The organism is Roseovarius salinarum (assembly GCF_002834145.1).
Classification (GTDB): domain Bacteria; phylum Pseudomonadota; class Alphaproteobacteria; order Rhodobacterales; family Rhodobacteraceae; genus Roseovarius; species Roseovarius salinarum.
In genome coordinates, this window is sequence record NZ_PHNT01000019.1 from 1 (window position 1) to 48,503 (window position 48,503).

General features: G+C 68.2%; 54 protein-coding genes and 1 tRNA gene. 35 read left to right on the plus strand and 20 right to left on the minus strand.

What is annotated here, in order from left to right:
- Positions 1 to 184: hypothetical protein (locus CEF10_RS17225; RefSeq protein WP_232796527.1), on the minus strand; the 184-nt coding region annotated here is incomplete at its 3' end.
- Between the two features lie 155 nt (positions 185 to 339).
- Between CEF10_RS17225 and CEF10_RS14525 the strand changes: the two genes are divergently transcribed.
- Entirely contained in the window at positions 340 to 1,554 is a 1,215-nt protein-coding gene (locus tag CEF10_RS14525) for an alpha/beta fold hydrolase (protein WP_157933037.1), read from the plus strand.
- A gap of 5 nt (positions 1,555 to 1,559) precedes the next feature.
- Here the strand turns inward: CEF10_RS14525 and CEF10_RS14530 are convergent, their stop codons facing one another.
- The 10 genes from CEF10_RS14530 to CEF10_RS14575 all read right to left on the minus strand — a co-directional run bounded on the left by CEF10_RS14530 (position 1,560) and on the right by CEF10_RS14575 (position 11,373).
- On the minus strand, positions 1,560 to 2,126 hold the full coding sequence (locus tag CEF10_RS14530) for a CvpA family protein (protein WP_101068904.1): 567 nt from the start codon (positions 2,124 to 2,126) through the stop codon (positions 1,560 to 1,562).
- Positions 2,127 to 2,154: 28 nt separating this feature from the next.
- On the minus strand, positions 2,155 to 3,519 hold the full coding sequence (radA, locus tag CEF10_RS14535) for a DNA repair protein RadA (protein ID WP_101068905.1): 1,365 nt from the start codon (positions 3,517 to 3,519) through the stop codon (positions 2,155 to 2,157).
- A gap of 30 nt (positions 3,520 to 3,549) precedes the next feature.
- Positions 3,550 to 4,029: a paraquat-inducible protein A gene (locus tag CEF10_RS14540; protein WP_408638486.1), complete on the minus strand. Its 480-nt coding sequence runs from the start codon at positions 4,027 to 4,029 to the stop codon at positions 3,550 to 3,552.
- A 61-nt stretch (positions 4,030 to 4,090) separates the two neighbouring features.
- Positions 4,091 to 4,837: an ABC transporter ATP-binding protein gene (locus CEF10_RS14545; protein ID WP_101068906.1), complete on the minus strand. Its 747-nt coding sequence runs from the start codon at positions 4,835 to 4,837 to the stop codon at positions 4,091 to 4,093.
- Entirely contained in the window at positions 4,834 to 5,628 is a 795-nt protein-coding gene (locus tag CEF10_RS14550; RefSeq protein WP_198586210.1) for an MlaE family ABC transporter permease, read from the minus strand. The genes CEF10_RS14545 and CEF10_RS14550 overlap by 4 nt, the downstream gene beginning before the upstream one ends.
- Positions 5,625 to 6,662, minus strand: coding sequence for an alanine racemase (gene alr, locus CEF10_RS14555; RefSeq protein WP_101068908.1), 1,038 nt, complete (start codon positions 6,660 to 6,662; stop codon positions 5,625 to 5,627). Before alr ends, CEF10_RS14550 begins: the two co-directional genes overlap by 4 nt.
- 187 nt (positions 6,663 to 6,849) lie before the next feature.
- The gene (locus CEF10_RS14560) at positions 6,850 to 8,349 is read right to left on the minus strand and encodes a replicative DNA helicase (RefSeq protein WP_101068909.1); all 1,500 of its coding nucleotides are present in this window, start codon (positions 8,347 to 8,349) and stop codon (positions 6,850 to 6,852) included.
- Between the two features lie 215 nt (positions 8,350 to 8,564).
- Positions 8,565 to 9,239, minus strand: coding sequence for an orotate phosphoribosyltransferase (locus tag CEF10_RS14565; protein WP_101068910.1), 675 nt, complete (start codon positions 9,237 to 9,239; stop codon positions 8,565 to 8,567).
- Between the two features lie 73 nt (positions 9,240 to 9,312).
- Positions 9,313 to 10,353 (minus strand): dihydroorotase, encoded by a 1,041-nt coding sequence (pyrC, locus tag CEF10_RS14570; RefSeq protein ID WP_101068911.1) that lies wholly within the window; start codon positions 10,351 to 10,353, stop codon positions 9,313 to 9,315.
- Positions 10,354 to 10,410: 57 nt separating this feature from the next.
- Complete coding sequence (locus CEF10_RS14575) at positions 10,411 to 11,373, minus strand: phosphoadenosine phosphosulfate reductase (protein ID WP_101068912.1); 963 nt, start codon at positions 11,371 to 11,373, stop codon at positions 10,411 to 10,413.
- Positions 11,374 to 11,559: 186 nt separating this feature from the next.
- Between CEF10_RS14575 and CEF10_RS14580 the strand changes: the two genes are divergently transcribed.
- The 5 genes from CEF10_RS14580 (at position 11,560) to CEF10_RS14600 (ending at position 16,431) form a co-directional block, all read left to right on the plus strand.
- Complete coding sequence (locus CEF10_RS14580; protein WP_101068913.1) at positions 11,560 to 12,468, plus strand: AAA family ATPase; 909 nt, start codon at positions 11,560 to 11,562, stop codon at positions 12,466 to 12,468.
- A 21-nt stretch (positions 12,469 to 12,489) separates the two neighbouring features.
- On the plus strand, positions 12,490 to 12,774 hold the full coding sequence (locus CEF10_RS14585; protein WP_101068914.1) for a hypothetical protein: 285 nt from the start codon (positions 12,490 to 12,492) through the stop codon (positions 12,772 to 12,774).
- A gap of 74 nt (positions 12,775 to 12,848) precedes the next feature.
- Positions 12,849 to 14,105 carry a vWA domain-containing protein gene (locus tag CEF10_RS14590; protein WP_101068915.1) on the plus strand — a complete coding sequence of 419 codons (1,257 nt, stop codon included), beginning with the start codon at positions 12,849 to 12,851 and terminating at the stop codon, positions 14,103 to 14,105.
- Positions 14,106 to 14,206: 101 nt separating this feature from the next.
- A complete protein-coding gene (locus CEF10_RS14595; protein ID WP_157933038.1) occupies positions 14,207 to 15,892 on the plus strand; it encodes an OmpA family protein in 1,686 nt (561 codons plus the stop codon).
- Positions 15,893 to 15,936: 44 nt separating this feature from the next.
- The gene (locus CEF10_RS14600; protein ID WP_157933039.1) at positions 15,937 to 16,431 is read left to right on the plus strand and encodes a hypothetical protein; all 495 of its coding nucleotides are present in this window, start codon (positions 15,937 to 15,939) and stop codon (positions 16,429 to 16,431) included.
- A gap of 24 nt (positions 16,432 to 16,455) precedes the next feature.
- Here CEF10_RS14600 and CEF10_RS14605 read toward each other — a convergent pair whose 3' ends face one another.
- Positions 16,456 to 16,950 (minus strand): Hint domain-containing protein, encoded by a 495-nt coding sequence (locus CEF10_RS14605; protein WP_101068918.1) that lies wholly within the window; start codon positions 16,948 to 16,950, stop codon positions 16,456 to 16,458.
- A gap of 187 nt (positions 16,951 to 17,137) precedes the next feature.
- Between CEF10_RS14605 and CEF10_RS14610 the strand changes: the two genes are divergently transcribed.
- Positions 17,138 to 17,222, plus strand: a tRNA-Leu gene (locus tag CEF10_RS14610).
- Positions 17,223 to 17,351: 129 nt separating this feature from the next.
- Positions 17,352 to 18,689 carry a trigger factor gene (gene tig, locus CEF10_RS14615; protein WP_101068919.1) on the plus strand — a complete coding sequence of 446 codons (1,338 nt, stop codon included), beginning with the start codon at positions 17,352 to 17,354 and terminating at the stop codon, positions 18,687 to 18,689.
- Positions 18,690 to 18,770: 81 nt separating this feature from the next.
- On the opposite strand, the gene CEF10_RS14620 is transcribed toward tig, so the two are convergent.
- The 5 genes from CEF10_RS14620 to rpsF form a co-directional block, all read right to left on the minus strand.
- A complete protein-coding gene (locus CEF10_RS14620; RefSeq protein ID WP_101068920.1) occupies positions 18,771 to 19,571 on the minus strand; it encodes an acyl-homoserine-lactone synthase in 801 nt (266 codons plus the stop codon).
- A gap of 98 nt (positions 19,572 to 19,669) precedes the next feature.
- Positions 19,670 to 20,380: an autoinducer binding domain-containing protein gene (locus tag CEF10_RS14625; RefSeq protein WP_101068921.1), complete on the minus strand. Its 711-nt coding sequence runs from the start codon at positions 20,378 to 20,380 to the stop codon at positions 19,670 to 19,672.
- 251 nt (positions 20,381 to 20,631) lie between these two features.
- Complete coding sequence (gene rplI / locus CEF10_RS14630) at positions 20,632 to 21,273, minus strand: 50S ribosomal protein L9 (protein ID WP_101068922.1); 642 nt, start codon at positions 21,271 to 21,273, stop codon at positions 20,632 to 20,634.
- 11 nt (positions 21,274 to 21,284) lie between these two features.
- Complete coding sequence (gene rpsR / locus CEF10_RS14635) at positions 21,285 to 21,512, minus strand: 30S ribosomal protein S18 (protein ID WP_008328567.1); 228 nt, start codon at positions 21,510 to 21,512, stop codon at positions 21,285 to 21,287.
- A gap of 30 nt (positions 21,513 to 21,542) precedes the next feature.
- The gene (gene rpsF, locus CEF10_RS14640; protein ID WP_101068923.1) at positions 21,543 to 21,896 is read right to left on the minus strand and encodes a 30S ribosomal protein S6; all 354 of its coding nucleotides are present in this window, start codon (positions 21,894 to 21,896) and stop codon (positions 21,543 to 21,545) included.
- Positions 21,897 to 22,161: 265 nt separating this feature from the next.
- Between rpsF and CEF10_RS14645 the strand changes: the two genes are divergently transcribed.
- Entirely contained in the window at positions 22,162 to 22,740 is a 579-nt protein-coding gene (locus CEF10_RS14645; RefSeq protein ID WP_101068924.1) for a YceI family protein, read from the plus strand.
- 69 nt (positions 22,741 to 22,809) lie between these two features.
- On the opposite strand, the gene CEF10_RS14650 is transcribed toward CEF10_RS14645, so the two are convergent.
- Positions 22,810 to 24,033 carry a cytochrome b/b6 domain-containing protein gene (locus CEF10_RS14650; RefSeq protein WP_101068925.1) on the minus strand — a complete coding sequence of 408 codons (1,224 nt, stop codon included), beginning with the start codon at positions 24,031 to 24,033 and terminating at the stop codon, positions 22,810 to 22,812.
- Between the two features lie 219 nt (positions 24,034 to 24,252).
- Here CEF10_RS14650 and CEF10_RS14655 point away from each other — a divergent pair, with 219 nt between their 5' ends.
- The 25 genes from CEF10_RS14655 to CEF10_RS14780 all read left to right on the plus strand — a co-directional run bounded on the left by CEF10_RS14655 (position 24,253) and on the right by CEF10_RS14780 (position 46,332).
- Positions 24,253 to 24,957, plus strand: coding sequence for a hypothetical protein (locus tag CEF10_RS14655; RefSeq protein WP_101068926.1), 705 nt, complete (start codon positions 24,253 to 24,255; stop codon positions 24,955 to 24,957).
- 511 nt (positions 24,958 to 25,468) lie between these two features.
- Complete coding sequence (gene fabD, locus CEF10_RS14665; RefSeq protein WP_101068928.1) at positions 25,469 to 26,416, plus strand: ACP S-malonyltransferase; 948 nt, start codon at positions 25,469 to 25,471, stop codon at positions 26,414 to 26,416.
- A gap of 39 nt (positions 26,417 to 26,455) precedes the next feature.
- Positions 26,456 to 27,193 (plus strand): 3-oxoacyl-[acyl-carrier-protein] reductase, encoded by a 738-nt coding sequence (gene fabG / locus CEF10_RS14670; RefSeq protein WP_101068929.1) that lies wholly within the window; start codon positions 26,456 to 26,458, stop codon positions 27,191 to 27,193.
- A gap of 275 nt (positions 27,194 to 27,468) precedes the next feature.
- Positions 27,469 to 27,702, plus strand: coding sequence for an acyl carrier protein (locus CEF10_RS14675; RefSeq protein ID WP_101068930.1), 234 nt, complete (start codon positions 27,469 to 27,471; stop codon positions 27,700 to 27,702).
- A gap of 188 nt (positions 27,703 to 27,890) precedes the next feature.
- Positions 27,891 to 28,634 (plus strand): 1-(5-phosphoribosyl)-5-[(5-phosphoribosylamino)methylideneamino] imidazole-4-carboxamide isomerase, encoded by a 744-nt coding sequence (locus tag CEF10_RS14680; protein WP_101068954.1) that lies wholly within the window; start codon positions 27,891 to 27,893, stop codon positions 28,632 to 28,634.
- Between the two features lie 103 nt (positions 28,635 to 28,737).
- Positions 28,738 to 29,997: a beta-ketoacyl-ACP synthase II gene (gene fabF, locus CEF10_RS14685; protein WP_101068931.1), complete on the plus strand. Its 1,260-nt coding sequence runs from the start codon at positions 28,738 to 28,740 to the stop codon at positions 29,995 to 29,997.
- Positions 29,997 to 31,151: an endolytic transglycosylase MltG gene (gene mltG / locus CEF10_RS14690; protein WP_101068932.1), complete on the plus strand. Its 1,155-nt coding sequence runs from the start codon at positions 29,997 to 29,999 to the stop codon at positions 31,149 to 31,151. The genes fabF and mltG overlap by 1 nt, the downstream gene beginning before the upstream one ends.
- A 153-nt stretch (positions 31,152 to 31,304) precedes the next feature.
- On the plus strand, positions 31,305 to 32,036 hold the full coding sequence (locus CEF10_RS14695) for a DUF2726 domain-containing protein (RefSeq protein WP_101068933.1): 732 nt from the start codon (positions 31,305 to 31,307) through the stop codon (positions 32,034 to 32,036).
- Between the two features lie 207 nt (positions 32,037 to 32,243).
- Positions 32,244 to 32,585, plus strand: a complete 342-nt coding sequence (locus CEF10_RS14700) for a hypothetical protein (protein ID WP_101068934.1) — start codon at positions 32,244 to 32,246, stop codon at positions 32,583 to 32,585.
- 19 nt (positions 32,586 to 32,604) lie between these two features.
- Positions 32,605 to 33,864 carry a DNA-packaging protein gene (locus CEF10_RS14705; RefSeq protein ID WP_101068935.1) on the plus strand — a complete coding sequence of 420 codons (1,260 nt, stop codon included), beginning with the start codon at positions 32,605 to 32,607 and terminating at the stop codon, positions 33,862 to 33,864.
- A 97-nt stretch (positions 33,865 to 33,961) separates the two neighbouring features.
- Positions 33,962 to 35,161: a phage portal protein gene (locus tag CEF10_RS14710; protein WP_101068936.1), complete on the plus strand. Its 1,200-nt coding sequence runs from the start codon at positions 33,962 to 33,964 to the stop codon at positions 35,159 to 35,161.
- Entirely contained in the window at positions 35,154 to 35,393 is a 240-nt protein-coding gene (locus CEF10_RS14715) for a GTA head formation protein, RCAP_rcc01685 family (RefSeq protein WP_101068937.1), read from the plus strand. The genes CEF10_RS14710 and CEF10_RS14715 overlap by 8 nt, the downstream gene beginning before the upstream one ends.
- 26 nt (positions 35,394 to 35,419) lie before the next feature.
- Positions 35,420 to 36,016, plus strand: a complete 597-nt coding sequence (locus tag CEF10_RS14720; protein ID WP_101068938.1) for an HK97 family phage prohead protease — start codon at positions 35,420 to 35,422, stop codon at positions 36,014 to 36,016.
- Positions 36,013 to 37,191, plus strand: a complete 1,179-nt coding sequence (locus CEF10_RS14725) for a phage major capsid protein (protein WP_101068939.1) — start codon at positions 36,013 to 36,015, stop codon at positions 37,189 to 37,191. The genes CEF10_RS14720 and CEF10_RS14725 overlap by 4 nt, the downstream gene beginning before the upstream one ends.
- A gap of 150 nt (positions 37,192 to 37,341) precedes the next feature.
- Entirely contained in the window at positions 37,342 to 37,941 is a 600-nt protein-coding gene (locus tag CEF10_RS14730; RefSeq protein WP_101068940.1) for a head-tail connector protein, read from the plus strand.
- Positions 37,941 to 38,279, plus strand: a complete 339-nt coding sequence (locus CEF10_RS14735) for a head-tail adaptor protein (protein WP_101068941.1) — start codon at positions 37,941 to 37,943, stop codon at positions 38,277 to 38,279. Before CEF10_RS14730 ends, CEF10_RS14735 begins: the two co-directional genes overlap by 1 nt.
- Positions 38,276 to 38,689 (plus strand): DUF3168 domain-containing protein, encoded by a 414-nt coding sequence (locus tag CEF10_RS14740; RefSeq protein WP_101068942.1) that lies wholly within the window; start codon positions 38,276 to 38,278, stop codon positions 38,687 to 38,689. The genes CEF10_RS14735 and CEF10_RS14740 overlap by 4 nt, the downstream gene beginning before the upstream one ends.
- Before the next feature lie 23 nt (positions 38,690 to 38,712).
- Entirely contained in the window at positions 38,713 to 39,126 is a 414-nt protein-coding gene (locus tag CEF10_RS14745) for a phage major tail protein, TP901-1 family (RefSeq protein ID WP_101068943.1), read from the plus strand.
- Positions 39,127 to 39,131: 5 nt separating this feature from the next.
- On the plus strand, positions 39,132 to 39,452 hold the full coding sequence (locus CEF10_RS14750) for a gene transfer agent family protein (protein WP_101068944.1): 321 nt from the start codon (positions 39,132 to 39,134) through the stop codon (positions 39,450 to 39,452).
- Positions 39,449 to 39,649: a rcc01693 family protein gene (locus CEF10_RS14755; RefSeq protein WP_101068945.1), complete on the plus strand. Its 201-nt coding sequence runs from the start codon at positions 39,449 to 39,451 to the stop codon at positions 39,647 to 39,649. The genes CEF10_RS14750 and CEF10_RS14755 overlap by 4 nt, the downstream gene beginning before the upstream one ends.
- The gene (locus tag CEF10_RS14760) at positions 39,642 to 40,301 is read left to right on the plus strand and encodes a phage tail tape measure protein (protein ID WP_101068946.1); all 660 of its coding nucleotides are present in this window, start codon (positions 39,642 to 39,644) and stop codon (positions 40,299 to 40,301) included. The genes CEF10_RS14755 and CEF10_RS14760 overlap by 8 nt, the downstream gene beginning before the upstream one ends.
- Before the next feature lie 25 nt (positions 40,302 to 40,326).
- Positions 40,327 to 40,959 carry a DUF2460 domain-containing protein gene (locus CEF10_RS14765; RefSeq protein ID WP_101068947.1) on the plus strand — a complete coding sequence of 211 codons (633 nt, stop codon included), beginning with the start codon at positions 40,327 to 40,329 and terminating at the stop codon, positions 40,957 to 40,959.
- The gene (locus tag CEF10_RS14770) at positions 40,956 to 41,855 is read left to right on the plus strand and encodes a DUF2163 domain-containing protein (protein WP_101068948.1); all 900 of its coding nucleotides are present in this window, start codon (positions 40,956 to 40,958) and stop codon (positions 41,853 to 41,855) included. The genes CEF10_RS14765 and CEF10_RS14770 overlap by 4 nt, the downstream gene beginning before the upstream one ends.
- Complete coding sequence (locus tag CEF10_RS14775) at positions 41,855 to 42,304, plus strand: C40 family peptidase (RefSeq protein WP_101068949.1); 450 nt, start codon at positions 41,855 to 41,857, stop codon at positions 42,302 to 42,304. The genes CEF10_RS14770 and CEF10_RS14775 overlap by 1 nt, the downstream gene beginning before the upstream one ends.
- Positions 42,304 to 46,332: a baseplate multidomain protein megatron gene (locus tag CEF10_RS14780; protein WP_101068950.1), complete on the plus strand. Its 4,029-nt coding sequence runs from the start codon at positions 42,304 to 42,306 to the stop codon at positions 46,330 to 46,332. Before CEF10_RS14775 ends, CEF10_RS14780 begins: the two co-directional genes overlap by 1 nt.
- A 6-nt stretch (positions 46,333 to 46,338) precedes the next feature.
- On the opposite strand, the gene CEF10_RS14785 is transcribed toward CEF10_RS14780, so the two are convergent.
- A complete protein-coding gene (locus tag CEF10_RS14785) occupies positions 46,339 to 46,677 on the minus strand; it encodes a TraR/DksA family transcriptional regulator (RefSeq protein ID WP_101068951.1) in 339 nt (112 codons plus the stop codon).
- 84 nt (positions 46,678 to 46,761) lie between these two features.
- On the opposite strand from CEF10_RS14785, the gene cysE reads away from it, so the two are divergent.
- On the plus strand, positions 46,762 to 47,577 hold the full coding sequence (gene cysE, locus CEF10_RS14790) for a serine O-acetyltransferase (RefSeq protein WP_101068952.1): 816 nt from the start codon (positions 46,762 to 46,764) through the stop codon (positions 47,575 to 47,577).
- Between the two features lie 106 nt (positions 47,578 to 47,683).
- Here the strand turns inward: cysE and CEF10_RS14795 are convergent.
- Positions 47,684 to 48,503 (minus strand): dihydrolipoamide acetyltransferase family protein (locus tag CEF10_RS14795; RefSeq protein ID WP_198586211.1); only part of this gene is annotated, 820 nt, incomplete at its 5' end.

Consider the following 48,503-nt stretch of genomic DNA (forward strand, 5'->3'; position numbering starts at 1 on the left):
GTACGACCATACCGGCCAGCGGCGCCACGATGCCGCCAAAGCAAGGCCTGACACATGGATGAACTCGATCCCGGCTCCGAACCGAAGAAGATATCCTTGCAAAACCGGGCGTATCCACACATGCGGCGGTGTCGATGGAGCCGTCGGTGCGGCGGATGATCTCGGGGGCGTCGGGTCGGGGCATCGGGTTTCCTCCGTTGCTTCGGACTGTTGTTGCAGTCTGGCGCCACGATCGGGCGCGCGCTTGAAGGCGGCCTTCGGAAACCCTTGGGAACGCCCTTCGATTCCCCCGAGACGCAAGCGCGGGGCGGTTTTTCATTTCGCGCCAAGGGGTCGCTGTTGTTTGATGGGCCCGTGGAATACCGCTTTGCCGATTGTGTGCTCGACTGCGCCCGGCATCGCCTGTTTCGCGCGGGCCGGGAGGTGCACGTCGAGCCGCAGGTCTTCGCGCTGCTTGCGCTTCTGGCGCGCCGTGCGGGCGAGGTGGTCCCGCGCGACGAGATCGTGCAGGCGGTCTGGGGCGGACGGATCGTGTCGGAGGCGACGATAAGCGCCCGGATCAGCGCGGCCCGCGCGGCCGTGGGCGACGACGGGCGGCAACAGCGCGTGATCCGCACGGTAACCCGTGTCGGCTTGCAGTTGGTCGCGGAGACATCGTGCAACGGTGCGTCACCGCAAGACGGCCCGCCACCCGGCGTTCCGAACGGCGCCGCGCCGGACATCCGCATCGCGCAGTCGGCCGACGGAACCGGCATCGCCTGGGAGGTCACGGGCGCGGGGCCGCCGCTGCTGCGCGCGGGTCACTGGCTGTCGCATCTGGAGCTGGACTGGCGCAGCCCCGTTTGGCGCCCGCTGCTCGACCGGTTGGCCCGGCGGCACCGTCTGGCATGTTATGACCAGCGCGGCACGGGGCTGTCGGAATGGGCGTGCGGGCCGCTCACCCTGGACGCCTTCGTCGATGACATGGCGGCGGTGGCCGATGCCGCCGGGCTGGACCGTTTCGCGATCCACGCGGTGTCGCAAAGCGTGCCGGTGGCCATCGCCTTTGCCGTGCGCCACCCGGAGCGCGTGTCACGGATGGTGCTGATCTCGGGGTTCGTTCAGGGCAGCGTGGTGCGTGATCGTGCGGAGGGCCAGCAGATCACCGAAACCTTCCTCAAGCTGATAGAGGGGGGCTGGGGCCAGCCGGGCAGCGCCTTCATCCGCGCATTCACGACGCTGTTCATGCCCGACGGCACGCCCGAGCAGATCGAGAGTTTCACGCGGATGCAGCTGGAATCCGCCACGCCGGCCCGGGCCGTGGAATTGCGCCGCGCGATCGGCAAGTTCGACATCGGTGACCTGTTGGGGCAGGTCCGTTGCCCGGTTCTCGTGGGGCACGGCCACGGCGATTCCGTCCAGCCCTTCGCCCAGGGACAGAGCCTGGCGCGCGGCCTGCCCGATGCGCGGTTCATGGCGTTCGACAGCCGCAACCACATCGCCCTGCCACAGGATCCTGAATGGGACCGGATGCTGGCGGCGGCGGAGGCTTTCCTGGCGCGTGCCGCGGACTGACGGTATCAGACGTCCTCGCCCGCGTCGCAGGCGCCGACCAGTTCCTCGTACTGGCGGGTGATCCAGCCAAGCGCCTGTTCGGGGCTGCGGTCCTCGATGCTCTCGGTCATGCGCGCGAAAACGCGGGCCGAGCGGCTGTCGTCGATCGCGGCGATCTTCTGCGAGGTCACGATCGTGTCGTAGACGAAATAGGCGATCGCCACCAGCAGGATCCCGCGGGCCACCCCGAAGAGAAAGCCCAGCCCCTGGTCGACGCCGCCAAGCGCCGACCGCTGCACCAGCGACGAGAAGAGCGGCGTGATCAGCGAGGCCACGATCAGCGCCACGGCGAAGACGGCGGCGAAGGCCGCGATCATCGCCAGTTCGCAACTGTCGGCAAGGAATTCGCCGGCCACCGGGACTTCCTTGACCAGCGGTTCGACCTGCGGGGCGAAAATGAAGGCAAGCACGCCGGCCACGATCCACCCGGCAATGGCCAGTGCCTCGCGCACGAAACCGCGCGAATAGGCCAGAAGGGCCGACAGCACGACCACGACCGCGACGATCCCGTCGATGATGGTGAAGAATTCCATGGCTGTCCGTCCCGTCCCCTCTGCGCCCTCAGCCCGCGCCGAACACCTCGCCCACGAAGGCCGTCAGGTCGCCGGGCCGCGCAAGCTGCATGCCGCTGGCCTGTGCCGCCTTGCCGCCCGCCGGCGTGATGGCCGATGTGAAACCAAGTTTTCGGGCCTCTTTCAACCTGTTTTCGCTCTGGGCCACCGGGCGCAGCGCGCCCGAGAGGCTGATTTCGCCGAAAACCACCGTCTCTGCGGGCAGGGCGGTATCCTCGCGCGCCGACAGCAGCGCGGCGGCCACGGCGAGATCGGCTGCCGGTTCCGCGATCTTCATGCCGCCGGCGACATTGAGGTAGACGTCGAGCCCGGCAAACGGAATGGCGCATCGCGCCTCCAGAACCGCCAGCACCATCGCCAGCCGCGCGCCGTCCCAGCCCACGACCGCGCGGCGCGGCTGCGCTTGCGGTGTCGGCGCCACGAGCGCCTGGAGTTCCACCAGCACCGGGCGCGTGCCCTCGATGCCGGCAAACACCACCGAGCCGGGCGCCGGGTCGCCGCGGCCTAACAGGAACAGCTCGGACGGGTTGGGCACCTCGGCCAGCCCGGCGCCGGTCATCTCGAACACGCCGATCTCGTCGGCGGGGCCGAAGCGGTTCTTGACGCTGCGCAGGATGCGGAACTGGTGGCCGCGCTCGCCCTCGAAATAGAGCACGGTGTCGACCATGTGCTCGACGACACGCGGGCCGGCGATCTGGCCTTCCTTGGTGACATGGCCCACCATGATCACGGCCGCACCGCGCCGCTTGGCGAAGGTGGTCAGCTCGTGCGCGGCGGCGCGCACCTGCGCCACCGACCCCGGCGCGCTGTCGACGTGATCGGCCCACATTGTCTGGATCGAGTCGATGATGACAAGCTCGGGGCGCTCGGCCTCGAGCGTGGTGAGGATGTCGCGCAGGTTGGTGTCGGCGGCGATGCGCACCGGCGCCTCCTGCAGCCCCAGCCGCCCTGCGCGCATCCGAAGCTGTGCCGCGGCTTCCTCGCCGGTGACGTAAAGCGTGGACAGCCCGCCCAGCGCGAAGGCCGCCGCCGCCTGCAGAAGCAGGGTGGACTTGCCGATGCCGGGGTCGCCCCCCACGAGGATCGCGCTGGCGGGCACCAGTCCGCCGCCCAGGACCCGGTCGAGTTCGTCCAGGCCCGCGCGGCTGCGCCCGGGGGGCGCTTCCTGCGTCTGCAGATCGCTCAGCGGCAGGGCGCTGCCGCGCTTTGTGCCCAGCGATTTCGCGGGCGGCCCGGCCGTCAGCGGCGCCTTCTCGCGGATGGTGTTCCAGGCGCCGCAGGCCTCGCAGCGGCCCGACCACTTGGACTGGGTCGCGCCGCAGGCTGTGCAGGTGAAGGTCTTGGTTTTCGCCATGCCCCCTCTTGCCCCAGCCCGGCGGGGCGGTCAAACGTCGGTCGGCGCCTTTGCGTCGCGTCCGCGCCGCGGTGCCGTCAGAAGCCCGATGCCCAGCGAGGCCAGGACGCAGCCGGTGAACAGGTATAGCCCCCAGGCGGTTTCGACGTGGCCCACGCCGATCCCCTTCGAGACCGTGATGTAAAGCGCGATCAGGAAGACATCGGCCATCGCGAGCTTGCCCAGGACGTGCAGAACCGGCAGCACGCGCCGCCGCATCAGCCCGAAATGGATCAGCGCCAGCCCGAGCGTCTTCACGTAGGGTGCGAAGAGCGCGAAGAAGGTGACCGCAAGGGCAAGGAAGACATCCGTGCCCCACAGGCTCTGCAACCCCGAGATCACGCTGATCTCGCTCATCCCGAACAGCGGCAGGGCCGCGGCGCGCATGAGCGGCGCGAACCACGCCACGGGAAACAGGACAAGCAGCGCCAGGTTGGCGAGTTTCAGGACGATGGAGAGTGAGGCCGTCACGGGGGCAGGATCCTTTCATGCGGATCCTGCCGCGGGACTTCCCGAAAATCCCGACCGCGCGTCACCGCACCGCCTCGATCGGTCCCTCGGCGCGGCCGTGGATGAACTGGTCGAGGTAGGGGTCGCCCGAGTCGTCCATTTGCTCGACCGGCCCGGACCACTGGATCACGCCGTCATGCAGCATCGCCACGTGGTCGGCGATGGCGCGCACGCTGGTCATGTCGTGTGTGATGGTCATCGCGGTGGCGCCCATCTCGGTCACGATCTCGCGGATCAGGTCGTTGATGACGCCCGACATGATCGGGTCCAGCCCGGTGGTGGGCTCGTCGAAGAAGATGATCTCGGGCTCGGCCGCGATGGCGCGGGCGAGCCCGACACGCTTCTGCATCCCGCCGGACAGTTCGGCGGGATACTTGTCGGCCGCTTCCGGCGTCAGGCCGACGCGGCGCAGCTTTTCCACCGCGATCTCGCGTGCCTCGTCCCTAGGGCGCTTCAGGCGGCCGCGCAGAAGCCTGAACGCCACGTTCTGCCACACGGGAAGCGAATCGAACAGCGCACCGCCCTGGAACAGCATGCCGAAGCGGGCGAGGAAGGCGTCGCGATCGCCCTTGGTCACGTCGCGGCCGTCCAGCGTGATCATGCCGGCGTCGGGTTCGATCAGACCCAGGATGCATTTCAGCGCCACGGACTTGCCCGTGCCCGAGCCGCCGATGATGACCATCGAGGTCCCCGACTCGATACGCAGGTTCACGCCCCGCAGCACGCGGTTGTCGCCGAAGGCCTTGTGGACGTCGTGCATCTCGATCATGCCGAAAAGAAGACCTCCGTGAGCACGTAGTTCGCCGCGAGGATCAGGACCGAGGCCGCGACGACCGCCGCCTTGGTGGCCCGGCCCACGCCCTGTGCGCCGCGGCCCGAGTGCATGCCGTAGTAGCAGCCCATCAGCGTGACGATGAAGCCGAAGGCCGCGCCCTTGATCAGGCCCGACACCACGTCCCAGGTTTCCAGGAAATCGACGGTGTTGTGGATGTAGGCGGCGGCGTTGAATTCCAGCCGGGTGATGCCGACGATGTAGCCACCGAAGATGCCGATGGCGTCGCCCACCCCCACCAGCACAGGCACCGACAGGGTGCCCGCCAGCACCCTCGGCAAGGTAAGGTATTTCATCGGGTGGGTGGAGAGGGTCACGAGCGCGTCGATCTGTTCGGTCACCTTCATCGTGCCGATCTCGGCGGCGACCGAGCTTGCCACGCGCGCGGCCACCATCAGCCCGCCCAGCACCGGCCCCAGCTCGCGGGTGATGCCGATGGCCACGATCGAGGGCACCACCGTCTCGGCGTTGAAGCGCGAGCCTCCCGCGTAGATCTGCAGGGCAAGCGCGCCGCCGGTGAACAGCGCCGTCATGCCGACCACGGGCAGCGACAGCCAGCCGATCTGCATCACCGCGTGGCCGAATTCGCGCCAGTAGAACGGGGGGCGGAACAGGAAGGTCACGGTTTGCGCGGCAAAGATCGTGACGCGGCCCATCATCGCCAATGCGGCGAGCACGTTGTGCCCAAGAGCGCCCATGAGCGCGAGAAGGGGGGTCAACGCCTTCATGCGCCGCGATAGCGCCGGTCGTAGCGCCCCCCCAGCGATGTCAGGATCTCGTAGCCGATCGTGCCCGCCGCGTCTGCCAGCGTGTCGATGGATTGGTGCAGACCTAGAAGCTCCACGGTATCGGGCGGATCGGCCAGTGCCGAGACGTCCACCCCGATCAGGTCCATCGAGATGCGCCCAAGGACAGGGCAGCGGTGGTCGCCGGCATAAACAGCCGCGTTGGGCGCCATCGCCCGGATCACCCCGTCGGCGTAGCCCGCGCTGATCGTGGCCACGCGCATGTCGCGCGGCGCGGTGAACGTGTTGCCGTAGCCCACGGTTTCGCCGGCCTCGAGGTCGCGGCACTGGATCACCGGTACGTCGACGGCCACGACGGGGCGGGCATCGACGTAGGGCAATCCGCCATAGAGCCCGATGCCCGGGCGGGTCAGGTCGAAGTGGTAGTCCGCCCCCATCAGCACGCCGCCGGTGTTGGCCAGGCTGCGGGGCGCGTCGAGCCCTTCGGTCATCTCGCGGAACCTTTCCAGTTGCCAGGCGTTCATCGGGTGGTCAGGGTCGTCCGCGCAGGCCAGGTGGCTCATTATCAGCGTGGGGTTCTGCGTCATCGCGATATCGCGCACGGCGGCCCATTCGGCCGGCTCCATGCCCAGCCGGTTCATGCCCGTGTCCAGCTGGATCCCGAAGGAATGGCGCGGCAGCGCCTCGACGTGGCGGATCAGCTGGTCGAGCGAGTTGATCATGGGCGTGAGCCCGGCTTCGCCGATCATCGCGGTGTCGCCGGGCATGTGGCCGGAAAAGACGTTGATCGACGGCCCCGGCCCGAGGATGCGGCGCAACTCGGCCCCTTCCTCGGCGATCGCGACGAAGAAGCAGGCGGCGCCTTCCTCGGCCAGCCGCGGTGCCACGCGGTCGGCGCCGAGTCCGTAGGCATCTGCCTTGACCACGGCCGCGGTCATGCAATCGGACATGGAATCGAGCGCGCGCCAGTTCGCGGCGATTTCGTCGAGGTCGATTGTCAGCGTCGAACGGGCCATCGCCGCCTTAGATGACAGGGTGGCGGGGAAGGTCAAGAACGAACTGGACCGCCAGCGCGCCCGGCCGGCTGTGCCGGCCGCGGCTCCGGGTCCCGGCGCGGGCGGCCGGGCGGAAATCTTTTCTCCGAAAAGATTTGCCAAAAGTCTTCACGAAGACTTTTGGGGCGCCGTCGTCGGGGCCGCGGCGTCAGAACCCGGCGTCCGCCGCGCCCTGCTGCCAGGGTTTCACGAGGTTGCCGAAGCGCGTGAAGCGCCCCTCGAAGCTCAGCTCGACGGTCCCGATGGGGCCGTGGCGCTGTTTGCCGATGATGACCTCGGCCTTGCCGTGGAGTTTCTCCATTTCCTCCTGCCACTTGCCCATCGCCTCCAGGTCGTGGTCACCGGGTTTCTCGCGTTCCTTGTAGTATTCCTCGCGGAACACGAACATCACAACGTCGGCGTCCTGCTCGATCGAGCCCGACTCGCGCAGGTCCGACAGCTGCGGGCGCTTGTCCTCGCGCGCCTCGACCTGGCGCGACAGCTGCGACAGCGCGACCACGGGGATATCGAGCTCCTTGGCGATCGCCTTGAGGCCCTGGGTGATCTCGCTGACCTCGTTGACGCGCCCCTCGGTGCGGGCCGAGGCCGGGCGAACCAGCTGCAGGTAGTCCACGAACAACACGTCGAGCCCGTGCGTGCGCTTGAGCCGGCGCGCGCGCGCCGCAAGCTGGCTGATGGGCAGGGCGGGCGTGTCGTCGATGTGCAGCGGGCAGGCCTCGAGATCCTTGGCGGCCTCGACGAAGCGGCGGAACTCGCCTTCGGTCATGTCGCCGCGGCGGATCTGTTCGGATGGCACCTCGGAGGCTTCGGACAGCACCCGCGCCGCCAGTTGCTCGGCACTCATCTCGAGGCTGAAGAAGCCCACGACGCCCCCCTCCACCGCGCCTTCGGATCCGTCGGGCAGGGGGCCGCGGCGGTAGGCCTTCGCGATGTTGAAGGCCATGTTGGTGGCCAGCGAGGTCTTGCCCATCGACGGCCGGCCGGCGAGGATCAGCAGGTCGGACTTGTGCAGCCCGCCAAGCTTGCGATCCATGTCCTCAAGGCCTGTCGAGACACCCGCCAGGCCACCGTCCCGCTTGTAGGCGGCGTTGGCCACGTTCACCGCGTCCGTGACGGCGCGCAGGAAGGACTGGAAGCCGCTTTCGGCGCGCCCCTGCTCGGACAGCTGGTAGAGGCGCTGCTCGGCCTCGACGATCTGGTCGGCGGGTTCGGACGCCACGTCGACCTGCGCGGCCTTGCCCGCGATCTCGTGGCCCAGCCCGATCAGTTCCCGGCGCACGGCAAGGTCGTGGATCATCTGCGCGTAGTCGCGCACGGCGAAGGCGCTGATCGCCGCGCCCGCCAGACGCGCCAGGTACGCCGGCCCGCCCAGTTCCTTCAGCCCCTCGTCATCCTCTAGGAACGCCTTGAGCGTGACGGGCGAGGCGAGGTTGTTCTTCGCGATGCGCGCGGCGGCGACCTCGTAGATGCGCGCGTGGACGGGGTCATAGAAATGCTCCGCCCCGATGATGCTGGCCACGCGGTCGTAGACCTCGTTGTTGGTCAGGATCGCGCCCAGCAGTTGCTGCTCGGCCTCGATGGAATGCGGCATGGTCTGCGCATCGCGGACCTCTGCCCCCGTGGCATTGAACGTCGCGGCTTGGTTCATCCGTGGTTTCCCTGCTGCCCGTGGTCCGCCGTCTTACCGGTACCGGTTCCGCAGGCGCAAACGGTATATCTCTGTGGATAGCATGTGCATATCCTGGGTGCGCATATCTTGCCTGCAAAGCGGGCATTGCGTCAACATATGGGAATCTTGGCGGGCGTTGTTGCCGGTGTGCCGCAGGAAGAAAATTTCCGGGTGCCGGACGCGGCCGCGGCAGGTCAGCCGCGGGCGGCCTGCCAGGCTTCGGGGTCGTCGAGGAACCGGGCCACCGCGTCCAGCGTTTCGGCGTCGAAGGCATCCTGCGCGCGCGCCTCGTCCAGCACGTCGCGCCAGGTGCACAGGGCGTGCAGGCGCACGCCGTGGTCGGCGAGCGCGGGCTCGGCCCCGGGGAAGATTCCGTAGAAGAAGATAACGGCGGTGTGCGCGCACTGTGCGCCGGTATCGCGAATCGCCTCGACGAAACTGAGCTTGGAGCCGCCGTCGGTCGCGAGGTCCTCGACCAGCAGAACGCGGTCGCCCTCGTGCATGACGCCTTCGATTCGCGCATTCCGGCCATAGCCCTTGGGCTTCTTGCGCACGTAGGTCATCGGCAGCGCCAGGCGCTCGGCCATCATTGCGGCGAAGGGAATGCCCGCGGTTTCGCCGCCGGCGACATTGTCGAAGGCCTCGAAGCCCGCCTCGCGCATCACGGTCACGGCGAGGAAGTCCATCAGGGTGGCGCGCACGCGCGGGAAGGCGATCAGCCGGCGGCAGTCGATGTAGGTCGGGCTGGGCTTGCCCGAGGCCAGCGTGAAGGGCTCGCGCGCGTTGAAATGCACGGCGTCGACCTCCAGCAGCATCCGCGCGGTCAGCCGGGCGATCTCGTCGCGGGGGGGATGGCCGGTGGGGATCATGCGCTGTGCCTTTCCTTCGTGCGTGCGTCGACGCCGGGTGCCTCCGGCGGGCGTATTCGGGGCAAGGTGAAGGTCAGGTCACCTGCCAGTGAAGCGGGAATCCCGGGTCGAAGACGGTCACGTCCTCGCCGCCCGCGTCGATCCTGTCGGGGTAGGCGACGGGTGCATCTTGCCGGGCCAGCGTGAGGGTGTCTTCGTTCACCGGCAGACCGTAGAATGCCGGGCCGTTGCGCGACACGAAGGCTTCCAGCCGGTCGAGCGCGCCTTCCTGTTCGAAAACCTGGGCCACGATCGACAGCGCGTTGGGCGCCGTGAAGCAGCCGGCGCAGCCGCAGGCGCTTTCCTTGGCGCCGTCGGGGTGCGGGGCGCTGTCGGTGCCCAGGAAGAAACGGTCGCAGTCGCCGGTGGCCGCGGCGCGCAGCGCCAGGCGGTGTGCTTCGCGCTTGGCCACGGGAAGGCAGTAGTAATGCGGCCGGATGCCCCCCACCAGAAGGTGGTTGCGGTTGATGACCAGGTGGTGCGCGGTGATCGTGCCGGCGATGTCCGGTCCGCCCTCGCGGACGTAGGCGACACCGTCCTGCGTCGTGATGTGCTCCATCACCACGCGCAGCCCCGGCGTGGCATGGCGGATGGGGTCGAGCACGCGCTCGATGAACACGGCCTCGCGGTCGAAGATGTCGATCTCGGGATCCGTCACCTCGCCGTGCACGCACAGCGGAACGCCGGCCTCTGCCATCGCCTCGAGCACGCCGTGCACGCGGGTGAAATCGCGCACGCCGCTGGCCGAGTTCGTCGTCGCCCCCGCAGGGTAGAGCTTCACGGCCGTCACGAGCCCGCTTTCATGCGCCGCGACCACGTCGGCCGGATCGGTCTCCTCGGTCAGGTAGAGCGTCATGAGCGGCGTGAACCGGCTGCCCGCGGGCAGGGCAGCCATGATCCGGTCGCGGTAGGCGGCGGCGTCCGCCCCGGTCACCACGGGGGGCACGAGGTTCGGCATGATGATCGCACGGCCGAAGTGGCGCGCGGATTCGGGGGCGACGGCCGTCAGCATCGCGCCGTCGCGCAGGTGAAGGTGCCAGTCGTCCGGGCGGGGCAGGGTCACGGTCTCGCTCATGGCGACGTGATTTACACAATCCGCCCGCCGGGGGCCATACGCGCAGCGCGGGAAAATTCAGCCCGACGGCCGCGGCGGCATCTTGATGTTCCGCTCCTGCGCGATGCGGTACGCGGCGTTCTGGGCCTTGCGGAACCTCGGCCCCGGGGTGCGCTGCATCACCCGGTTCGTCATGAGCCCGACCAGGTAATAGCGCTCGTCGTTTTCCAGCCGCGCCAGGAGGCGCTTCAGATAGGGGACGGTGTTGCGCCGGGCGCGGAACAGCCGCGACAGGGCGAGCCTGGTCAGTTTTCCCGCGCTGGCCTGCGCGATGATCCGGTAGAGGAGGTTCATCTGCATCAGGGCGTTTTCCAGGTCCGCGCCCATGAAGCGCATGCGGAACTTGGTGACGTTGCTGCGGGTGAACAGCGCGGCGTGCATCGCGTCGAGCTCTTCCTCCGGGTCGTAGATCACGAAGGCACGGTCGGCGGCATCGAGCATGTCGGGGGCATACCCGTAGCGATCGTCGAAGGCGGTCCGCCGCATGTGGGTGAAGCGGTGATCCCACTCGGCCACACGCGGATCCAGCGTGGCCTGCGGCCGCAGCACCACCACCTGCGCGCCGGGCGCGGCGACCGAGAACGCCGCGGCCGCATAGCCGCACGCGCCGGCGCCGTAGAAGATCACGCGCTCGAAGTCGTCAAAGAACCCTTCGTCCACCAGGCGGTCGAAGAAGCCGTAGACCTGGGGGTCTCGGAACCAGGTGTCGCCGTCGCTGAGCAGGCACAGGTGCGACCACCCCAGAGCGCGCGACAGGTCCCAGCCCAGCGGCTCCCCGGCGTCGGAACTTTCGGCGATGCGCTGGTGCGTCTCGAAGGTGACAAGCAGCGTGTCCTGGTTTTCCATGAAGACGGCGGCGTGCCGGTCGCCGAGGCGCTCGACGAAGCCCTGCGCGCCGGCGATCTCGGCGACGCGTGTCAGCCAGGCCTCGCGGTCCAGCCCTGCAAGTGATTGGTCGAAGCCGTTCTCGGCGTCTTTCATCGTGCTCGTCCTCGCGGGTCAGCCCGCTTTTCCACGGATCCTTCGGAACCAGACAGCTACGGGTCAATCTGGGCAGAAATTTGAAGAATTGAAGGGCATTCCGCGCCCCGCAACGCGGGCCGCCCATGCCGGCGATCTTGACGGGCGCGGGCGCGCGTGCATTTGATGCGAGCAGGGAGGCAGGCGATGCGGGATATCTCATCGATCGATGCGGTCCAGGCGCTTCTGGCGGAGCAGGACTACGTTTGCGGTCGCAGCCTTGGCACCGTGGGTTTCCTGGCGTTGCGGCTGGGCCGGCCACTGTTTCTCGAGGGCGAGGCGGGCACCGGCAAGACGGAAATCGCCAAGGCGTTGGCCGCGGCGCTGGGTCGGCGCCTGATCCGGCTCCAGTGTTACGAGGGGCTGGATGCGGCCTCTGCGGTCTACGAATGGAACTTCGCGGAACAGATGATCGCCATTCGCGCCGCCGAGGCCGCCGGCGGGGTCGATCGCGAACACCTCAAGGACGAGCTGTTCACCGAAGGCTACCTGATCGAACGGCCCTTGCTGCAGGCGATGCGGCCCCAGTCGGGCGGGCCGCCGGTTCTGCTGATCGACGAGATCGACCGCACCGACGAACCGTTCGAGGCGTTCCTGCTCGAGGCGCTGTCGGACTTCCAGGTCACGATCCCCGAACTGGGGACGATCCGCGCGCCCGAGCCGCCCGTCGTCATCATCACCTCCAACCGCACGCGCGAGGTGCACGACGCCCTCAAGCGCCGTTGCCTGTATCACTGGGTGGACTATCCCGCCTTCGACCGCGAGATCGAGATCCTGCACGCCCGGGCCCCCGAGGCGGCCGAGGCGCTCTCGCGCGAAGTCGTGGCTTTCGTCCAGCGCCTGCGCACCGAGGACCTGTTCAAGAAACCCGGCGTGGCCGAGACGATCGACTGGGCGAAATGCCTGCTCGCGCTCGACGTGATCCAGCTGTCGCCCGAGGTCATCGCCGACACGCTGGGTGCCGTCCTGAAGTACCAGGACGATATCCAGAGACTTCAGGGCTCCGAGGCCAAGCGGCTGCTCGACGAGGCCCGCGCGGGGCTGGAGACGGCGTGAGACGGCGGCGTGAGGAACGAGATGCCGTTCTGGGTTCCGTGCCTTCTCGTGGTCGCGCTGACCGTCCTGTCCTGGCGCGTGTTGCGGCCGCTTCGCCTGCTGGCACCGCGGCAGTTCCTGCTGCCGCACGGCATGATCTGGACAGGGCTGTGGCTGCTCCGGGGCTCCGTGATCAACCGTGCGGGCGGTGCCCCGCTGGCGGATCTCACGATTCTGATGGGCGGGCTCTGGACCCTCGGCGGCGGCGTCTGCTTTGCCGTCAGCCTCGCGCTGCGCGTACTGCTGCAGGGGCAGGGCAAATCGTGAGGGCCGTCATGACGGATCTTCTTCTTGCCGGCAACATCCCGGGGGTGCGGGGGCCGCGCCCCCGCGCGCGCTGAATGGCCGCCTATCCCGAGCTCGAGTTGCCCGAGCACCCCAGGCTGGTTCACAACATCACCCATTTCGCACGCGCGCTGCGCGCGGCGGGCGTGCCGGTGGGGCCGGGCCGGGTGATCGACGCGGTTCGCGCGGTCGAGGCGGCGGGTTTCACCTCGCGCGAGGATTTCTTTTTCACCCTGCGCGCCTGTCTCATCACCCGGCCCGAGCACCGCAGCGTGTTCGCCCAGGTCTTCCGCCTGTACTGGCGTGATCCGCGCTACATGGAACACATGATGGCGATGATGCTGCCCGCGGTGCGCGGCGTGCAGGAAGAGCGCGCGCCGCAGTCGGCCGAAAAGCGCGCCGCCGAGGCATTGCTCGACGGTGCCGAGCCGGAGAGGCCGGAAGGGGCCGGCGAGGCGGACGAGGAGACCGAGATCGAGATCGACGCCTCGACCACCATGTCGGGCGAGGAGCGGCTGCGCACGCTGGATTTCGAGCAGATGAGCACCGCGGAAATCGCGCAGGCCAAGCGGATGCTGGCGCGGCTGTCCCTGCCGGTGAAGCCCATGGCCTCGCGCCGGGGGCGGCCCAGCACCGCGGGGGGACGCATCGATGCGCGCCGCACGCTGCGCGCGGCCATGCGCCGGGGGGGCGAAATGCGCCGCCTGCACCTGCAGGTGCCGCGGCCGCGCTGGCCGGCGCTGGTGGTGCTGTGCGACATCTCCGGCTCCATGAGCCAGTACAGCCGCATGGTGCTGCATTTCCTGCACGCCGTGGCCAACCAAAAAGGGGCGGGCTGGGCAAAGGTGCACGCCTTCACCTTCGGGACGCGGCTGACGAACATCACCCGACACCTCGCCACGCGCGACGTGGACGCGGCGCTGGCTGCCGCGGGCCAGCAGGCACAGGACTGGGAGGGCGGCACGCGCATCGGGGACTGTCTGCACGAATTCAATCGAGACTGGTCGCGCCGCGTGATGGGCCAGGGGGCGGTGGTGCTCCTCATTACCGACGGGCTCGATCGTGGCGACCCGGAGGCCTTGTCGCGCGAAATGGAGCGGCTGCGGCTTTCGGCGCGTCGCGTCATATGGCTCAACCCCTTGCTGCGCTGGGCGGATTTCGCGCCCAAGGCCGAAGGCATCCGCGCGATGCTGCCCCATGTCGACAGCTTCCGCGCCGGCCATTCCGTTGCCTCGCTGGAGGGGCTCGCCGACGCGATCGCGCGTCCCGGCGACACCGGCGAAAAGACCCGCCTGTCAGCAGGAATTCGCTGACCGATTGCTGACCCCCGCCGGCTGAGCGCCTTGGGTTCCCATATTCAGGGGCAGAGCCGCCGTCGCGCGGCGGAACAACAGGCAACGAAAGGAGCGTGCAGATGCCCCTGACCTGGCTCAAGTCCACGACGACTCTCGCCGTCGCGGTCAGCCTGGCAATGCCGGTGCCAGTGACGGCGCAATCGGGGGCTGCCGCAGGACTGTCGAAATGCGGCAAAGACCCCTCGTTTCCATGTCGCGAAGCGGCCTCGGGCACCGTGGTCAATTCGAAACGGCAACTCCGGGAATTGCGACGCATGATCGAGTCGGGCGCCCTCGAGATCCCCGGGCAGAGTTCGGCGGGAAGCGGCGCGGGCGCCGGCACCGGTGGCGAAGGCGTTACACAGCAGGATCTGGAAGCGTCCACACAGGCTCAGGAAAAGGCGCTGGAAGAGGCGTTGAAGGCACAGCAAAGAGCCCAGGAGAAGGCGCGCGAGCAGGCCGAAAAGGCGCAGGAGCGGGCCGAGAAGCAGGCCGAGAAACGCCGCGAGCGAGCGGAAAAGGCCCGCGAACAGGCCGAGAAGCAGGCTGAAAAGCGCCGTGAGCGCGCCGAGGAACAGGCCGAAAAACGCCGGCAGGAGCAGGCGGAAGAAGCCGGCCAGGCAACCGGGCGCGATGCCGGCGGCTCGACCACGCAACGGATCATGGAAAACCTGCCGGAACAGGCCGCGCAGGCCGAGGCGCTGCGCGCGCTGACGCAGGGCAACGTGGCCGCGTCGCGGGAAGGGGGCGAGGTCGTCGAGGAGACGCAGGACCGGATCACCGAGCAGGAAGCGCGGTCGTCCGACGAGGCGTTCTCGACCTCGGCGGCCGGGCAGGATGCCAACCGGCAGGCCGCGCGGGCGGACGATGATGATGACGATCTTCTGAAGGCCCTGGGCACTGCCGCGGCCGTGGGGCTGGGCGCCTACGCCGTGGGCGAACTGCTCGACGGTGGCGGGCGCGTGGTGTCCAACACCGGTGAACGTGTCGTCGTCGAGAAGGAAGGGCGCTATCGCGTGCTCAAGGACGACGATGCCCTTCTGCGGCGCCCCGGCAGCGCGGTGCGCACCCAGACCTATGCCGACGGCTCGACGCGCACGGTGGTCACCGCCGCCGACGGCACCAGGACCATCACGATCCGTTCGAAGTTCGGGCGCGTGCTGCGTCGGGTTCGCGTGCTGACAGACGGGCGGCGCGTGGTGCTGTTCGACGATACCGCCGCCCATGCCGATGTCGATGTGCAGGCTCTGCCGGCGCCCGACGCGCGCCGCTACGAGTACACCTCCGCGGGCAATGATTCGCTGCGGCAGGCCCTCCTGGCCGTTCAGGGGCAGGGCGTGCAGCGCGACTTCTCGCTCTACCAGATCAGGCAGATCGACGCGGTGCGCTACCAGGTGCCGGTGATCACGCTGGACGCCATCAACTTCGAAACGGATTCGGCGGTGATCCAGCCACGCGAGGCACAGGACCTTTCGGCGCTGGGCAACGCGATGCGTGATGCCATCGACCGGGACCCGGGCCAGGTGTTCCTTGTCGAGGGGCACACCGACACCGTGGGTGGCGCGGCCTACAACCTTGCACTGTCGGACCGCCGGGCGGAGTCGGTCGCGCTGGCGCTGACCGAATACTTCAACGTGCCGCCCACCAACATGGTCGTGCAGGGCTACGGCGAATCCGACCTCAAGGTCGAGCGGCGCGGAGACATCCGCGCGAACCGCCGCGCGGCGGTGCGCAATATCACGCCGCTGCTGCGGGGCGGGAGCTGACCGCGCGGGTTGCCGGGCCCCGCCGCAGCGGGGCCGGGGCACGCGTGCTGAGGTATTCGATCACGAGACAATCGACGGGAAGAGTTACGCGCCTCAACCTGAAGACGGGCGGGCTCCTGCCGGGCGTCGTGGCTTTCGCGGCGGTGCTGCTGGCCAAGCCGATCGGGGCGTCGACGCAGTTCGTCATCCTCCACGCGCTCATCGGTGAAACCGTCGCCCCCGGCGTCATCACGGCCACCGAGGACGGCCACACCTCGGCCAATGCCCATCTCGCCAAGTCGGGCGGCAAGTATGCCGCCAACGCGGCCGATCCGCCGAACTGCAGCTTCACATGCGTGATCGCGATGATCGTTGGCGCGGGGCTGCGCGATGGTGCCAAGCTGCTGCTGCGGGCCGTGCCGGCGTCGGGCCACGACGTGCTGACCGGGTCGCGCGGCGACACCCTCGGCATCGTCATGGGCCGGCACGACATCGTGGTCCCTTGCATCCTGCCCGAACGTCTGTTGGGCCGTGGCGGCACAACCGCCCCGCCGCAGTGACGCGCATGCTTCGGCGGCTGGCCGTCAGGCGGCGTTGTGCCACGCCTGGGCCGGTGCGACGCTGGCCAGTTCCATGCCGTTCACATAAAGGATGTGCGGGCCGGCGAAATCCAGGGTGCACAGGGCGATCTCGGCCGGGGCGGCATGCGCGACGAATTCGCCGTCCACCAGCCGGCGCAGTGGCACCACGGCCTGCCGCGCCCCGAACAGGGCGCTCGCCCGCCAGTCGCGCAACAACACCGGCTGGTCAGCGGGCAACAGCGTGTCACGATCGGGCCGGGCGTCCCCAAGGCTGCCGGCCCGGACGCGGATCAACTCCGGTCGTCCCCGACGGTGCGTGATGCCCTGCAGGCGGACCATGCCGGCGTCGCGCGTGATGACACGGGCGCCGGCCCTCAGGCCGTCCACGCGCCGCGCGCCGTCCGCCGTCAGGATGATGCTGGTGCCGGGTAGGGGCGGCACGCCCGGCGCGGCATCGCGCGCCGCTCCGCGCGCCTGCGCGGCGATCGTCTGTTCCATGGGCTGTCCTGCTCTGTCTGCCTCTGGTTTTTCCACAGGATAGCCGAAGACATGGTTAATGTCGCCCGTTTTCCTCAAGGCAGACCGGGATGCGGCGCGGTATTTTCCCCTCGCAATGGCACGCTCCATTTGCTAGAGACCCGGGGCCTGCAACCCCGTGTCCCGGCGGCGGGGGCCGGCATATTCGGCGGGTGTGGCGGAATTGGTAGACGCACCAGATTTAGGTTCTGGCGCCGCAAGGCGTGGGGGTTCAAGTCCCTCCACCCGCACCAGACAGTCCACGGCGCGCGGCGGTGCGCGCGGGCCGATTCAGGGTTGAACCCGCGGCGGGGCCAATTTAGGAAGCCGCAAATTTCAAGGGGCCGCCCGCGCGGCGGCCTGCCACCCATGCGAGGTTGTCCATGCAAGTCACCGAGACCCGGAACGAAGGTCTGAAGCGCGCCTACAAGATGATCCTGACGGCGCAGGAGCTCGACGACAAGGTCACCGAGAAACTGGCCGAGGCGCAGCCCGATGTCGAGATGAAGGGCTTTCGCAAGGGCAAGGTGCCGCTGGCGCTTCTGAAGAAGCAGTTCGGCCAGCGCGTGCTGGGCGAGGCCATGCAGGAGGCCGTCGACAGCGCGATGAGCCAGCACTTCGAGGAAAGCGGCGACCGGCCCGCCGCCGAGCCGTCGGTCAAGATGACCAACGAGGACTGGAAGGAAGGCGAGGACGTCGAGATCGAGATGTCCTACGAGAAGCTGCCGGAAATCCCGGAGCTGGACCTCAAGTCGATCAAGCTGGAAAAGCTGGTGGCCAAGGCCGACGACGCCGCCGTGGACGAGGCGCTGAACAACCTTGCCGAAAGCGCGCAGGACTTCGAGGACCGCGAGGATGGCGCCAAGGCCGAGGACGGCGACCAGGTGGTCATCGACTTCGTGGGCAAGATCGACGGCGAACCCTTCGAGGGCGGCGCCGCCGAGGACTACCCTCTGACGCTGGGCGGCGGCAGCTTCATCCCGGGCTTCGAGGAACAGCTCGTCGGCGTAAAGGCGGGTGAAGAGACGACCGTGACCGTCAACTTCCCCGAGGATTACCAGGCCGAGCACCTGGCCGGGAAGGAAGCGCAGTTCGACGTCACCGTGAAGGCGGTGAAAGCGCCGAAGGCGGCCGAGATCGACGACTCGTTGGCCGAGAAGTACGGTGCCGAGGACCTCGAGGCGCTCAAGACCCAGATCCGCGAGCGGCTGGAAGAAGAATACGCCGGTGCCGCGCGCGCGGTGATGAAGCGCCGGCTGCTGGACACGCTTGACGAGATGGTCGACTTCGACCTTCCGCCCAGCCTTGTCGAAGCCGAGGCCAAGCAGATCGCCCACCAGCTGTGGCACGAGGAAAACCCCGAGGTGCAGGGTCACGATCATGGCGAGATCGAGCCGACAGAGGAGCACATGAAGCTGGCCGAGCGCCGCGTGCGCCTCGGGCTGCTCCTGGCCGATCTGGGCCAGCGCGCCGAGGTCGAGGTCACGGATGCCGAGATGACCCAGGCGATCATGAACCAGGCGCGCCAGTACCCGGGGCAGGAGCGCGAGTTCTTCGAGTTCGTGCAGAACAACCCGCAGATGCAGCAGCAGGTGCGCGCGCCGATCTTCGAGGACAAGGTCGTCGACTACGTCGCCGAACTGGCCGAGGTCACCGAGAAGGAAGTGTCCAAGGACGAGTTGCAGAAGGCCGTCGAGGCGCTGGAGGAAGACGAGGGCTGACGCCCCGCGCGCCCCGGTGCCGTTTCAGGAAAAGGGCCGCCCGGCAACCGGACGGCCCTTTTTCATTCCGTTGACCGTCGGTCAGGAATCGCAGGTGGCGTGACCGTCGCGGAAGTTCCGCGTCAGCAGATCGCGCAGGGCCAGAGCGTCGGCCTTTTCCTTTTCGGTGGTCGCCGCGGCCACCTGTTCATCGCAGTACTGCTGCAGGTCGATGCCCTTCTTTCCGGGGCGGTTCGCGTCCTCCAGCGCGCGCTCCGTTGCCGGGTCCGCGAAAACTTCGCCGTGGATCTCCGCGCTGTCGCGCAGCCGGTGGATCCGGTCATCGGTACAATCGAGCAGCGCGGCCAGTGCGGGCACCTTGCCCATGTCCGCCTGGCGCCCGACATAGCCGTAGGGCGCGTTGCCCGAGCGCTTGAGCACGCGATCCATGACCGGGTCGATCACCGTGACGATGTCTGAGATACCCGCGTCGCGGGCGTATTCCAGCGTGCCGATCATCAGTTCGAAGGTCGTTTCCGACACGCCACGCCGGCCGGACCGTTGCTTCAGCCGGTCGGTGTCCACGCAGAAGCGGGTGGATTCCCAGACGGTGGCGCTGCGCAGAGGCGGTTCGCCGTCGAGAATGTCGTGGAAGACGTCCGACAGCATGTGCGGGCCCGTGGTCTGGAGCAGCCGCGCGCACCCCACGACGGTGCCGGTGTCGTCGAGGCTGAGAATGTAGGCCGGGTCGAGACGATCGAAGTCGTCGATTTCGCGGCCGTCTTCGGTGACCGCGACGTCCCAGCCTCTGCGATCGCGGAACACGCGCGCGCGGAGCCGGAACATCTGGTCGAGTAGCGTCGTATGATTGTTCTTGTTGAGGGCGTCGATGACGATGATCATGTTTCCCATCTCCCGCAGAAATTGATGCAGGAGTAACATATCACTCAAAGGTGGCTTGCGTTATTAGGGGTTTCCCGTAGCCGCCGGAGCGGCGGCGGTCAGCCGGGCCGGACCAGGCCGAGGCTGACAGCACGTCCGATGGCCTGCGCCGTGGTGAGGGTGCACAGTTTCTCGCGGGCGGAGCGCAGGTGCACCTCGACCGTGCGGTGAGAGATCGCCAGGATGTCGCCGATGTCCTGCTGCGACTTGCCCTCGGCCACCCACTGCAGGATCTCGACCTCGCGCCCCGAAAGTTGCGGCCGGCGCAGGGCCTGCAACAGGTTCTCCGTGCTCATGACCGTGTCGTGCAGGTGGATTGCCGCGGTCTGAAGGTCGCCCAGCACATGCCGCTTGAGTTTCTGCCAACCGTCACGGCGCAGCTGCCTGGTCACGCTGAACAGCGCGGTTTCACCGTACGGGCCGCGCACCGGGATCGTCAGCCCAGTGTCGGGCAGGCCGAAATCCCGCGCCTGCCCGAAGACGTGGGCGAAGCGCCTGTCGGGGTCGAGGCGCGCCCAGTCCACGGGCGCGATGCTGCGTCGCGGAGCGTCAAGCGTCGGGTCGACACGGTGCAACCCCTGTTCAATATAGTGGCGTTTCCACGCATCGGGATATGTGGTGAAGGCGTGGACCTTGCCGCTGACCGGGTTGGCCGCGGCGTAAGAGGCGTAGTCGAGTTCGAGGGCTTCGCAGACGCCCGACAGGTAGCGCACGAACCTCTCCTCGCCTTCGCGGGTGCTGCCAAGGTCGATCAGTTCAAGCGACTGCAACGCCGTGTTCAAGAACGCCTCCGGTCGGAGCAACGCGCAGAGCGATCCCGCGCACAGTGCCCCCACACCCAGCTGTCGGCAGCCGCGCGGGCCGGATCCTCCACGGTAGATTTCAGGTTCGAGGCTAGCCTTTCGGTGGTGTGCTGGCAAGCCCGGCCCAACCGGCCGCGCACTTCCGCGGTGCCATCAAGGAAAAACCGCGCGGGGCAACCCCCGCGCGGCCCTGTTCGGTGCCGGTGCGGTTCCGGCGGTCAGCTGCGGCTGTTCTCGCCTTCTTCCCCGGATTCCTCGGGAAGGACGTCCTCGACGACCTCGGCCAGCGCCGTGTCATCCGCGGCCGCGCTGCCGATATCCTCGAACAGTTCCGCGATCTCGTAATCGGCGGCCTCTTCCTCTTCCTGCGCGGCGTCCTGGATCGTCTTGCCGCTGGCCTGAAGCTCGGCCTCCTCGGGCGAGCGCGCGACGTTGAGCTGGATCGTCGCCTCGACCTCGGGGTGAAGCGTGACGATGACGTCGTGCAGGCCCAGTTCCTTGATGGGACGGGTCAGCGCCACCTGCTTGCGGTCGAGGTCGAAACCGGCTTCGGAAGCCGCGCCAGCGGCGTCGCGGGTCGAGACCGAGCCGTAGAGCGCGCCGGAATCGGCGGCCTGCCGGATCAGGACGAACTGCTTGCCGTCAAGGCTTTCGGCCAGCTTCTCGGCTTCCTTGCGGGTCTCGAGGTTGCGTGCCTCGAGTTGCGCCTTGCGTTCCTCGAAGTCGGCGATGTTCTGCTGCGAGGCGGTCAGCGCCTTGCCCTGCGGCAGCAGGAAGTTGCGCGCGAAGCCCGGCTTGACGTCCACGACGTCGCCCATCTGGCCCAGCTTGGCCACGCGTTCGAGAAGGATAACTTGCATCTTGGGCCTCCTTACTTCACGGCGTAGGGCAGCAGGGCGAGGAAACGGGCGCGCTTGATGGCGCGGGCCAGTTCACGCTGCTTCTTGGCCGAGACGGCGGTGATGCGCGAGGGCACGATCTTGCCGCGCTCGCTGATGTAGCGCTGCAGCAGCTTGGTGTCCTTGTAGTCGATCTTGGGCGCGTTGTCGCCCGAGAAGGGGCAGACCTTGCGGCGGCGGAAAAACGGTTTTGCGGCCATGGACTCTATCTCCTTGGGGGCAGGCGTGGATCAGCGGCGCTCGCGACGGTTGTCGCGCTCTTCCTTTTTCTGCATCTGGACCGAGGGGCCCTCGTCGTGCTTGTCGACCTTGATGGTCATCACCCGCATGACGTCGTCGTGCAGCCGCATCAGGCGCTCCATCTCGTGCACGGCCTCGGCGGGCGCGTCCGTCTTGAGAAAGGCATAGTGCCCCTTGCGGTTCTTCTTGATCTTGTAGGCCATCGTCTTGACGCCCCAGTACTCGCGGTCCACGAGCTTGCCGCCCTGGTCGGACAGCACGGCGCCGAAATGATCGATGAGGCCTTCGGCCTGCGCGTTGGACAGGTCCTGACGCGCGATGAAAACATGCTCGTAAAGCGGCATGCGATCTCCACTTCTGTCTGGGCGCATTTCATAGGAAGGGCCGGTCACCTTCCGCGGCCCATCCACGAGAGGCTGCGCGGTTCATCCGGTCGGTGCGGAAGGATGCGCGCGTATAAAACGAAAAGCGCCCCGGGCGCAAGGGGCCGCGCGCGGCTGTTCGCTGGTCCACACGCATTGTTGAATTCTACCGGCTTGTTCTGAACCGGGTCGTTGGTAATCCTGCCGGTACGTGTTGCGAATGTTGTATTCCGAAGGAGCTATCCAGATGAAACGCACCCTGATGGCCACCGCGATGGCGCTGACGGCCACCGGCGCGCTCGCCGCGCCCGAGAAATACGAGCTCGATCCCAGCCACAGCCAGGTGGTGTTCTCCTACAACCACCTTGGTTACTCGACGACCTATGGCGTCTTTTCGGGCTTCGAGGGCGAGGTCATGTTCGACGAGGAAGATCCCGCAAACTCCTCGGTCGAGGTGTCGATGCCGGTGATGTCGATGTTCACCGGCTGGGAGAAACGCTTCGACCACTTCATGTCCGACGACTTCTTCGGCGCGGAAGACGGCGACATGATCACCTTCACCTCCACCGGCATCGAGGTCACCGGCGAGGATACCGCGAAGATCACCGGTGACCTGAGCATGAACGGGGTTACCAATTCGGTCGTGCTCGACGCCGAACTGAACCAGCACAAGCCGCACCCTTCGAAGGAGGGCAACCCCCTCTGGGCGGGCTTCGATGCGAGCACGACGCTGCTGCGGTCGGATTACGATCTGGGCAAGTTCGCGCCATACGTCAGCGACGAGGTCGAGGTCATGATCTCCATCGAGGCGGGCAAGGCGCAATAAGACAGCACCGAACGTGACGACGCTGCGACCGCCCGCGACTGTTCTCGGGCGGTTTTCATTTGTGATTTTTCAATTCCTGGTTGCTGTCAGGTCGAAGGACACGTCGACCGAATAGGCAAGCGTGCCTTCGTCCTTCGTTCCCAACCCGATGTTGAAATCGCGGCGGTCCACCGTCAGCCCGCCCGAGGCCTGCGCGGTGTCTCCGTCGATCCGCACGTCGAAGGGCATCTTCACCGGAACGCTCTGGTCACGGATCGTGAGCGTGCCGTCGGCGACATAAGCGTCGTTTGTTGACAGAAGGTCGGCCTCGAACGTCGCGGTGGGGTATTTCTCGGCATGGAAGAAATCCTCGCCCATCGCCTGGTCCGTGACCTGCCCCAGCGTCAGCGACGGGATGGACACGGTGACAGTGACCTGCCCGTGGCGCCCCGTGGTGTCCGGTGTCTCGCTGAAAGTTATATCCGCCGTCCAGTCCGCGAAGCGGCCGGTCACCTCCGAGCCCATCTGAGTCACCGTGATCGACAATTCGCCCTCGCGCACCTGCCATTGGCTGTCGGCAGCGGCGCGGCCGCCGGCGGTGCCGCCCGTCCGCTCGATCGTCAGCCATCCCTGCGCATAAGCCCCACCCAGAACGGCGCCCCAGACGACCAGCGCCGCCATCGCGGGCAGCAGATGCCCGGGCTGGCGCGCGGTGGGGTGTGCCGGCGTGTGGCCGGGCAACATGCGCCGCAGCGTGGCATCACGGTCGATCAGGTGATGTTTCAACGCGCCCGCGACGTGCAGCACCACGGCGCCCACCAGCACCCATTGCAGCAGGTAATGCAGCGTGCCGGCCACCTCGGCCACGCCCTGATCCTTCGGCACGAAAGGCAGGCCCTGCCCGAAGGGCCACCAGATCGGCGCGAAGCCGGTGGTGGCGGCGTGATGCACCCACCCCGACATTGGCACCACCACCAGTGAACCGTAGAGAAGCCAATGCACCGTCTCGGCCAGCCGGGCCTCGAGCGGGCGGTCGCCGTTGAGCAGCCGGGGCCGCACCTGCGTGAGCGCCCAGGCGATCCGCGCAAGCGCGGCGAAAAAGATCGCCACGCCCAGCGTCTTGTGGATAGAGAAAAGCAGCTTGGCGCGCGCCACCGTGGCGTCCGTCGTGGCGATGTCGGGATCCTGGATCCGATGGGCGATGTCGCTGGCGATCAGGCCCAGCGGGATGTTCGACAGGATCAGAAGCGCGATCAGCCAGTGGAATGACTTGGCGACCGCGCCGTAACGTGTTTCCGAGTTCGTCAGCGGCATCCGGGCGTTCCCTTTTCCTTTCGTGCGCAGGGTATTTCTTCGCCCCGAAGAAACAATGTCACAGCCGCACAGCCGGCGTGCACAGATGCAGCCGCCACCGCAAACACGCCACGTTCAGCCCAGATATTGCCCGAATTTCGCTGCTTGGCTGCTGGAATTGCCTGCAATTCATGTAAAAGTTGAGCAAAGCCCGTACGAATTCGCCACGCGCATAATACCATGTTCCGAATCCGACTTGCCCGAACCCCGCTCCAAGCCTTCGCCCGGGACGAAGGCGGCGCTGTTTCGGTCGACTTCATCCCCCTCGTAGCCGCGATCATCGGGCTGGGCGCGGGCGTCATCTCGACCGTCGAAACGGGCGCCACGGGCCTGGCGGACAAGATCGCCTCGGCTCTTGTGTCCACGGGCACGGGCGCTGCAGCCGGGGATGGGACCGGCGAAACCTCCGGAACGGGCTCGGCCGACGATGCGGGCCAGGCAGCCGAAGATGACGCGGCCGACGATGAGACGGGCGAGGACGCGAACGCAGCAGAGGACGGCGATGCCGGTCAGGGCAGCGATACCGACGGTGGCGAAGGTGCTGAGAACGATGGAAGCGAAGGCGGCAGCGAATCCGGTGGAGATGCCAGCGGGAACGGTGGTTCGGATGGCCAAGGCGATGGCGGCTCCGGCAACAGCGGATCGAACGGAAATGGCGGAGCGAACGGAAATGGCGGATCGAACGGAAATGGCGGCTCCGGCAAAAGCGGATCGAAAGGCAACAGCGGATCGAACGGCAACAGCGGGTCCAGCGGCAACGGCGGAGAGGAAAGCACCTCCGAAAGCTCCGGGAATCCCGGCAACAACAAGAACGTCGGCAACGCCGGGGAAAACCCCAATGGCAAGGGCGGCTGGGGCAATGGCACGAAAGGCAAGAGCCAATAGAACAGGGTGCCGGGTGGCCACACGCCGGCGGCACGGCTGCGTGCGCCAAAAGGGCCCCCGCCCGTTCGGCGGATCGCGACGCGCCTCTTTCGGCCCTGATTGGCTGATGCTCCAGCGGGTGCGACCAGACGGAGGCCTGACCCCAGGCACGGAAGGCAGAGTGCCATGAAACCTGCGTTGCGGATCAAGAGGCTGCTTCATCGCTTTGCTGCCGGTGAATGCGGTGCCGTGACGGTGGAGCACATCGTGCTCGTCGCCGCGCTCATCGGTTTGGGCGTTTCGACAGTCAGCTGCGTACGCCTCGGCACGACATCTCTTGCGAACAAGACCTCCCATGAGGTGCGATCCACCCCGACGGGTGCCCAGTAGCAACACGGCGACGGCCCGCCTGAACCATCGGCGCCGGAAACGGGCGACAACAGTTCGAAAGGCGACTCCGACAAGCGAACAACCCAATTGCACACCCCGAAGGCAGCTTGTATCCACAGGCAAATCCATCTTGGAGGAGAGCATGAGCCGCGCATTCGTTTTTCCCGGGCAGGGGGCGCAGACGGTGGGCATGGGAAGGGCCCTGGCCGATGCCTATCCGCAGGCCCGAGAGGTTTTCGACACCGTCGATTCAGCGCTGGGTGAAAACCTGTCCGGTATCATCTGGGAGGGCGATGCCGACACGCTGACGCTGACGCAGAATGCGCAACCGGCGCTGATGGCCACCTCGATTGCCGCGCTGCGCGCGCTTGAATCCGAAGGCGTGGACCTTGGCGAAGCGGCGGCTTGCGTGGCTGGCCATTCCCTGGGCGAATACACCGCGCTTTGCGCGGCAGGGGCCCTGAGCCTGGAAGACACCGCGCGGCTTCTGCGCACCCGCGGCCTTGCCATGCAGAAGGCCGTGCCGGTCGGCGAGGGGGCCATGGCCGCGATTCTCGGCCTTGACCTCGAGACCGTGCGCACCGTCGCGGCGGAAGCCGCGCAAGGTGAAGTCTGCGCCGCGGCCAACGACAACGATCCCGCGCAGGTCGTGGTTTCAGGCCATAAGGGCGCGGTGGAACGTGCCGCCGAACTGGCCCGCGAGAAGGGCGCGCGCCGCGCCATGTTGCTGCCGGTGAGCGCGCCGTTCCATTGCGAGCTCATGCAACCTGCCGCCGAGACGATGGCCGAGGCGCTGGCCGCGGTCGAGATCAATCGCCCCCGCGTGCCGCTGGTCGCCAATGTCTCTGCCGACCATGTCAGCGACCCGGCGACGATCCGCTCCTTGCTGGTCAACCAGGTGACCGGAGCGGTCCGCTGGCGCGAGTCGGTTCTCTTCATGGCGGGACAGGGCATCGGCGAAGCCTGGGAAATCGGTGCGGGCAAGGCGTTGTCGGGCATGATAAAGCGCATCGACAGGCAGATCACATGCCGCAGCGTCGGGACCCCCGACGAGGTGACGGCGGCCGCCGAGGCACTGCGCGCCGGCTGACCGGTGGCGGGAAACGTTAACGAGGAAAGGACTTCGGTCATGTTCGATCTCACAGGCAGATGCGCGCTGGTCACCGGCGCGTCCGGCGGTATCGGCGGGGCGATTGCCCACGCGCTTCACGGGGCCGGCGCCACGGTGGGCCTGAGCGGCACGCGCGAGGCGCCGCTGCAGGATCTTGCCACCGCGCTTGGCGCGCGGGCCCATGTGCTGCCGTGCGACCTGTCCGACGCGGCGGCGGTCGACGCGCTGCCCAAGGAGGCGGCCGAGGCGATGGGCAGCCTCGACATCCTGGTCAACAACGCGGGCATTACCCGTGACCAGGTGTTCATGCGCATGTCAGATGACGAGTGGCAGTCGGTGCTCGACGTCAACCTGACGGCGACCATGCGCCTGTGCCGCGGCGTGATGCGCCCGATGATGAAGGCGCGGTGGGGCCGGATCGTGAATGTGTCCTCGATCGTGGGCGCCACGGGCAACGCCGGTCAGGCCAACTATGCCGCCAGCAAGGCCGGTGTCGTGGGCATGACCAAGTCGATCGCCTACGAGGTTGCCACGCGCGGGATCACCGCCAACGCCGTCGCGCCGGGGTTCATCGCGACGGCGATGACCGACAAGCTGACCGACGATCAGAAGGGGCGGCTCAACGACCAGATCCCGATGGGGCGGATGGGCACGCCCGAGGAAATCGCCGCGGCCGTGCTGTATCTGGCCAGCCCCGAGGCGGCCTATGTCACCGGCACGACGCTGCACGTCAACGGCGGGATGGTGATGCTCTGAACGGGCGGTACAGAGCGCCCGGAATCACCGTGATTCGGGTGCGGGCAACCCTTGTAAAACAGGTGGTCCTGACCACTTTGGGAAAACATTTGCCAACGGCGCACCATGTGCTATAGGCGGCTTTGATTTGCCGGGGGCCGGCAAAACTGCATCCGCGGCAGCCCGGCTCCGGCGGGTGAAAACCGCCCGGAAGGGCGAAACGCAGAAGGCCGCTTCCCGGCGCGGACGGGGCCAAGAACGGGCCGAGGCGCCCACCAGAGGATGAGGGAAACATCATGAGCGATATCGCAGACCGCGTGAAAAAGATCGTTGTGGAACACCTGGGCGTGGAAGAGGACAAGGTGGTCGACAACGCCTCGTTCATCGACGACCTGGGCGCCGACAGCCTGGACACCGTGGAACTCGTCATGGCCTTCGAAGAGGAATTCGGCATCGAGATCCCCGACGACGCGGCCGAGACCATCCAGACCTTCGGCGACGCGGTGAAATTCATCAACGACGCGTCCTGACCGCGCCTTCAACCGGACGACCCCGAACCCCGCCTTCGCGCGGGGTTCTTTTTGTCGTCAAGGGCCGCGAATGGACGTTGCGATGCCGATTTGGCAACAGCCGGGCGAGTCGTTAGACTGCACAGTCAGCGCGCCGGGCCTGTGTCCAGCGCGCCGGAATGCAACCCATGCGTGAAAGCGGTGCCGTCATGATCATTTATCCGACCCTCGAATTGCACAAAGGCAAATGCGTTTCGCTGACGCGCGGCCGGCTGGAAGAGCCGGTCATATGGCACGTCGATCCGGTCGAGACGGCCCGCGGCTTCGCCGAGGCCGGCGCGTCCTGGATGCATGTGACCGACATCGACGCGCTTCTCGGCGAAGGTGACAACGCCGACCTGATCGAGGAGATCATCCGCGCGGCGGGAATTCCCGTCCAGCTGGGCGGCGGATTCCGCTCGCGCGAGCGTGTCGAGGACTGGATCGACCGTGGCGCGGGCCGAATCGTCATCGGCACCATGGCCGCGCACGACCCGGACCTCGTGCGCGAACTGGCCAAGCTGCACCCTGACCAGATCGTGCTGGCCGTCGACATCTTCGAAGGTCACGTCATGACGGAGGGTTGGCGCAGCCGCAGTGCCTTCACCCCGGAGGATTACGTAAAGGCCTTCGACAGCGCGCCGCTGGCGGGCATCATCGTCACGGACATCGACGCCGACATCGAGGAAACCGACGGGGCGCTCGGCGTGATCTCCGGCCTGGCGGCGGAAACGCGCCATCCCGTGATTGCCCGCGGCACGGTGCGCAGCGTCGACGACGTGGCCCGCTTGAAATACGTGCCCAACATTTCCGGCACGCTGATCGGCCGCGCCCTTCTAGCGCGCGACGTCGATCTTGCCGAGGCGCTGGAGATGGCCCGCCCCGAACCCGAACCGACGGCGGATTTCCTGTAAACCCGGGGGCCGCGCGACCGTTCTTCGGGACGTCGGACGCTCTTGCCCTGCGGTGGCAAGGCGGGGTAAGAGCGCGCAACAGACTACGAGAAAGGGCAGCATCATGCGTCGCGTCGTCGTTACCGGGATGGGATTGGTCACGCCGCTGGCCTGTGGGGTTGAGGAAAGCTGGCGCCGGATTCTGGACGGTCAGTCCGGAGCGGGCACGATCACCCGTTTCGACGCCAGCAAGCTGGCAACCGACTATGCCTGCGAAGTGCCTGTCGGAGACGGCAGCGATGGCACCTTCAATGCCGACGACTGGATGGCGCCGAAGGAACGGCGAAAGGTTGACGACTTCATCCTTTACGGCATCGCGGCGGCCGACCAGGCGGTGCACGATGCAGGCTGGACACCCGACGACGAGGAAAGCCTTCTGCGCACCGGCGTGATGATCGGCTCCGGCATCGGGGGCTTGCGCTCGATCGAGGAGACGACGCTGCTCATTCGCGACAAGGGGCCGCGGCGGGTCTCGCCGTTCTTCATTCCCGGCGCGCTGATCAACCTGATCTCGGGGCAGGTGAGCATCCAGCACGGCTTCAAGGGGCCCAATCATGCGGTCGTCACCGCATGCTCGACCGGTGCGCATGCGATCGGCGATGCCGCACGCCTGATCCAGCACGGCGACGCCGACGTGATGGTCGCCGGCGGCGCGGAGGCCGCGATCTGCGAGATCGGGATTGCCGGGTTCAACGCCTGCAAGGCATTGTCGACAAAGCGCAGTGACGATCCCAAGGCGGCCAGCCGTCCCTACGACGTCGACCGGGACGGGTTCGTCATGGGCGAGGGCGCGGGCGTCGTCGTGCTCGAGGATTACGAACACGCCAAGGCGCGCGGTGCGAAGATATACGCCGAGGTGCTGGGCTACGGGTTGTCGGGTGACGCCTATCACATCACCGCACCGTCCGAGGACGGCGACGGCGGTCTGCGCGCCATGCAGGGAGCACTTCGGAATGCCGGGGTGGACCCTGCCGAGGTCGACTACATCAATGCGCACGGCACGAGCACGATGGCCGACACCATCGAGCTTCAGGCCGTGGAACGGCTTCTGGGTAATTCCGCCGCGAATGCGTCGATGACCTCGACGAAATCCGCCACCGGTCATCTGCTGGGCGCGGCCGGGGCGATCGAGGCGATCTTCTCGATCCTCGCCGTGCGCGATCAGGTCGTGCCACCCACCATCAACCTGGACAACCCGGCGGTCGAAACACCGCTGGATCTTGCACCCAACGCGGCGCGCGAGCGCAAGGTGACGACGGCGATGTCCAACAGCTTCGGCTTCGGCGGCACCAATGCCAGCCTTTGCCTCGGGGCGCCGCGCTGATGTGGCGGAATATCGCCTCCAACGCGATCACATTCTTCGTCGTTGCCGCGTTCCTGCTGGCCGGGCTGATCCTCTGGGGGCAGCGCGAATACGCCGCACAGGGCCCGCTGGAAGAAGCGATCTGCCTGCGGGTGGAGCGCGGCGCGACCATGCGCGAGATATCCCGCAAGCTCGAGGAACGCGGGGCCATTGCCAGTGGCGCCATGTTCCGTATCGGTGCCGACTACACGGGCAAGGACAGCAAGTTGAAGGCCGGAAGCTGGCTGATACCGGAAGGGTCCAGCATGGCCGAGGTCACTGACCGTATCACCCGCGGCGGGCAAAGCACCTGCGGCACCGAGGTGGTGTACCGCGTCGGCGTGCGTGGCACCGAAGCGCGGGTGCGCAAGCTCGACCCGGCAACGCGCGAATACGAGGTGGCCGCCGCCTTCGATCCCGACGGCAAAGATCCCCCGGAAGCGTTCCGCACGGTCGTCGAGCAGGTCGATACCCGGTATCGCGTCGCGGTGGCCGAAGGCGTGACAAGCTGGCGTATCGTGCAGGCGCTGGAGGATGTCGAGGTGCTCGACGGCGAGCTCAACGAGGTGCCGGACGAAGGCAGCCTTGCGCCGGACAGCTACGAGGTGCGCGCCGGCGACACCCGCGCCAGCGTGATCGCGCGCATGCAGGAGGCGCAGGAGGTCATCCTCGCCGCCGCGTGGGAGGACCGGGCCGAGGATCTGCCGATCGACACCCCCGAGGAGGCGCTGATCCTTGCCTCGATCATCGAGAAGGAAACGGGAGTCCCCGAGGAGCGGCGCCAGGTGGCAAGCGTGTTCGTCAACCGTCTGCGCGTGGGGATGAAACTGCAGACCGACCCGACCGTCATCTACGGCATCACCGAGGGGCGCGGGGTGCTGGGCCGCGGGTTGCGCCAGAGCGAGCTGCGCGCGCCGACGCCGTGGAACACCTATGTCAACTTCGGCCTGCCCCCCACACCCATCGCGAACCCCGGGCGGGCGAGCATCGAGGCGGCGGTTGACCCGGCGGAGACCGATTATCGCTATTTCGTGGCCGATGGCAGCGGCGGCCATGCCTTTGCCAGGACACTTGCCGAGCACAACGCGAACGTCGCCCGCTGGCGCGAGATCGAGGCGGAGCGGCAGGCGGACTAGGCAAACGGCGCAGGTCGGCTTTTGCCGCGGCGCCGCCTTTGCCGACCCGTGCGCCGGGCGCGATCAGGGTGGCGCTCCGGGCGCCCCCGGTTTTCCAGCGTTTCGCCATCGGGCCGCCCCGGAACCGCCCCCGTTCGCGGGCAGGGTTTCACCATGAAAACCGAGAAGGTCAGCGATATCGGGCAAACCCTCTTGCCATCCGGGACGGACGGCGGGATGCTGGTGATGATCGTGGTCGCAGCGGTCGTGCTGGGCTTGCTCGCCGTGTTCCGTGTCTGGGTGGCCCTTGCGCCGCAACCGAAGGCAGCGCCACGCCGGCGCAAACGCCGCCGGTGGACCCCGCGCGCGCAGACGGCCGAGGCAAAGCACGGGGCACGCCGCCTGTGGGATCCGCGCGAACAGGTCGACGCGGTGTCGCATGTCGATTTCGAACGCCGGCGTCTGCTCAACGCGGGCGAATACCGGGTTCTGACGGAACTGGAGGCTGTCGTCGGACGCTATACCAAGGGGTGGCGCGTCATGGCGCAGGTCAGTCTGGGCGAGATCATCCAGCCGTGCGCGACCAGCGCCTCCGAGCAGGCGTGCCGCGATGCCCGCGCCTCGATCAACTCGAAGCGGCTGGATTTCGCGGTTTTCGACAGGGACGGCTTTCTCGTGCTGGCCGTCGAATACCAGGGCCGCGGGCATTACCACAAGCAGTCCTTCATGCGAGACGCCGTCAAGCGCGAAGCGCTGCGCCGCGCGGGCGTGCAGATGCTGGAGCTCGAGCCCGAGTGGGACCGGACGCAGCTGGAGGCGGCCTTCAGGAAGCTTGTCGGGTTATCCCCCACCCCGGCGCACGCGGGTACCCCGCGGGATCAGGCCGCCGCCGCTGCGCGCGCCTGAGCGGTTTCGTTGAAAAAACCTGAATGAGCCGGGCGTTTGGTCGGCGGCGGGTCAGCGGTTTCGCTTGACTTAGCGTGCGGTTTCTCCTATAGGTTGTGTCACGCTGGAAGAAATGGGCAAGCGGCCCCGGGGCACCCCGGAGGCCGCTTTTTTCGTTTCGCTCGTGCGGAGGGCACCGGGACTGCAACGCATGAGGCAAGAGCACGCATGACTTTGATCACCCCCGACGCGGAGCCCACGGAACTGGGTTCCTCCATCGCTTTGCTGCAACGCCAACTGGCGGACATGCGCGCAGAGATGGAGGCCATTCAGGACCGGATCAGGGCAGGGGAGTTCGACGAGATCAGGAACGCGGCCCGCGCCATCGCCGAGATCCGGCAGTGGCTGCGGATCGCTTTGGAAACGGAGGCGCAAATTGAAAAACGTCACAAGCAAGACAAGGGAATCCACCACGACTACGCCCTCGACCTCGACGAGGCCCGGTCTTCGGTCCGCTGCCGCCTGGATCGTCTCAGAAGATGCGGATGTTCAGGACGCGTTCCTGAATGACCTGACCGACGGCGAGTTGATGGCACTGCCCTATCTGTTCGAGTTCTGGGCGATGGACCATCAACTGCCGCCCGGCGGAGACTGGCGGACTTGGGTCGTCATGGGCGGCCGCGGCGCGGGCAAGACCCGCGCCGGTGCCGAATGGGTGCGCACGAAGATCGAGGGCGCGCGCCCCCTCGATGAGGGTCCCTGCCGGCGGCTGGCGCTGGTGGGCGAGACCGTCGAGCAGGTGCGCGAGGTCATGGTATTCGGCGAAAGCGGGATCATGGCCTGTTCGCCGCCCGACCGGCGGCCCGAATGGCAGGCCATGCGCAAGCGTCTGGTCTGGCCGAACGGCGCGACCGCGCAGGTGTTTTCCGCCCACGAACCGGAGGCCCTGCGCGGCCCGCAGTTCGACGGCGCCTGGGTGGACGAGCTGGCCAAGTGGAAAAAGGCCCGCGCGACCTGGGACATGCTGCAGTTCGCCCTGCGGCTGGGTGAAGACCCGCGCGTCTGCGTGACCACCACGCCGCGCAATGTGGGGGTCCTGCGCGAGATCCTGCAGATGGATTCGACGGTCGTGACCAGCGCGCCGACCGAGGCCAACCGTGCACACCTGGCCGACAGTTTCCTGCAGGCCGTGCGCACCCGGTATGCCGGCACGCGCCTTGGCCGGCAGGAGCTGGAAGGCGAACTGCTGGAGGAGGCCGAGGGCGCGCTCTGGACCACCCGCGCGCTGGAGGACGCGCGCGTGCCGGTTGCGCCCCACATGGACCGGATCGTCGTGGCCGTGGACCCGCCCACCACGGGCAAGCAGGGCTCCGACGAATGCGGCATCGTCGTCGTGGGTGCCAGCACCGAGGGGCCGCCACAGGACTGGCGGGCCTGCGTGCTGGCCGATGCGAGCGTGCGCGCGGCAAGTCCAGCCGTCTGGGCGGAGACGGCGGTGCAGGCGATGGAGGCGTGGGGCGCCGACCGGCTGGTGGCCGAGGTCAACCAGGGCGGCGACATGGTCGCGCAGGTGATTCGGCAGATCGATCCCATGGTTCCGGTCACGCCCGTGCACGCCAGCCGAGGCAAGGCGGCACGGGCCGAGCCGGTGGCCGCGCTCTACGAACAGGGGCGGGTGCGCCACCTGCGCGGGCTGGGCACCCTCGAGGACCAGATGTGCGCGATGACGGCACGTGGCTACGAGGGGCGCGGCAGCCCCGACCGCGTCGATGCGCTGGTCTGGGCGCTGACCGCCCTGATGATCGAGCCGGCGGCGCACTGGCGTCGCCCGCAGGTGCGCGCGGTCTGATTCAGTTTTCTTAAATCTTTCGCGGTCTGTTGCCCCGCAAGCGGGACGGCGGCCCGAAAGCGGCGCCGGACCCGGAACGATCAAGGAGCATCGATCGATGATACTGGATTTCTTTCGGCAGGGCGACGCGGCGCAACAGGCGCAGCCGGCGCCCGAGCGCAAGGCCAGCGCCGCCGCGCCGGTGATGGCCTGGCCCGGCGCGGGTCGCGTCGCCTGGACGCCGCGGGACGCGGTGTCGCTGACGCGCACGGGGTTCACGGGCAACCCGGTGGGCTTTCGTTGCGTCAAGATGGTGGCGGAGGCCGCGGCAGCGCTGCCGCTCGTGCTTCAGGACGCGGCGCAGCGGTATTCGGACCATCCGGTGCTGGACCTGCTCGCGGCGCCCAACCCGGCCCAGGCCCGCGCGGAGCTGTTCGAGGCGCTGTTCGGCCAGTTGTTGCTGACGGGAAATGCGTACCTCGAGGCGGTCGCGCCGGAGAATGCCATGCCGCTGGAGCTGCACGTCCTGCGGTCGGACCGGATGAGCGTGGTGCCCGGCCAGGACGGCTGGCCGGTGGCCTTCGAATATGCCGTGGGCGGGCGCAAGCATCGTTTCGATTTGCGCGCCGGCCACCCGGCGGTCTGCCACATCAAGAATTTTCATCCGCAGGACGACCACTACGGCCTGTCGGCGCTGACGCCGGCGGCGCAAGCGGTGGACGTGCACAACGCGGCCTCGCGCTGGTCCAAGGCGCTGCTGGACAACGCGGCGCGGCCGTCGGGCGCGATCGTTCACAAGGGCACCGACGGGCACGGCACGCTCAGCCCGGACCAGTACGACCGGCTCGTTGCAGAGATGGAAAGCCACCACCAGGGGGCGCGGAACGCCGGCCGGCCGATGCTGCTGGAAGGCGGGCTTGACTGGAAGCCGATGGGCTTCAGCCCCGCCGACATGGAATTCCAGAAGACCAAGGAAGCTGCGGCGCGCGAGATCGCGCTGGCCTTCGGCGTGCCGCCGATGCTCCTGGGAATCCCGGGCGACGCGACCTACGCGAACTACCAGGAGGCCAACCGCGCCTTCTATCGCCTGACCGTGCTGCCGTTGGCGACGCGGGTGGCGGCGGCGGTCGGCGGCTGGCTGTCGGGGTTCACGGGCGAGCGGATGACGCTCAAGCCCGACCTCGACCAGGTGCCGGCGCTGGCGGCGGAACGCGATGCGCAATGGCGGCGCGTGACCGACGCGGATTTCCTGACCGACGCGGAAAAACGCGCGCTTCTGGGCCTGCCGGCGCTGCCGGAGGAGGGCGCGGATGGATGATGAGCGCCCCGGCGCGCGCTACGGCTTCGAGCCCTTCGATTGTGCCCCGGCCCTGCGGCTGGACGCCCACGAACGGGTGGCGCGGTTGCAGTTCGAGGCAATCGAGCACCGGCTGAAGAAGACCGAGGAAATGATGGAGCGGCTGGAAAAGCGGCTCTGGCTGACGGTCTACGGCGTGGTCGCCGTGATCCTCGCGCAGGCGCTGCACCCGATCCTCACCGCCGCCTCCTGACGGACAACCAGAAAGGAACCCGGGCAATGGACACAGATACCGGACTCGAACGGAAATTCTGCCGCTTCGACGCGGCACTGACGGTCAGCGACGGAATGGTCATCGAGGGCTATGCCAGCCGTTTCGACCAGCGTGACCAGGGCGGTGACGTGGTCGCGCGCGGTGCATACGGGACTGCGTTGTCGCGCATGAAGCGCGACGGGCGGCGCGTGAAGATGCTCTGGCAGCACGACCCGGCCCAGCCCATCGGCACCTGGGAAGAGGTGCGCGAGGACGATACGGGCCTCTACGTCAAGGGCCGCCTGCTGGAGGACGTGGGCCGCGCCCGCGAGGCGGCGGTGCTGATCGGGGCAGGGGCCATCGACGGGCTTTCGATCGGCTACCGCACGGTCCGGGCGACGAAGAACGACAAGGGCCAGCGGCTCTTGACCGAACTGGAGCTGTGGGAGGTGTCGCTGGTGACCTTCCCGATGCTGCCCAGTGCGCGGGTGGCGGCAAAGGGCGACGCCCTGGCCGACGACACCCTGCGCGAACTGGCGGCGGCCTTCCGGGACGCCCGCCGGCACATGGCGCGCGGTGACGCCGCGGCACGACACCACCAGGAAAACGGGAACAGGCAATGACGACAAGCGAGGACCGGACCGGGGATGCGGCGCAGACCCCGGTGGCGCAGGTCAAATCGGCCGTGCGCGGCTTCATGGACGATTTCAAGGGCTTCCAGGCCGAGATCAACGACAGACTGCAACAGCAAGAAGAGAAGATGACGATGTTCGAACGCAAGATGACGATGCCGGCACGCCCGGTTCTTGCCGCCGCCGCGGAGACCGAGGCGCCCCACGCCAAGGCCTTCGATGCCTACCTGCGCTCGGGCGACGATGACGCCCTGCGCGGGCTGGAGCTTGAGGGCAAGGCGATGTCGACGGCGGTGGCGGCCGACGGTGGCTATCTCGTGGATCCCGAAACGGCCGAGACGATAAAGAGCACGCTGGCGTCGGCCGCCTCGATCCGGGCGATCGCCAACGTGGTCGCGGTGGAGGCCACCAGCTACGACGTGCTGATCGACCACGCCGACGTGGGCCATGGCTGGGCGACCGAAACGGGCACCATCACGGAAACCGACACGCCCGCGATCGACCGGATCACCGTTCCGCTGCACGAGCTTTCGGCGCTGCCCAAGGCCAGCCAGCGGCTGCTTGATGACAGCGCCTTCGATATCGAGGCGTGGCTGGCCGGGCGCATCGCCGACAAGTTCGCCCGCGCCGAGGCGGCGGCCTTTGTATCGGGGGACGGGGTGGACAAGCCCACCGGCTTCCTGACCCATTCGGCCGTCGACAACGATGTCTGGACCTGGGGCAACCTCGGGTACGTGCCCACCGGCGCGGACGGTGATTTCGGGGGCGCCGAGGCGCTGATCGACCTCGTCTACGCGCTGGGCGCGCGGTACCGCGCGAACGCCAGCTTCGTGATGAATTCCAAGACCGCCGGCGCGGTGCGCAAGCTCAAGGACAACGACGGCCGGTTCCTGTGGTCCGACGGGCTGGCGGCGGGGGAACCCGCGCGGCTGCTGGGCTACCCTGTGCTGGTCGCCGAGGACATGCCCGACATCGCCAGCGATGCCACCGCGATCGCCTTCGGCGATTTCTCGGCCGGCTACACGGTCGCCGAACGGCCCGACCTGCGCGTGCTGCGCGACCCGTTCAGCGCCAAGCCGCATGTGCTGTTCTATGCCACCAAGCGGGTCGGCGGCGACGTGAGCGACTTCGCCGCGATCAAGCTGCTGAAATTCGCCGTTTCGTAAGAGGCGTGCGGATCGGGCGGGGCCATACGGCGCCGTCCGGGGCGCGTGCCGCCAGCTTCTTCGCGTTGTCTAGCTGCTCCCCTCCGTCCGAGCAACGCGGGCGGCGCGCGCCTCAACCCCCGAGGGGACCGGGAATTTCGGAGTAAGTCCATGATGCTGATCGAAGAAACCGCGGTGCCGGAGGCGGCACTGCCACTGCCGGAATTCAAGGCGCACCTGCGGCTGGGGACGGGGTTTTCCGATGACGGGATCCAGGATGCGGTGCTGGATGGTTTCCTGCGCGCCGCCATTGCCGCGATCGAGGCGCGCACTGGCAAGATATTGATCGCGCGCGATTTCTCCTGGTCCCTGTCGTCCTGGCGCGACCGTGGGGGACAGCCGCTTCCGGTGGCGCCGGTGACCGCGGTGACCGCGCTTGCGTTGCGTGACCGCGCGGATCAGACCGAGGCGATCGATCCGGCTCTCTATCGGCTGGAGGTGGACGCGCAGCGCCCCGTCCTGCGGCCCACGGGCACGATGCTGCCCGCGATCCCGCCGGGTGGCGGCGCCGAGATCGCTTTTCGCGCCGGGATGGGAAGCACATGGGGCGACCTTCCGGCCGATCTGGCCCAGGCCGTTCTGCTGCTGGCCGCGCACTACTACGAATACCGCAACGATACGGGGCTGGACGGCGGGTGCATGCCCTTCGGCGTGACCAGCCTGATCGACCGCTATCGGACCGTGCGGATCCTGGCCGGGGGGCGCGCGTGATGGACCGCGTGAGACTGAACCGCGAGCTGACCCTGGAAACCCCGCAAACAACGCCGGACGGCGCCGGAGGGTTCGAGCGGACCTGGACGCCACTCGGCACGCTCTGGGCCGAACTGCGCGCGCGCACGGGACGCGAAACCGAGGGCGCGGTCGCGAGCCTGTCGCGCATGCGGTTTCGCATCATCGTCCGCGCCGCACCCGTCGGCGCACCCTCGCGGCCGCAGCCGGGCCAGCGGTTTCGGGACGGTGCCCGCGTTTTCGCGGTCCGGGCGGTGGCCGAACACGACCAGGGCGCGCGCTACCTGACGTGCTTTGCCGAGGAGGAGATCGCGGTATGAGCTACGCATCCGCCGCCGCCCTGCAGGCGGCCGTCTATCAGCAACTGACCGGCGACAGCACGCTCGCGGCGCTGGTGGGCGGTGCGATCTACGACGCGCTGCCTCAGGGTCCGTTGCCCGCCACCTACGTGACGCTGGGCCCTGAAGAGAGCCAGGACCGTTCCGACGGCACCGGCGCGGGTGCGCGCCACGATTTCACCGTTTCGGTCGTCACGGACGGCACCGGTTTCCAGGCTGCCAAGGCCGTGGCCGGCGCCGTCAGTGACGCGCTGGCCGGGGCGGACCTTGCGCTCGCTCGCGGACGGCTGGCTGCGCTGACCTTTCGCCGCGCCCGGGCCCGGCGCGAGGGAACCGGGCAGCTGCGCCGCATCGACCTGACGTTCCGCGCCCGCGTGGAAGACACCCCTTAACCCCGAACGCAGGAGACACATTCATGGCAGTGCAAAACGGCAAGGACCTTCTGGTCAAGATCGACATGGTCGGTGACGGCCAGTTCGAGGCGGTGGCGGGCCTGCGCGCCACGCGCGTGAGCTTCAACGCCGAAAGCGTGGACGTCACCAGCCTGGAATCCGCGGGCGGTTGGCGCGAGTTGCTGGCCGGCGCCGGCGTCAAGTCGGCCTCGATCAGCGGGTCGGGGATCTTCCGCGACGCCAATTCCGACGAACGCGTGCGCCAGATCTTCTTCGATGGCGAGATGCCGGATTTCCAGGTGGTGATCCCGGATTTCGGCGTGGTCGAGGGGCCCTTCCAGGTCACCGCGATCGAATATGCCGGGACCCACAACGGCGAGGCGACGTATGAAATGGCGCTGGCGTCGGCCGGGCAACTGAGCTTCCTGGCGCTGTGAGCGGCATGGCGAACCCGTGGGCTGGCGAGGTGCGGCTCGTGATCGACGGCCGCGCGCACGCGCTCAAGCTGACGCTGGGCGCGTTGGCCGAACTCGAGGCCGAGCTGGAGACCGGCACGCTGGTCGAGCTGGTCGAACGCTTCGAGGCCGGGCGGTTTTCCACCCGCGACGTTCTGGCCCTGATCGTGGCCGGGCTGCGCGGCGGCGGGTGGGACGGCCGGCCGGGCGATCTGCTGCACGCCGAGATCGAGGGCGGCGCGGTTGCTGCCGCCCGTGCGGCGGCCGAGCTTCTGGCGCGCGCGTTCGCGTTCCACGAGACGTCATGACCGGCTTCGACTGGCCCGCGCTGATGCACGCCGGGCTGCGGGGGCTGGGCCTGCGCCCGCACGAGTTCTGGGCGCTGACCCCGGCAGAGTTGCGGCTGATGCTGGGCCAGGGCGGCGGCCCCCCGATGGCGCGCGCGCAGCTCGACGCGCTGATCCGCGCCTATCCCGACACGCAAGGAGAGACGAGCGATGGCTGATCTTGACGGAATGGACGATCTGGACGCGCAGGCCGAGGCGCTGGAGGGCGCGCTGGACGGTGCCGCGACGATGGCCGCGAGTTTCTCGGCCGAGTTGTCACGGGTGCGCGGCGCGTTCCTGCAGACCGGTCGCGACGTGGCCACGCTCGAACGTGGCCTCAGCCGCGGGCTGCGGCGCGCGATCGACGGTGCGGTGATGGACGGCGACAGCCTGTCCGTCGCCCTGAACACGCTTGCCACTTCGATGGTCAACGCGGCGTATGCCGCGGCCGTCCGCCCTGTCACGAACCACGTGGGCAGCACGCTGGCCCAGGGGATTGGCGGCCTTGTCAGCGGCCTTTTGCCCTTCGGCGACGGCGCGAGTTTCGCGCAGGGGCGGGTGCAACCGTTTGCCAGCGGCGGCGTGGTCAGCGGGCCCGTGGCCTTCCCGATGCGCGGCGGCACCGGGTTGATGGGCGAGGCCGGGCCGGAGGCGATCATGCCGCTGGCCCGCGGGTCCGATGGCAAGCTGGGCGTGCGCGGGCAGGGCGGCGGCAACGTCAGCGTGGTGATGAACGTCTCGACGCCCGATGCCGAGAGCTTCCGCCGCAGCCAGGGCCAGATCGCCGCGCAACTGGGGCGCGCGATCAGCCGCGGCCAGCGCAACAGGTAACCGGACAGACCGAGGAAGACGCAGAATGGGATTTCACGAGGTCCGCTTTCCCGCCAACCTGAGCTTCGGCTCGGTCGGCGGCCCCGAGCGGCGCACCGACGTGGTGACGCTGGCCAACGGCTTCGAGGAGCGCAACACGCCATGGGCGCATTCGCGCCGCCGATACGATGCGGGCGTGGCGATGCGCTCGCTCGACGACATCGAGACGCTGATCGCCTTCTTCGAGGCGCGGCGCGGGCAGATGCATGGCTTTCGCTGGAAGGACTGGTCGGACTACAAGTCCGGGGCGGCGCTGGCGGAGCCCGCGTTCGAGGACCAGGTGATCGCCACCGGCGACGACGTGACCGCCAGCTTCCAGCTGGTCAAGACCTACCGGTCGGGCGCGCACACCTATGAACGCCCCATCGCCAAGCCGGTCGCGGGCACGGTGCGCATCGGCCTCGAGGGCGACGCGCAGCAGGCGGGCATCCATTACACCGTGGACCCCGCCACCGGCGTGGTGACCTTCGCCCATCCGCCCAACGCGGGGGTGCGCGTGACCGCCGGGTTCGAGTTCGACGTGCCCGTCCGCTTCGACACCGACCGGATCCAGACAAGCGTCGCCAGTTTCCAGGCCGGTGACGTGCCCAATGTGCCCATCGTGGAGGTGCGGGTATGAGCGATCCGGCCAAGGCGCTTCTGGCGCACCTTCAAGGCGGTGTGACGCACACGTGCCGGGCCTGGGCGCTGTCCAGGCGCGACGGCGTGGTGTTCGGGTTCACGGACCATGACCGCGCGCTGGTTTTCGAGGGCATTACCTTCAAGCCCGACACGGGGCTGAGCGCGCTGGCCGTGCAGCAGACCACCGGCCTTTCCGTGGACAACACCGAGGCGCTGGGCGCGCTCAGTGATGCCGCGATCCGCGAGGACGACATCGAGGCCGGGCGCTTCGACGGTGCCGAAATCCGCGCCTGGCTGGTGAACTGGCAAGCGCCGGAAGAGCGGCTGCTGCAGTTCCGCGGCACCATCGGCGAGATCCGGCGAACCGACGGCGCCTTCGAGGCCGAGTTGCGCGGGCTGACCGAAGCGTTGAACCACCCCTTGGGGCGGACCTACCAGACCGCCTGCACGGCGGTGCTCGGCGATGCCGCCTGCGGATTCGACCTGGACACGGCGGGGTATTCGGCCACGCTGGAGGCCGGGGTCGTGGCCGAGCGGCGGGTTTTCCGGTTCGCGCCAGCGGTGCTCGAGGATTTCGAGCTGCACTGGTTCGAGCGCGGCCGGCTGCTGGTCAGGGACGGGCCCGCGGCAGGGCTGTCGGGCATGATAAAGCGCGACTGGCACGACGCGGAGGCCGGCAATCGCGTGATCGAGTTGTGGGCGCCGTTGCGCGCGCCGGTTGCGGCGGGTGACATGCTGCGCCTTGAGGCGGGGTGCGACAAGCGGATGGAAACCTGCCGCTTCAAGTTCGACAACCTGCTGAATTTCCAGGGCTTCCCGGACATTCCCGGTGACGACTGGACGATCACGGACCCGTCCAAGGCCGGCCGCCTGTCCGGCGGGAGCCGGCGCTGATGGCGGCCGCCATACCTGACCGTATCGTCGGCGCCGCGCGCGGCTGGATCGGCACGCCCTATTGCCACCAGGCCTCGGTCAAGGGGGCGGGGGCCGATTGCCTCGGTCTGTTGCGCGGCGTCTGGCGCGAGGTGCTGGGCGCCGAACCCGAGCCGGTGCCGGCCTATACCATGGACTGGTCGGAGACGGGCAGGGACGAGGTTCTCTGGCAGGCCGCGGTGCGGCATCTGATCCCCGCCGATACGCAGAAGCAGGCGCCGGGCGACGTGCTGCTGTTTCGCATGCGCGCGGGCGCCGTGGCCAAGCATCTCGGCCTGGCGGGCCGCGTCGGGCCCGGGGCCAGTTTCATCCACGCCTATTCGGGCCACGCCGTGGTGGAAAGCCCGCTCAGCGCGCCGTGGCGGCGGCGCATCGTGGCCCGGTTCCGTTTTCCGCAGGAGGCGCTCTGATGGCAACCATTCTTCTTTCCGCCGCGGGCGCGGCGATCGGCGGGTCGATCGGCGGCTCGGTGCTGGGGCTTTCGATGGCCGCGGTGGGGCGGTTCGCCGGCGGCGTTGTCGGCCGGTCGCTGGACCAGCGCCTGCTGGGGCAGGGCTCCGAGGTGGTCGACAGCGGCCGGGTGGACCGGCTGCGCATCACCGGCGCGGGCGAGGGCGAGGCGATCGCGCAGGTTTTCGGGCGCATGCGCATTGCAGGGCAGGTGATCTGGGCCAGCGAGTTCACCGAGGAGGTGACCGTCACCGGCGGCGGGAAGGGCGCGCCCAGCCGGCCCACGACACGCAACTACAGCTATTCGGTCAGCCTGGCCATCGCGCTGTGCGCCGGAGAGATCACGCATGTCGGCCGGGTCTGGGCCGACGGCAACGAGATCGCGCCCGACAGCCTGACCATGCGCGTCTATCGCGGCACGGCTGACCAGTTGCCCGACCCGAAGATGGAGACGATCGAGGGCGCGGGCGCCGTGCCCGCCTATCGCGGCACGGCCGATGTCGTGATCGAGGATCTCGACATGGGCCGTTTCGGCAACCGCATTCCGCAGTTCACCTTCGAGGTCACACGCCCGGCGCCGAAGGCGCAGCCCGGCGCCGAACTGGACCCCGCTCACGCGGTCACGGGCGTGGCGCTTCTGCCGGGATCGGGCGAATACACGCTTGCGACGACGCCGGTCACCATGGATTTCGGACCGGGCAGCTCCAGTGTCGCCAACGTCAACACGCCCTCGGAGAAGACGGATTTGGCCACCTCGCTGGACAGCCTGACCGGCGAGTTGCCCAATTGCGGTGCAACCTCGCTGATCGTCAGCTGGTTCGGGAACGATCTGCGATGCGGTGACTGCACGATCCGGCCGAAGGTCGAACAGTCCGCCCACGACGGGCGCGAGATGCCCTGGCAGGTGGCCGGACTGTCGCGGGCCGCGGCGCAGCAGGTGGCCCCCGACGAACAGGGGCGGCCGATCTACGGCGGCACGTCGGCCGACGCGGCGGTGATCGAAGCGATCGAGGCGCTCAAGGCCGCCGGGCAGGACGTGATGTATTATCCATTCATCCTGATGGACCAGACCGCCGGAAACACGCTGCCCGACCCGTACACCGGCGAGACGGGCCAGCCCGTCCTGCCGTGGCGCGGGCGCATCACGCTCTCGGCCGCGCCCGGGCAGCCGGCAAGCCCCGACGGGACGGCGGCGGCCGTGGCGGAGGTCGCGGCGTTTTTCGGCACGGCCAGCGCCGCGGATTTTGCCATCGATACCGGAACGCAGACCGGTTTCGATCCGCTGCAACCAGTCGGGCAAAGCCCGGGAGAGAGCGGCGGCCTGCCCTTCGACCAGCCCGTGCCCGCGGCCAACCTCAGCCCCGTGACCTACACGGGGCCGGACGAATGGAGCTTCCGGCGCTATATCCTGCACCAGGCCGCGTTGTGCGCCGCGGCGGGCGGCGTGGAAAGTTTCTGCATCGGTTCCGAGATGCGCGGGCTTACCCAGATCCGCGGGCCCGGCAACAGCTTTCCGGCGGTGGCGCAGCTCATCGACCTCGCGGCCGAGGTGCGTGCGTTGCTCGGCCCCGACGTCAAGATATCCTATGCCGCGGACTGGTCGGAGTACTGGGGCTACCAGCCCGCCGACGGCTCGGGCGACCGATTTTTCCACCTCGACCCGCTGTGGGCCGACGCCGAGATCGATTTCATAGGCATCGACAACTACATGCCGCTATCCGACTGGCGCGACGGGCAGGATCACCTGGATGCGCACTGGGGATCGATTTACGACCTTGACCATCTCCAGGCCAACATAGAGGGCGGCGAGGGGTACGACTGGTACTACCATTCGTCCGAGGCGCGTGCGGCGCAGATCCGTACGCCGATCACCGACGGCGCGTACAACGAGCCCTGGGTCTGGCGCTACAAGGACATCCGCAACTGGTGGTCCAACGTTCACCGCGACCGGGTGGGCGGCGTGCGACGCGAGACCCCGACGCCCTGGATTCCCGAATCCAAGCCGATCCGTTTCACCGAGTTCGGCTGCCCGGCCGTGGACAAGGGCACGAACCAGCCCAACAAGTTCCTCGACCCGAAGTCCTCCGAGTCCTTCCTGCCCCACCATTCCGCCGGCTACCGGGACGAACTTATCCAGATGCAGTACCTGCGCGCCGTCATGGGGTATTGGCGCGATCCGGCCCACAACCCGGTTTCGGAGGAATACGGCGGCCGGATGCTGGACATGGACCATGCCTATGTCTGGGCGTGGGACGCGCGGCCCTATCCCTTTTTCCCCAACCGCCGAGATATCTGGAGCGACGCGGCGAACTACGCCCGAGGCCACTGGATCACCGGGCGTGTCTCGGCCTACCGCCTGGCATCCCTGGTCGAGGAGATCTGCACGACGGCGGGGCTTGCGCATTGCGACACGGACGGGCTGCACGGATATGTCCGCGGCTATGCGGTGCAGCACGTCGGCGAGGCGCGGGCGGCATTGCAGCCACTGATGCTCGCCTACGGGGTCGACGCGCTGGACCGTGAGGGGGCGCTGCGCTTCCGCCAGCGCGACGGGCTGTCGGACGGGGTGATCGACCGCGAGCACGTCATCCTCGACCCGGAAACGGGCAGCGCCATCGAGGAGATCCGCGGCAGCGCCGCCGAGGATGCCGGCCGCGTGCGCCTGCGCTTCTTCGAGGCCGACGCCGATTTCGAGGTGATCGCCGAGGAAACCGTCCTGCCGGAGGATGAAACCCACAGCGTGGCCACGACCGAGGTGCCGCTTTCGCTGACCCGGGCGGAGGGCCGCACGACCGTCGAGAGATGGCTGTCCGAGGGCGAGGTGGCGGCCGATGGCCTGCGCCTCACCCTGCCGCCGTCGCGCCTGGATCTGGGCGCGGGGGACGTCGTCAGCCTGGACGAAGCGGGAGGGCCGGGGCATTTCCGCATCGACCGCGTCGAGCAGCAGGGCGGGGCGCAGAAGCTGGAGGCCGTGCGGATCGAGCCCGAATCCTACCGCCCCGTCGCCTTCCTGGACGAGATCGCGCGCCAGCCACGCTACGAGGCGCCGGTTCCGGTGCTTCCCATATTCCTGGACCTGCCGTTGATGACGGGCGACGAGGTGCCCCATGCACCGCATCTGGCCGTCACCGCGCGGCCCTGGCCGGGGCGCACGGCGCTCTATTCCGCACCTTCCGATGCAAATTACGCGCTGAACCGCCTGGTCGAGGCGCGCGCGCGGATCGGCGTGACGCTTTCGCCGCTGCCGCCGGGGCGCGCGGGATTGCCCGATCGCGGCCCCGCGCTGGAGGTCGAGATGATCGCGGGCCAGTTGGCAAGTGTCGACGATCCCGCACTGCTCGGCGGGGCGAACCTTTGCGCGATCGGCGATGGCAGCCCCGGTGGCTGGGAACTGATGCAGTTCCGAGATGCCACCATGACCGCCGAACGGACCTGGGCGCTTACGCAACGGCTGCGCGGCCAGCTGGGCACCGAGGTGGCGGTCCCCGACGACGGCTGGCCCGCCGGCAGCTATTTGGTGATGATGGACGGGGTGCCGGACCAGATCGGGCTGACCGACGCGCAGCGCGGCCAGCTGCGCCATTACCGCGTCGGGCCTGCCGACCGGCCCTATACCGACCCGGCTTACCGGCACGCGGCGGTGGCCTTCGAGGGGATCGGGCTGCGCCCGCTTTCGCCGGTGCACCTGCGCGCACGGGAAGACCCCGGCGGCGACACCGAGGTCACGTGGATCCGGCGCACCCGCATCGACGGCGACCGTTGGGACACGCCCGAGGTGCCGCTGGGCGAGGAGCGCGAGGAATACCGCGTTCGCGTGGTCAACAACGGCGCGGTGGTGCGCGAGGAAACCGTGCACGCGCCGACCTGGACCTATGCCGCCGCCGACCGCGTCGACGACGGGCTTGGCGGGCTGTTCGACATCGAGGTCGCGCAGGTCTCCGCGCGTTTTGGCCCCGGCGCGGTCGCCCGGATCACGCTGGGCGTCTGACGCGTCCTATCCCGCGGCGCAGTGGATGCACTTGCCGGCGGCTGGGTCCAGTTCCAGCCGGCCTGTCGCGATCTCTTCGCCGCAGTCCTCGCAGTACCCGAATTCGCCTTCGTCGATGCGGGCCAGCGCGGCGTGCAGGCGGGTTCGCTCTGCCTGGCGACGGGCATGGCCGGCCTTGGCCATCGCCTGGTTCTGCAGGGCGTCCATGCGGCTCAACCGCCCGATTGCCTGCTGGTCGAGCGCCACCGTCTCCTGTCCGGCGGCGCCACGGTCGTCCTCGTCGTCCAGTTCGCCAAGACGTGCCTCGATCAGGGCACGGAAGCGGGCTGTCTCGGACTCATTCATTTCCCTGATCCCCCCGATCACGTCTTTGCGTTTTGCCGGTCCAGCCTATCTGCTATAGTCTGCCGCAGCAAAGGGGATGACGTCATGGCTGAAACGCGCGCGCAACTGGCCGAGATCGATCCGGTCTGGGCGAGGATCACCACCGAGGCCGAGGAGGCGGTGCAGGCCGAACCTCTCATGGGCGGGTTGGTGCATGCCTGCGTGCTGCACCACAAGACGCTCGACCGGGCATTGTCGTATCGCTTCGCCGCCAAGCTGAACTCGAACGAGATGTCGCAGGTCATCCTGCGCGAGATCGCCGACGAGGCCTTCGCGCACGAACCCGAACTGGTCGAGGCGGCGCGCGCCGACCTCATGGCCGTCTACGAGCGTGACCCGGCCTGCCACCGGCTGTTGCAGCCGATCCTTTATTTCAAGGGATACCAGGCCGTGCAGGCGTACCGCGTCGGAAACTGGCTCTGGCGGCAGGGGCGGCACGATCTGGCGTATTTCGTGCAGATGCGCGTGTCGGAAATCTTCGGGATCGACATCCACCCGGCCGCGAAGGTGGGCCGCGGCATCATGATCGACCACGCCCACTCGATCGTCATCGGCGAGACGGCCGAGGTCGGCGACAACGTCTCGATGCTTCATTCGGTCACGCTGGGCGGCACCGGCAAGGAGGAAGAGGACCGCCACCCGAAGATCGCCGACGGCGTCTTGATCGGGGCGGGCGCGAAGGTGCTGGGCAACATCCGCGTCGGCCGTTGTTCGCGCGTCGCGGCAGGCTCGGTGGTGCTTGACGAGGTGCCGCCATGCAAGACCGTTGCGGGCGTCCCGGCCAAGATCGTGGGCGAGGCGGGCTGCGACCAGCCGTCGGTTTCCATGGACCAGTTGCTGGAAAGCGGCGGCGACACCTAGCACCAACATGCCGCGCCGCCGGGCGTTCCGGCGCAACGGTCAATATCTTGCAGTCAATATCTTGCAGTCGCCCCGGCGGCCAGGCGGCGCCGGGGCGCGCTTTCCGTCAGGCTAGCATCACCATCGGGTTCTCAAGGTTCTGCACGATATGCTGCAGAAGCTCGGCCCCCAGGGCGCCATCGATGACCCGGTGATCGACCGACAGCGTCACGGACATCATCGTGGCCGTGGTCAGTTCACCGTCGTCGCCCACCACGGGTTTCGTCACCCCCGCGCCCACGGCCAGGATCGCGCCGTGCGGCGGGTTGATGACGGCGTCGAAGTTCTCGATCCCGAACATCCCGAGGTTCGAGATGGCGAAGGTGCCACCCTGGTATTCCTCGGGGCTGAGCTTGCGATCTCGGGCCTTGCCGGCAAGGTCCTTCATCTCCGCCGACAACGCCGAGAGCGATTTCATCTCCGCATCCTTGAGCACCGGGGTGAACAACCCGCCCTCGATGGCCACGGCGACGGCCACGTCCGACGGCCTGAGCTGCAGCACCCGGTCACCCGCCCATACGGCATTGGCCGCGGGCACCGCCTGAAGCGCCAGCGCGCAGGCCTTGATGATGAAGTCGTTCACCGACAGTTTGACGCCGCGGTCTTCCAGCTGCTTGTTGAGCTGGCCGCGGAATTTCAGAAGCGCGTCGAGCTTGATCTCGCGGCGCAGGTAGAAGTGCGGCACCGTCTGCTTGGCCTCGGTCAAACGCGCGGCGATGGTCTTGCGCATGCCGTCGAGCTTGATTTCCTCGTAATCGCGGCCCTCGTACATCGCGGCAACGGCCTCGGCCGAGGGGCCGGCCGGCGCGGCGGCAGCCGCTGCCGGGGCCTGTGCCGCCGGTGCCGGCGCTTCCGCCGCCGGGGCGGCGGGGGCGGCGGCCGGCTGC

Bases quoted from the DNA above. Each gene is read 5' to 3' on its own strand.
- CEF10_RS14735 (WP_101068941.1), top strand. From the start codon at position 37,941: ATGGACCGCGTGAGACTGAACCGCGAGCTGACCCTGGAAACCCCGCAA.
- CEF10_RS14645 (WP_101068924.1), top strand. From the start codon at position 22,162: ATGAAACGCACCCTGATGGCCACCGCGATGGCGCTGACGGCCACCGGC.
- CEF10_RS14695 (WP_101068933.1), top strand. From the start codon at position 31,305: ATGAAAACCGAGAAGGTCAGCGATATCGGGCAAACCCTCTTGCCATCC.
- CEF10_RS14730 (WP_101068940.1), top strand. From the start codon at position 37,342: ATGATGCTGATCGAAGAAACCGCGGTGCCGGAGGCGGCACTGCCACTG.
- CEF10_RS14760 (WP_101068946.1), top strand. From the start codon at position 39,642: ATGGCTGATCTTGACGGAATGGACGATCTGGACGCGCAGGCCGAGGCG.
- CEF10_RS14750 (WP_101068944.1), top strand. From the start codon at position 39,132: ATGGCGAACCCGTGGGCTGGCGAGGTGCGGCTCGTGATCGACGGCCGC.
- cysE (WP_101068952.1), top strand. From the start codon at position 46,762: ATGGCTGAAACGCGCGCGCAACTGGCCGAGATCGATCCGGTCTGGGCG.
- CEF10_RS14710 (WP_101068936.1), top strand. From the start codon at position 33,962: ATGATACTGGATTTCTTTCGGCAGGGCGACGCGGCGCAACAGGCGCAG.
- CEF10_RS14720 (WP_101068938.1), top strand. From the start codon at position 35,420: ATGGACACAGATACCGGACTCGAACGGAAATTCTGCCGCTTCGACGCG.
- CEF10_RS14560 (WP_101068909.1), bottom strand. From the start codon at position 8,349: ATGAACCAAGCCGCGACGTTCAATGCCACGGGGGCAGAGGTCCGCGAT.
- CEF10_RS14650 (WP_101068925.1), bottom strand. From the start codon at position 24,033: ATGCCGCTGACGAACTCGGAAACACGTTACGGCGCGGTCGCCAAGTCA.
- CEF10_RS14675 (WP_101068930.1), top strand. From the start codon at position 27,469: ATGAGCGATATCGCAGACCGCGTGAAAAAGATCGTTGTGGAACACCTG.
- CEF10_RS14775 (WP_101068949.1), top strand. From the start codon at position 41,855: ATGGCGGCCGCCATACCTGACCGTATCGTCGGCGCCGCGCGCGGCTGG.
- CEF10_RS14545 (WP_101068906.1), bottom strand. From the start codon at position 4,837: ATGATCGAGATGCACGACGTCCACAAGGCCTTCGGCGACAACCGCGTG.
- CEF10_RS14780 (WP_101068950.1), top strand. From the start codon at position 42,304: ATGGCAACCATTCTTCTTTCCGCCGCGGGCGCGGCGATCGGCGGGTCG.
- CEF10_RS14530 (WP_101068904.1), bottom strand. From the start codon at position 2,126: ATGGAATTCTTCACCATCATCGACGGGATCGTCGCGGTCGTGGTCGTG.
- CEF10_RS14550 (WP_198586210.1), bottom strand. From the start codon at position 5,628: ATGAAGGCGTTGACCCCCCTTCTCGCGCTCATGGGCGCTCTTGGGCAC.
- CEF10_RS14680 (WP_101068954.1), top strand. From the start codon at position 27,891: ATGATCATTTATCCGACCCTCGAATTGCACAAAGGCAAATGCGTTTCG.
- fabF (WP_101068931.1), top strand. From the start codon at position 28,738: ATGCGTCGCGTCGTCGTTACCGGGATGGGATTGGTCACGCCGCTGGCC.
- alr (WP_101068908.1), bottom strand. From the start codon at position 6,662: ATGGCCCGTTCGACGCTGACAATCGACCTCGACGAAATCGCCGCGAAC.
- CEF10_RS14575 (WP_101068912.1), bottom strand. From the start codon at position 11,373: ATGAAAGACGCCGAGAACGGCTTCGACCAATCACTTGCAGGGCTGGAC.
- CEF10_RS14655 (WP_101068926.1), top strand. From the start codon at position 24,253: ATGTTCCGAATCCGACTTGCCCGAACCCCGCTCCAAGCCTTCGCCCGG.
- CEF10_RS14620 (WP_101068920.1), bottom strand. From the start codon at position 19,571: ATGATCATCGTCATCGACGCCCTCAACAAGAACAATCATACGACGCTA.
- CEF10_RS14785 (WP_101068951.1), bottom strand. From the start codon at position 46,677: ATGAATGAGTCCGAGACAGCCCGCTTCCGTGCCCTGATCGAGGCACGT.
- CEF10_RS14585 (WP_101068914.1), top strand. From the start codon at position 12,490: ATGCCGTTCTGGGTTCCGTGCCTTCTCGTGGTCGCGCTGACCGTCCTG.
- CEF10_RS14715 (WP_101068937.1), top strand. From the start codon at position 35,154: ATGGATGATGAGCGCCCCGGCGCGCGCTACGGCTTCGAGCCCTTCGAT.
- CEF10_RS14755 (WP_101068945.1), top strand. From the start codon at position 39,449: ATGACCGGCTTCGACTGGCCCGCGCTGATGCACGCCGGGCTGCGGGGG.
- CEF10_RS14705 (WP_101068935.1), top strand. From the start codon at position 32,605: ATGGCACTGCCCTATCTGTTCGAGTTCTGGGCGATGGACCATCAACTG.
- fabG (WP_101068929.1), top strand. From the start codon at position 26,456: ATGTTCGATCTCACAGGCAGATGCGCGCTGGTCACCGGCGCGTCCGGC.
- CEF10_RS14590 (WP_101068915.1), top strand. From the start codon at position 12,849: ATGGCCGCCTATCCCGAGCTCGAGTTGCCCGAGCACCCCAGGCTGGTT.
- CEF10_RS14765 (WP_101068947.1), top strand. From the start codon at position 40,327: ATGGGATTTCACGAGGTCCGCTTTCCCGCCAACCTGAGCTTCGGCTCG.
- CEF10_RS14745 (WP_101068943.1), top strand. From the start codon at position 38,713: ATGGCAGTGCAAAACGGCAAGGACCTTCTGGTCAAGATCGACATGGTC.
- CEF10_RS14595 (WP_157933038.1), top strand. From the start codon at position 14,207: ATGCCCCTGACCTGGCTCAAGTCCACGACGACTCTCGCCGTCGCGGTC.
- rpsR (WP_008328567.1), bottom strand. From the start codon at position 21,512: ATGGCCGCAAAACCGTTTTTCCGCCGCCGCAAGGTCTGCCCCTTCTCG.
- CEF10_RS14605 (WP_101068918.1), bottom strand. From the start codon at position 16,950: ATGGAACAGACGATCGCCGCGCAGGCGCGCGGAGCGGCGCGCGATGCC.
- CEF10_RS14770 (WP_101068948.1), top strand. From the start codon at position 40,956: ATGAGCGATCCGGCCAAGGCGCTTCTGGCGCACCTTCAAGGCGGTGTG.
- pyrC (WP_101068911.1), bottom strand. From the start codon at position 10,353: ATGAGCGAGACCGTGACCCTGCCCCGCCCGGACGACTGGCACCTTCAC.
- rpsF (WP_101068923.1), bottom strand. From the start codon at position 21,896: ATGCCGCTTTACGAGCATGTTTTCATCGCGCGTCAGGACCTGTCCAAC.
- CEF10_RS14740 (WP_101068942.1), top strand. From the start codon at position 38,276: ATGAGCTACGCATCCGCCGCCGCCCTGCAGGCGGCCGTCTATCAGCAA.
- CEF10_RS14700 (WP_101068934.1), top strand. From the start codon at position 32,244: ATGACTTTGATCACCCCCGACGCGGAGCCCACGGAACTGGGTTCCTCC.
- mltG (WP_101068932.1), top strand. From the start codon at position 29,997: ATGTGGCGGAATATCGCCTCCAACGCGATCACATTCTTCGTCGTTGCC.
- CEF10_RS14580 (WP_101068913.1), top strand. From the start codon at position 11,560: ATGCGGGATATCTCATCGATCGATGCGGTCCAGGCGCTTCTGGCGGAG.
- fabD (WP_101068928.1), top strand. From the start codon at position 25,469: ATGAGCCGCGCATTCGTTTTTCCCGGGCAGGGGGCGCAGACGGTGGGC.
- CEF10_RS14725 (WP_101068939.1), top strand. From the start codon at position 36,013: ATGACGACAAGCGAGGACCGGACCGGGGATGCGGCGCAGACCCCGGTG.
- CEF10_RS14565 (WP_101068910.1), bottom strand. From the start codon at position 9,239: ATGATCCCCACCGGCCATCCCCCCCGCGACGAGATCGCCCGGCTGACC.
- tig (WP_101068919.1), top strand. From the start codon at position 17,352: ATGCAAGTCACCGAGACCCGGAACGAAGGTCTGAAGCGCGCCTACAAG.
- radA (WP_101068905.1), bottom strand. From the start codon at position 3,519: ATGGCGAAAACCAAGACCTTCACCTGCACAGCCTGCGGCGCGACCCAG.
- rplI (WP_101068922.1), bottom strand. From the start codon at position 21,273: ATGCAAGTTATCCTTCTCGAACGCGTGGCCAAGCTGGGCCAGATGGGC.